Consider the following 57,671-nt stretch of genomic DNA (forward strand, 5'->3'; position numbering starts at 1 on the left):
ACCGTTAAACCCCGGTCCAGATCATCTCCATATAATTGAAGCGAATCTTGTATTCTATTTTGATAAACTGCATACTGGTGATAAAACTCATATAGAGAATTTTTGTCGAATATACTAAAATCAGGTGTTATGGAAGACATACAGTTTTTAAGTGCTTCCAGAAATAACTGCTCTTTGTTTTTAAAATAATGATAAAAAGCGCCTTTTGACATTCCTGTTTTTTCTACTAGCTCAGCCATGGTTACTTCCTTATAGCTCTTGAGTAAAAAAAGATTAAATGCAACTTTCAAAATATGTTCTCTTGTGTCATTCATGAATTTATCTCCTTATTTAAACCGACCATTTGGTATGTTTTTATGTTAACATTAAAACAGGGTCACGTCAATTTTATTATCGTTCCTGAAACAAGTACCCAAAACGATCATACTTTTTACTGTAAAATTAAATCCTTGCTCTAAAAATAATCAGGCATCCTTTGTCACCCGTAGTTCATTCAGTAAATCGAGTAAAGAAAGCGAAGATAATTCTGTCTTCACGGCTGACATAGCGTTATAAAATTTCCTGTTATGAACATTGTTTTGGCCGAATTTCCACGCGCTAAAAAGATCGAGCATTGCTCGATCTTTTTATTTACACTAAACATTTGATGCTATTATCTTAGACACCTTTAGTTCTAGGAGCAGGAACAGGAGCAGGAGCGGCTTTTTTTATAAGACCCATTGGTGCGCCCATAGGTAATATATCACGACCATAGAAGTTCTTGAAAAATATTGCCCCTACAGAATAGAAGCCAACTAAGGAGATCGAAAACTCTGTCCAGCCAGCGATTTGTGCATACAAAGCGATAGGCCCCCATTTAAATGATACGCAAGCAAGGGTGAAAAATAGAACGTCAATGAGAAGTAATATTATAATAAAAGGAACATTGGTTTCGAAAGAAGCTACCGTAATAAACAGAGAGAAAATAAGATAACCAACAAATACTACACCCAACTGTTTAGGATCAGCTGCAGCTTTCATGCCTTCACCTAACATACCATTCAAGGTTGCCCAGGAAAAAGCCATTCCGACCCAGAAAAATCCGTAAGCACCTAACACTGTGCCGCCAAATACGTTACCCTTCTTAAAGTCAATCAATGCAGCTATAATTTGAACAAGCCCACCCAACAAGGCAGCCCAAATAACAAGTAAAGCTGTTGCTTTAGGATCAGTAAAGCTTAATTTAGAAGATGAAGCCACAAAACATATCAACGATAAACCCATAACTCCAAACGCTGTAGGATCTGCACCTGTATAAGCTACTTTTACTTCTTGTACACTCATCAATTTTTCCTCCTTAATTCTTAATTGTAAGAGGTATTAGGTATTATTAGAATAAATCCGCGTAAATCACTAAATTTATCAATTCTCCCCCCTCTCTAAAATCTTTTCTCCAGAGTATCTATATCATTATACCTTAAAATTACTGTTCTGAATATATAGAATTTTCTCTTTATTTTGCACCAATCATTTCCTGTGCTATTGATGAAAGTGATTTTTGCAAGGAGGTTTTTCGGCGGTGCTAATATGCACCGCCTTATCCCATTTCTATAGGACTTCCTTTGGCTACTTGGGGTTATTGGAATTTGTAAAAGATGATCATAATTTGATGATTTAAAATCTTTACAGGACGGCTTTGGCCGTCCTGTAAAGATTTGTTTTTCAATTTCAAAATGGACATTTAACGCTTGAGCTATTTTACAGGTAGGTTGAAAAATTATAGACAATCCACATCCTTTAATAGCGAAGTAAACCACTCTAAATTTACCAAATGGTGCGAAACCGAGTTCTCTAACATCTTGCTAAAATGTATTGGGAGTTGATGTTCACCTTCCAAGGCATCCTTTAACAATCGAATTTTTACTTCAGTCTGCTCAATTTGTGTTTTAATAAGCTTGATCATATTATCGCTTTTGTACTCCTTAGCAAATAAAAGCGCGGCATAAAAGGACAGGTTAACATACTCCGTTTTTGTACCGAACTGGTACATCAACTTTTCAAACTCGGCTTTCCCGATTTCCGTGATAACATAATGGTGACTTTCCCGACTTTGTTCCGATTGAATAACCTGCTTTATTAACTTTTTTTCTTCTAGCTGCTGAAGATTATAGTAAAATGAACCCTTCGTAAAATTTACAATATATTTGTAGTGTCTTTCATCCATTTGTGCCAGGAGCTCGTATCCATTGGATCCTGGATTTTGTATTAATAGTCCTAATATCAGCAATGGAATCATAACTATCCTCACTATTCGTTACTAAGTTTTTCATAAGAAATTTTTCCGAGTGCAAATTCCATTTGTTTCACAAACATCGATTCAGTTGGTGTTTGGGTTCGAGCGATAAGTCTATCCAAAAGCTCAACTTCATGGTTTAGTGGTGCCAAAACATGAGCTTTTTTATCAAAGGCTTCAAAATAGCGCAGACCAAAATATCTTTGAGATAATGAATTCACATGAATACCATCTGGATTCGCTGTCAACCCCTGCGCAGACACAAAATAACAATGTGCTTGCTCAAAAGCAAATTTTTGTAAGCAATCGTTTATACGGGCATACTCGACGCAATACTGCCCGAATCCTGTTTTACCTAAATAGTCTCCTAAGCCGCCAATAATTAAGGGTACTTCTGGAACATTAAGGATATCTCTAAGGGTTTGTACGATTACCGATAACTTGTCATAATACACTTTGTATTTGCCATCTGAACTATCACTTTCTCCTTGATGCCACAAAATACCTGTCAAGGTGCTATGCTTCATGGCGAATTTGGCTTCGCTGACGGCATGCTGAAAAAGCTCGCCATCAACAGACCAGTCATCCAGGGAGCTTCCACCTTCGGCACATGGTATTAGGCCAATCCTATCTTCAGGATACTTTGAACACCATGCATCTGCAAATGAAGCCGCCAAACTTACACCCGAAACAGGACGATCATAGTTTACAGGTTCTATCATCATTTGCCATCTGCCATTGCGCAACATTTGGATACGTTCGTTGATAATTGGGGGCACATCATTCAAAAAGCCTCTACCAGCCATATTAGATTGCCCTATCATTAAAAAAGATTTAATCATCATGCCCTCCATTCCAAGCAATTACTCTAAATCAGTAGCAATTACTTATCTTAAGATATATAGTCCAATTAACCACCATATTGATTATAGTCTAATTAGACTATATGTCAACAAAATCACTACTTACATTTATTTGCAAAATAAACGATTTTATAAGTTCCTATTTAATGCAATTTTTTTACTTACTCAGAGGGATACCTATTAAGTATCGCAGCGAAAGAACCCATAAAACGCAAAATGCACCGCTTCAAGCGATGCTTCATTTGCCTTAAAATTCTTAAAAGCCAGTATTACTGGCCTTTTATATTCATCAATTGTATCAAATATTGAGTACTTAAATTGCCTTGAAGACAAAAAAGATGCCGCATAAGCCCGGTGGGGCTATTGATGTCTCATTTTCTTGGACAGGGTTGTATGTTGATCAAAGTATGAACGTTGAAAAATTTACTGAAGAGAAACCAAATTGGTATGCCCTTGACATCTTTCTATTGGCTGTTTTTCGCCATAAGCAATAAAAATGCTTATACTCGCGTTATCACAACCAAGTTTAGAACTTGCGCAACAATTTCCACCTGCACATTCAATAGAGACGTTCTTCAAACCTGCTTTTAGCAACCATTGTTTTACATCTTCACGCGTAAAACCCATCCATCGGTCATGATGTTCCTTTCTCAAAAATTCGAAATTGTGTTGATCTAAATCAGTGAGTACCAACTTTCCTTCTGGCTTTAAGATACGTACCATTTCTTTAATTGCTATAAAGGGATCTTCCACATGATGTAAATACATATTTGCCATGGCATAGTCTACTGTATCATTATCTATGGGTAACTTTTCGGCTTCTCCCTGGCGGTAATCAATAGTATTAATATCTGCAAATTTCTGTTTCATTTGATTTAGCATTGCTTCAGAACTGTCAACTGCAATAACCCTTAAACCATTATGAATCAAACCTTCTGCGAGATACCCAGTTCCAGTTCCTATATCTGCAGCTAATTTTCCTTCTTCAACTGCGGCAAGACTATAAGCTTTCTGTCTTGCTGTGTCAGAAAAGAAACCTTGGCTCATTGTATCCCATTGATTGGCTACTTCTGCGAAATAAGCTTTACTCCCCATATAACACACCTACTTTCTAACAACAAAACTTATACTTCTTTTTAATACTCTGTTTGCATTCCATGTTACAAAAGTCATTCATTACTTTTTCTCTCTTATCTGTGCCAAGAAGTTCCATGATAGCACTAGCTGCAATAAATAGAATTATGAACAATAAAATAGACAACATAACAAACCCTTCCCTTCCATAACTCAATTTCTTAATTATTCGTTTATGCCTACGGCTTCAAGTAATATCTGTAAGCTTTCAAGTACTTGCTGTTTTTTATCTTCAGGAATTGAATTATATACCTTCTTAAAATATTGATTCATTTCCTCTTCAATACCTTTAAATAGTTTATCCCCGTTTTCAGAAAGTGTAATTGTTACATACCTCCTGTCTTGCGGGTCAATCTCTCGTTTAACCAATTCATTCGTTACTAAATTATTGACCGTCCGACTCATGGTACTGTTTTCAAGGTTCAATTGTTCAGCCAGTTCGTTTAAAGAAATATCTTTTATACGACCGATTTCAACCAAAGCGTGACACTGTGCCATTGATATTCCGCAACACGAATACTGATTGTCCTCTAAAACACCGAGCTTTCTTTCCAGTAGTCTTATCATTTCCCGCAACTGCATTGGCGGATCTGAAAAGTTCATAGCAATCACCTCTTGCAACTATTGTATCATGTAATAATTAGCATTTGCAACTATTTGTTTTGACCCTTTCCTTCCCCTCGCTAAAATTACGAGGCACATAATTTTTATCCATAACCACAACGCAACAAATAGTGGCTGAATAATGGCCAGAATACGAATCATCTTGTTGTGTGTTTTCTATCCAGGAGAACTATCGTCTCTATGGGCCCTGTTCGGGGGAACATACGAGGCGATTATCCCGAGTGAAATTTTCAGCAGGTACATACAAACATATCCGACGACGTATCGTCCATACCAGTCCGATTGGGAAGAACAGAACGTTTAGTAGCAATCACTGCTTTGCTCAGGATTATCTGTGGTAACTGTGGCGTATGATGGTAAAAATGAGCAAGGCACCTACGTTGATTTATTACAGTGTCGGGTGCCTTGATTCTTGAATAATCCGGACTAAATTGAGCCACTATTCCGGACGGTGAGAGCCATAGTTCCGGATTTTTAGAGCCACCTTTCCGGATAGGGAGCCATTTGACGAAACTTCTTATTAGAATGTAGCTATGCACTCAAGAGAGGAGTGTAAATTACATTCATAGGAGGTCATCAAATGACCAATTATCGTGAGATTCTTCGGCTTATTGGCCAAGGAATCAGTCAACGCAGCATCGCAGTGAGCTGCGAATGTTCACGCAACACTGTCGCCAGGGTCTTGAAACGGTCTCAGGAACTTAGTGTTTCGTGGCCATTGAACCCAGATAGGACGAACGGTGAGTTGCACAAGCTTTTCTTTCCCGAATCTTCATTACCATTAACCCGAAAACGCCCAGATAACGAGTACATTCATAAAGAAATGGCGAAGAGCGGCGTAACCCTCAGCCTGCTTTGGAATGAATACTGTGAATCTTCCAGACTAAGCAACGAAATTCCACTTATGTATTCTCAGTTTTGCTATCACTACCAACAGTATGTGGCCAAGACCAAAGCAACTATGCACATCGGACGAAAGCCTGGCGAGCAAATGGAAGTCGACTGGGCAGGCCAAACAGCAAGCATTATCGATACGGATACAGGCGAGAGCATTGATGCTTATGTTTTTGTAACCGTCCTTTCGTACAGTCAATATGCCTATGTGAAAGCATTTCTGAACCAAAACCAGGAGTCCTGGATTACAGCCCATATTAATGCATATAAGTACTTTGGGGGTGCTACTCGAATCCTCGTCCCGGATAATCTGAAAACTGGTGTAGAACGAACGTCCTGGTATACTCCAGTTATCAACAAGTCCTATCACGAAATGGCAGAGTACTACGGAACCGCTGTTATTCCGGCACGGGTGAGAAAACCTAAAGATAAACCTAGTGTAGAAGGAACAGTTGGCATCATATCTACTTGGATTATTGCAGCTCTCCGTCGCCAACAGTTCTTTTCTCTGGCGGAGCTTAATAGGGCGATTCGCGAAAAACTTGAGGTATTTAATCGAAAACCCGGTACCGTCAAGAGTTTTTCGCAAATTAGTTTCCGCTTGGTATGATAGCAAGGTCTATCTCCCGTGACCCAATAGCTGACTTGACATGGGGGCGAGGATGCTACCCTTAATCAAGGGATGGGGCTTACCTAAAAGAAATACATCCTATGAGCCTCAGCCCTCGACCCATTGAAGCATCCGAGCAGGGTCCCATGTCAAGTCGACCCCAGAGATTCAATCGTCAATTAACCGGCTATTTGGTTTTTTTCTTTGTTCATTTCTTCAAGATGTTTCATGCTCATATACATTTTTGTTCCCCAAGCTTTACTGGCTACATGTCGCAATCTAGCGCACACAAGCATCAATGCCGAGTTTCCGTCAGGAAATGTACCAACGACTCGAGTTCTCCGACGAATTTCCCAATTTAATCGTTCGATGACATTGTTACTCCGCAGCTTTGTCCAGTGTACTTGTGGAAAATCCATGTAGGTTAGTGTTTCTACGATACTGTCTTCGACCTTCTTTGCCGCTTCTTTCAGCTTCATGTCTTTGAGTTTGACTACAACTGCTGCTGCCTTTTCTTTGGCCGCAGCTTTATCCTCCTGAGCATGAATTGCCTTCAACATAGCTGCGACTTCCTTCGTCTTCGATCGAGGTGTTACTGAAAACACATTTCGATAAAAATGGACATTACATCGCTGGAATTTTGCTTCAGGAAAGGTTTCATTCACTGCCTCCAGGAGTCCCAGGCATTTGTCTCCAATCACCAATTGGACTCCGGAAAGGCCACGCTCTTTTAAGCTTTTAAGGAACTCATGCCAACTGGCCTTGTCTTCTTTCATTCCTTCGGAGGCACCAATGACTTCTCGATAACCGTCTTCATTGACTGCCATAGCAATTAGGATAGCCACATTCTCATACTCTCCGCCCCAGTTGCGTTTGAGGTAGATACCATCAACATAGACATAGGGATACTTACCCTGCAGAGACCGTTTACGCCACGTGTCTATGTGCCCATAGACTTTTTTATTTAGCTGACTGACTGTTCCAGCGGATACTTTAGTTCCCCACAGGGCTTCAGTGATGTCCTCAACTCGACGAACTGAAACACCGGCTAAATACATCTCAATCAAAGCTTCTTCAACGGAGCTTTCTCGACGGCGGTATCGTTCGATAATGGCTGTTTCAAAGGCAACTCCTTTAAGCTTAGGCATTTTCAACTTAACCTCCCCAGAGGTCGTGGTTAGATTTCGCTCGTAATGACCCGATCGGTACCCTTTACGATCCTCAGTACGCTCATATCGACCGGCATTCGTCAGCTCATTAGCTTCCTGATCCAGAAGGTTATTAAGAGTTTCCTCAACACTATGACGGACGAGTTCCTTTAACTCCTGCTTTATGACGCCTTCATTTAGGTGTATAATTTTCTCAGACATAGTCGCAGCCCCTTTCTTGGTAGATTTGGTGTGGTAACTTTATCTTTCCAAGCGGTTGCTTCTATGTCCTTCTTTTTTAGGAACATAATTTTCTATTTGCGAAATTTATAATACCTTATCTTTTCCTTCGGGATCGTTGCCTACCGTGACGATATCAAAATACCACCAATTGTGGAAAAAGCAAATTTGATGCTTTCGGACGAAGGATTTGCCCGTTATATTATGTCCCCATCATCAAGAATTTGCCTTTGTTCACTGAACTACAGGAACACGTCCAACCATTTGTCGCAGTTTCCTCACTTAATCTTTGATACAAATTAAACAATGCACCCACTCTTTTTTCAAAGGGGGGGGTGCATTATAGATTATATGCTGATTTTATTAAACTCCCGTTAGATATCCATTATATACATATTCAATAGAATCTTTCTTATAGTAGTCCTTTAACACTTGGGTTTCTTCAAAACAGAAACTCTTAATATGATTTTCAAACATCTCTTTTCTATCTTGAGAAATCGAAATTATTGGTTTTCTTGTACCAAGATATTCAAAGCATTTTTCAAATAATTCGGTTCCTATTCTCTGACTTCGATAATCTTCATGGATCCTAAAAGTACAAATCTTTTTCTCCGATTGCTTTTTCTTCAGTATAGCGATTCCTGTTAACACTACTTTATTATCTTCAAGTTCTGAAAGAACTATTATGATTTCACGCTCACCATTTTTCAACTCTACTTCTGGAATGATAGTATTGAAAAACCACTCATCAAATTTAGGATAACTATCAACTAAATCCTTTAGATAATTATATAGTTTTTCTTTTGCTTTTTCTCCAACTTCATTGATCATAAAACGTCTTAGTACTTCAGGTTCAATTTGAGAAACTTTATGATAATAATTCTTTTTAACCTTCATTTTCATCGTTTCTCTCCACCCCTTTATACTAAATCGTTTAAAATCCAATTTTATCATATATCAAATTCCCGAGAACCCCACTAACAGCACCTAACAAGATAATAAATACTAAATACATCACAATAATTAGGATCTTACTCTTTTTATACTGAAATCTAGTTAAATCAGAAAAGCCTTCTAGATAATTGTGCACCTTATAGCCCTTGATTGCTTCACTGAATTCTTTAATAGCCTTACTTTTTATATGGTAAGCGATTATATTATGATTATCTCCATCTATATAATCTTTCCATAGATCATTCTCAAGCATTCTACTATTCATTTCTTTCCCATAGTGTACAATTGCATCATTTGCATTTCTTAATATTAAATAATGAACTGCTAGAATGAGAAATTTTTGACCTTTATCAAATTGTTCTCGTAGCTCCTCACTGCAACTCCGTACATCATTCAATCTAAAGTCAATAACTTCTGTATTGGTAAATTGATTACTAAATATACTAATACCTTTGATCTCATTATTAATAAAAGAAATATCGTCCTTGCTAGCTTCTATTCTTATTCTAAAATAATATTTCAAAATATCATTTGGTTTTATGCTATCTACCTTTATTTCTAATATGGTTCCTGGTGTGGCTGCATTTCTTTTACATGGATGAAGGTTTATTTGACTATCAATCTCTAAAGAATATATAACGAAACTTGATTTCTCTTTATTTCCATTAACAATTAACCTTTTAGGCTCTCCATCGGTTGTAGTAAAGTTTTCATTAAAAATGGCATTAACTAATTGGTTATTAGATATAACGCTGCCCAAATCTTTAATTTGGCGATCTTTTTCTATTTTAAAAGGAACATACAAATAAATATTTTCGATACCTTCAAGATCTTCTACTAATAAACCAAAATCAAAACAGTACTTGTTTTTTTCTTCTTTATCCCAAAGATTAACATGCACTGTTACTTCCTTTTCTAATTTTACATTATCTTTAGCTGAATACCATAAAGTGAAACTTCTCATTTACCCTACAATATCTCCTTGTAAATAAAAATATGATTGTGGCGCTATAAAGTTCTGTAGGACTTTATGCGGATCTATAGGAGTATGAAATATATATAGCTGTTCAATTTTAATTGCATAAGCATGTGTTTTATTGTTAAAATATTCTTTAAATGATTCTTTGTCGATGCCAGAGCATTCTTTTGTAATTTCCCATATTTTTTCAGGATCTTCTTTAAGATATCCAACAAATTTAAAATACCCAACTATTTTTCGATCTGGACTTGTTGAGTAAATATATATTTTATCTACTTCTCTTTTGAAAATAGATTTTCTATATTCATATTTCTTTTTTCCACCTAATATTTCTTGAACATACTTAGGCTTTATAGAGATTAATACATTTAACATTTTATTTGTCCTATATCAATGTTTGTTTGGTAAATTAACCACTTTATATATAGTTCTATATATAGTTCTACAACTTTTCTAAATTTCCTTCAACAGTAAAATATAAAAGATAAAGAAGAACCATATGAGTGTAATATTGCATCAGCAAACTCTGGAGTTTCATAAATCAAAGAATGATGGTTACTGCTACATATTTTATATGGATAAATATCTTTCTCCTGTTTCTCCCTCACAGCAGTGATTAAATCCGAATCATCATAGTCCAGAGCGTTTAATAGATCTTCCAAAGGCGGCGCCCAACTTTTCATAAAGTTTTCTAAGTAAATGTCATAAATTCTTCTAGTTCGATGACAGTAAACCTGCGTAAACATATAGGTACCTTGGCTTCTAAGCTATTAATTCCACCATATGTCCTATGCTGGTGCTATTGTTTTATTGGACTCTTAAATTCCATGTAACTATAGATTTAGAATATGTGACATTTATTTCATCTTATATAATCTAATACATTATTAACAATTTTTTGAATGATTAAGGGAATAATTAGAGTTTACGGCGAATAAGTCACGAATCTAATTGAATCGGGGTGTAAACTTGAGTAGTGACTTTTTAAATTCTCTTAATACAATACTTCAGCCGATCCTTATAGTAACCTCAGTAGCTGCTTTAATGGCAACAATCGGTGGTGCATTTAGCAGGTGTTTTAAAGAAGGTGAGATTTGGAAGTTTTGAGATAGAAACATCCTCAAGGGATACGTCTATAGGAAAAGAAACCGAAGAATTAGCTAAAATCTCTAGTGATGATAAAAACTCTAGCAACGAAGTACCTTATGAGTCAAAACAATTAGCTAATTACTATACACAGATTTTAAATCAATCAAAGATAAGTTTCTGGTTCAGTTTGATCTTTGCTTCTCTAGGTTTCACCGTAATCTTAGCTTCCGTTATGCTTTATAATAGCGAGAAAGTGGGTACAACTGTAGCATCTTTTGTGCTGGTACAATTATTGATGCAGTATCAGCTCTGTTTTTCGTCCAGTCTAAGAGTGCCCAAAAAGCTATAAGAGAATTTTTTGATAAACTACGCAGAGACCGACAACACCTAGAGGCACGAAAAATTTGCGAGACACAAGCAGCTAAGAACTGTCCATCTGTAAGTTCGGTATCGGATGCATTATAAATATTTGTACTAGTACAACGTATCAGTTGATTTTCTCCCACTACATACTCTTTGAACTACAATTCCCCCGATAATCTTCTTAATCTAGTGAACTTCGTTAGTTTCTGAAATTATAAATTCGCCAGTAATAAATGCTTTACCTTTATTTTGCTCGATAAGGTATTATAAATTTCGCAAATAGAAAATTATGTTCCCAAAAAAGAAGGACATAGAAGCAACCGCTTGGAAAGATAAAGTTACCACACCAAATCTACCAAGAAAGGGGCTGCGACTATGTCTGAGAAAATTATACACCTAAATGAAGGCGTCATAAAGCAGGAGTTAAAGGAACTAGTCCGTCATAGTGTTGAGGAAACTCTTAATAACCTTCTGGATCAGGAAGCTAATGAGCTGACGAATGCCGGTCGATATGAACGTACTGAGGATCGTAAAGGGTACCGATCGGGTCATTACGAGCGAAATCTAACCACTACCTCTGGGGAGGTTAAGTTGAAAATGCCTAAGCTTAAAGGAGTTGCCTTTGAAACAGCCATTATCGAACGATACCGCCGACGAGAAAGCTCCGTTGAAGAAGCTTTGATTGAGATGTATTTAGCCGGTGTTTCAGTTCGTCGAGTTGAGGACATCACTGAAGCCCTGTGGGGAACTAAAGTATCCGCCGGGACAGTCAGCCAGCTTAATAAAAAAGTCTATGGGCACATAGACACGTGGCGTAAACGGCCTCTGCAGGGTAAGTATCCCTATGTCTATGTTGATGGTATCTACCTCAAACGCAACTGGGGCGGAGAGTATGAGAATGTGGCTATCTTAATTGCTATGGCAGTCAATGAAGACGGTTATCGAGAAGTCATTGGTGCCTCCGAAGGAATGAAAGAAGACAAGGCCAGTTGGCATTAGTTCCTTAAAAGCTTAAAAGAGCGTGGCCTTTCCGGAGTCCAATTGGTGATTGGAGACAAATGCCTGGGACTCCTGGAGGCAGTGAATGAAACCTTTCCTGAAGCAAAATTCCAGCGATGTAATGTCCATTTTTATCGAAATGTGTTTTCAGTAACACCTCGATCGAAGACGAAGGAAGTCGCAGCTATGTTGAAGGCAATTCATGCTCAGGAGGATAAAGCTGCGGCCAAAGAAAAGGCAGCAGCAGTTGTAGTCAAACTCAAAGACATGAAGCTGAAAGAAGCGGTAAAGAAGGTCGAAGACAGTATCATAGAAACACTAACCTACATGGATTTTCCACAAGTACACTGGACAAAGCTGCGGAGTAACAATGTCATCGAACGATTAAATCGGGAAATTCGTCGGAGAACTCGAGTCGTTGGTACATTTCCTGACGGAAACTCGGCATTGATGCTTGTGTGCGCTAGATTGCGACATGTAGCCAGTAAAGCTTGGGGAACAAAAATGTATATGAGCATGAAACATCTCGAAGAAATGAACAAGGAAAAAAATCACATAGCCGGTTAATTGACGATTGAATCTCCGGGGTCGACTTGACATGGGACCCTGCTCGGATGCTTCAATGGGTCGAGGGCTGAGGCTCATATGATGCATTTCTTTTGGGTAAGCCCCATCCCTTGATTAAGGGTAGCATCCTCGCCCCCATGTCAAGTCAGCTATTGGGTCACGGGAGATAGACCTTGCTATCATACCAAGCGGAAACTAATTTGCGAAAAACTCTTGACGGTACCTTTTGCTCCTTGGGTCCTATAAGACTGTGTCAAGTAACTAGGACACCTAGACCTCAAAAAACGCCAAAAATCAGGCTTCACGGCCGACCTAGGCATTTTCATTGTTGTGTTATTTTGTATTTTTAAGAATCACACTGATCTCCCGATTACTCATTATTGCTTCAATTATCTATTCTACTTAAGCCTTCAAGAAACTGTTTTATCGTTTGCTGTACGTCCTGGGTGGACATCCAAATTATATTCGATACAGAAACCACTTGCATTCAGGGACTCTGTATTTCAACTCAAAGTTTTTCATAAAATCATTGATCACATGTATTGCAATTTTCTATGGTAATGAAAATTGTCCGCAAGAATAATCCTAATTTTTACTCATCCCACCACAGCACATCCTTTAACTGCCACAGGTTCATCTTTACTAAGCAACTTTACGCCCTATCACTATTTGGAGTAAGCGCGTCTGGATAACATTATGGTACCTTGATTAACGGCGTCAATTTTACTTAACGCATCTTAGAAGACCTTTGCACATGGATACATAGCAATAGATGGTCAATAAACGTCTTAGCTAACGCAACAACACCTCGGAGCACTGGAAGTTCAGGGCCTAATGCGCAGCACTGTGTTGGTTCCGAGGGTTATGCTAATAATGCTTAGTCCATAGGGTCCGAAATACGACCACAAGACATACATCTTACACCGTTCCATGGTCCGAAGTTACCACAAAATGGACAAATCCATGAGGAATCATAATTACTAATAGGCATTATTCCGCTCTTAATCCCATCTGTTACTACTGCCCTATCTCCATAGTCTTTAACAACTTTCCACTTATAATCTAATAATGCCTCTTGTATTTGATCTTCTTCCAACTCTACCATCTCATCTAACGGTGTTTGACCAATAATTTTTAATGCTTCAGTTATTTTATCTGTCAGATGAATACATTTTCCACCTTTTACATTCTTGTACTCTTCATTCAGGTAATCGAAGCTATTTCTATAAGTTGAATCTCTCGAAACTATTACGATGTCTTCATTTATATGGGCTAAGAGGGCCTCCCAAATAAGTTCATCACATATAGTAGTTTTATTAGTACCAGGTGGATTACCAAGCAAATGCCGCCTATCCGCTTTCTGGATGATATTGTCATCATATTCGACTTTCTGAACTGCTTGAGCATCATAAATGGTCTTAACGGATTGAGCAACAGGGTCTTTTGTCGAATCAGCAACCATCCCTTCTAAGCTCTGTATAATTTTATCTACTTCTTGATAAAATTTTCTCCTAGCAATCTCAAATTCCTCAAAACTCTCCATACATCTAATAATAGATGTTGAGTAATTGATTTTAAACTTCTTAATGTTGGATATTACGTTATTTATTTCAGTAATCCGATTTCTTCTAAACTCATCATAAACTTGGGTAGGGAAAATTAGATATCCATAATATTCTATTAAGTCTTCAAACAACTTTAATTTATCATTATTTGAACGGTAAAAATCCAGATAAATATTTGTATCAATAAAAATTTTAGCCATATTTCCCTCCATCCAATTAGCAATCATCTATTTTTCCTATACTAAAAATCTTTTTCTACAAGTCAAACGAACTTAGGAGACAGATTCTTATTAAACCTTGTGTATATTTCTTTGACATAATTCTACCCCCATTTTATCAGTTCTAACACTTTCATTATACCCTGTCTTTGACAGTTAAAATTTACCCAAAACTCTAGAAACCGCTGATATCAGGCTGCTTCCGCTCTATCAAAACCACGCACTCCACGTGCCTTGAAGATGCAAAAAAGATGCCGCTTAACGCTGGTATCCCCTTTACGGCAAAAATTTTTGTTTGCCAAAATGCATCTAATTAGTTATGTTACGTGTCCAATAATGTGTGTTCAATATATTACGCGCGTCAGTTGGGCAATGCGATGATAATTAAATTGATGCAATAAGCACCATAATGTTTTTAATTCTATCATAGGATGGTGTTGGGTAAAGATTATAAATACTCTTATGTTTCAACTTTGAATTAGTACCAATTACTTAATCCTAATAATTCCACCTTATCACGATCATTGTTCAATATATTTAAATCCCAATTTTCTATCATAAATTTCAGTAGATTCATTCCTCTATCAGTGATTTCTAGAATAGTCCATTGATCATATTTTAATAGTTCATTTTCAGAATAATTACCATGAATAAACCCTTTAGCTTTCTTTTCTGGAAATGGAAGATTAGCTAACTTGCTGTTCTTAACCTCGTTAATTATGACTAAATTTCCCAAACTATTCTTAAGCAAGTAAATTTGCTCATGCGATTTATTTAAAAGCTGAGAAGTCCAGTAATCATTTCTGCCTCTTTGCGGGAAAATATGCTCAATATTATTTCTATAAAACCAACCATCACTCAATAATCCTTCATAATCTAACTTTGAGATTCCAGCTTGTGATTTATGACTAAGATATCTTTCATATTGTACAAAGAAGTATTTAATTGGAAATTTAGTTTGATAGAATCCAGACTCAAAAAAATACTTAATTGTTCGTTTTACATTTTCGTTAGTTTGAAAAGAATTTATACATTCAGTTAGTCTTTTTTCTAAATTACATACTTTTTGATTAATTACTTCCTTGAAGTAATCACTGTAGCATATAAAGAATTCATCTGAATCCTCCTTTTTTCTGCCATAATAATTTTCTTTCTCTTTATCTAATACAATAAACATCTTCAGAAATTCGTATGTATTTATTAATTTTAATATCTTTCTCAACTGAATATCTTCACATTCATTGTTCAAAAGCGCCAGTAATAATAATGATAATTCGTTTATTTTCTCATTTTTAAAATTATTACTTGAATGTTGTGAACTTGTTCTTTTACCATCATTTATTGAAATTAGGATACGTCTAGTTCGTTCATGGCCCCTATATTCAGATTCATTATTCAAAACATACCAATTATAAACGCTCTTTTTTATACTTCTAATAAACTTAAGTATATCTGAAATTTCAATGTTCCCATTTGTAATGTTATCTGTTGTATAGTAATTATTTAGTAGGTATTTTGAATAATAGATTCCTTTTTTTCGATAATCATACTCATAAGTAAGTTCATTATTATCAGGAAAAAAAAGGTTCGTATGATAGGCTAGAAAAATATCATCATTTAACGGTTTATTCTTATTTTTACCCAAGTAATGATAAACATCTTTCCACCCATTATTAATCTGTTTTCTTAGTTCATCCGCTTGTCCATCATCATCAAGAAACATTGATGAAAGATAAATTAATCGGTTTTTCAGCAATTCTAATACCGATAACGGTTTCCCTCTATTGTTCATTGTTTCAAACGTAACAAATATATCTAAATCATCACCTATAAAGTACATATTAAACAACATACGTTGAGATACTATTCTAAAGATATCTTGAATCTCATCAAAGCTCATTTGATTTAAATTTTTATAAAAATAATCGTATGCAAATTCTAAATTCTGAGTATACTTCGTATTCTCAATATGTATGTCTAATACATCAGGAACACCTAGAATTTTTGACATGAAATAGTAGTAACTAGGATTTCCTTTTTCGTAGCTAAAGATGCAACTTTGTAATTTACTCTTTTCATTTTTCTTGTATACATATGTTTCTGTGATTTCCTTGAGTGTTGAGTAATTCAAATCGCTTGATTCATATTTGTTGAAAGTTATATCAATTATTGCTTTTATTAGAATTATAGAAGTTGTAATTCTTTGCTGGCCATCTACAATATAAAATGCGGTATATCCTCTACCATCAATAAGCCATTTGTCCTCAGACCAGTTCTTTACGACTTCATTGCTGATCTTTTCAAGAGTTAAAACGCCAGTATAATGATTTTTTCCATCCCGTAAATTAGTGATATCCCTCCAGAAATCTTCTATTTCACTTTTCTCCCATGCATATCCTCTCTGATAATCAGGTATTCTAAATAACCTGTTGCTAAATAGTGACACTAAGTTTGTTAGTTCAAACATGTTTATCTCCTTCGTATTTTATGGTTCGTAGTAGTTGTCCCAAAAAATATGCGTATTCCTTTTTCAACAACATCATTGCCTCCACATGGCTTGCCTGCATTAAACAAATGCCACCTGATCAGGCGTAGCCCTAGCGGATAGTTATTATTCTCTTATAAATAAACTATCTATCGGGACACACATATCCTTTTCTAATCTACGGAATTCGTTTGTAGCTACATTTAACATCAAGATCTGCAACTTCATGCATTAATTTCGGTTATCTATTTATAAATCAGCTAATTCTTGTGTATATAAATTCATTACTATTATGTACTATCCGTATTGAATACTCCATCATTGACATTTCCATATCTGAACGCATATACATGGTGCTCATAAAATCCCATATAACGTGTTTAAATTTTATGGTTATACCATTCAACATTCTCCTAAATATTCCTTCAAATTTCGCGCAAAATTTTCTTCAGAGGCAAATAAGCCAATTTAAATTTAGAAGATAGGTTATAATCTTTAAGGGATAAAGCTACTCATAGTTTCATTTTTCATTTTGATTTCCTCCTTTCTTTCACTCATCCCGCAATAAAAAGAGGCTATTCTCTTCAAAAAGAAAAATATAACCTCATAAGCCCATAACTAACTCTAAAAATAAAGAGCATAAAGATCTTTTTATATCTAGATACTCTTATTTTCCCATTTATGTTCTTTTGCCAATAGCTTCAAATTGTGCCCATTGCTCATTCGTTTTCTCAACGTATTTCCAAGGAATCTGATGCTAGCACAATATACGGTATTCAAACCGTCTTATTTGCCCTTTTGACCACAATACGTCATCATTATTATACTCTCAACGTGTGCCGTCCACGGAAACATATCCACCGGCTGAACCTCAACCACCCGATATCCTCCACTCTGCAGTATCCCCAGATCTCGGGCCAAGGTCCCAGGATCACAAGAGACATAGATGATCTGATCCGGCTTCAATTCCAGCAATCGCTCCAGCACTCTCTTATGGGCTCCGGCCCGGGGCGGGTCGAGGACTACGATATCCGGCTGGTCGGTAATTTGACGAAAGGTATCTTCCACTTTGCCGGGGATAAACTCTACATTATCAATTTGGTTGCGCTTAGCATTCTCCTTGGCGTCTGCCACGGCGTAGGGATTTTCTTCGATTCCCCAGACCTTTTGGGCTTTGGCCGCCAGGGCTAGGGTGATAGTCCCGATTCCACAGTAAAGATCCCAAACTACTTTCTCTTTGGAAAGCTCCGCCCAATCCAGCACTGTGTTATAAAGTCTGCGGGTCTGAGTCGGGTTGACTTGCAGGAAGGCCAGAGGGGAGATCTTGAATTCCGCTCCCAGCACATTCTCTGTGAAATCCCCTTCGCCGACAATTCGTTCCGGCTCTCCTGAATGGGTGATCCCCCAAACCGAGCTGATTCCTGAGCCGGTTCCCTCAATTGATCCTGACCCTATATCTTCTTTGCCCAGCCCGGCCAATGCTCTCAAACTCTGAGCATCCCTCAAGGAGGTATCCTGCAAAGAAGCATCCGGCAGGGAGTCCAGAATCATCATTCCTTCTCCCTGGGAATTTTCCCGGAAGGTAATCGAGGTCAACTGGGGAAAGGATTTCTTACCCTCTTCGCTCAGAAATCCTTCTGCTTCCCGAACCCAGTGATTCATCCCTTCGCTGATCAGCAGACAGTCGTCAAAAGGAACCGTCGCTTTACTTTTTTCCTGATAATAGCCTAGGCTACCTTCTTCCCCGCAGTGTAGCCTGGCTTTGTTACGGTAACGCCAGGGATGGTCCATCCCGATGGTAGGATGGATCGTTACAGAATCCAACTGTATTTTGCCGATTCTGGACAGAGCGTCTGCCACCCACCGCTTCTTCCAGACCAAGGTCTGTTCATAGTTCAGGTGCTGCAGCTGGCAGCCGCCGCAAACAGAGTATACGCTACAAGGCGGATTGACCCGATCCTCGGAGGCTTTGAGGATTCTAAGCAGTTTTCCTCGTTGCCAGTTTTTCTTCTCTTCCATAATCTGAACCTGGCCAATTTCCCCTGGCAGCAAGCCGGGCACAAAGGTTGCTTTGCCCTCATGATAGCCCACAGCCATTCCCTCTGAAGAAAGGCGGAGGCCTTCCAAATCAATTATCTTATTAATAACGCCGACAGCGCTAGTTTTCCCATTAACCGGATACTTTGATTTCACGCTTCTTTCCTCCCAAACGTAGTCCCATTTATTCTAAACCAAGGTCTCTGCCCTGTCCAACAGTTACTTTGCCCTCATGATAGCCTGCAGCCATTCGTTCGAAGAAAGGCGGAGGCCTTCCAAATCCTTTTGCAAAGCCATAGGGCATGAATTACCACCTTCGGTTGGATTCATGCCCTATGCTTATGATTTAGAAGGCTCTTTATATTGCTTCGTGAAGAAGACAGTATCCGAGATAGAAGATCGAGATCCCCCGGTTTCGCGTTCTGCACAATACTAATATCGCTGAATCCAAAGGGCAAGGGCCATAAGGACATTCCATGTCCCATGAGCAACGATTGCCGGCCAAATGCTTGAAGAACGTTCGTATAACCAAGTCAAGACGACACCACCGATAAATAAGGGGATAAAACGAATTATTTCTAAATGCAGTGCCGCAAAGAACAGCCCTGTCAAAAGTATCCCTTTACCTCTTCCAAAGGTTTGGCGCAGTGGTGGGTAGATTAACCCTCGAAAAAACATCTCTTCTTTAATCGGAGCAACAACTCCCCCCAAAAAGGTGAGCAGCATAAATTCCCAAGTATAGTTTGCACCATTTACTGCAATAGCAAAGCTCTGGGGAGCCGGAGTTCCAAATATTTTTGTCAATAGATTACCTAATAAACCGACTCCGATAAATAAGGCGATTCCCGTAATGAAGCCTAAAACAATAAACCTTCGCGAGGATTTAACAAATCCTAGGTCTGATAAGGGGCGGCGGATTAATTTAAGGAATACTATAATCACGCCGAAATAAAGCAGTGAATCTCCTAAGCCTACCTTTATAAAATTAAGAATTCCACGTACTGAATCTAAATCCTGAGGACTTTCTAACCATCCCAATGGAAATTCAATGATCGTTATTATAGCTACTAAAAGCAAGCCTTGCCAAATATTCCACTTTGGTTTTCGAAGGGGGATTTGAAGCTTAGTTTTTTTTGACATATCATTCATCCTTAAGTACCAAAATTATCTCTATACCATTTTCAATTCTAACTGTTTGAACATGTCTTGTCCACTTGCTACAGAAACATCGGCTTTCTTAGGCAATATATCTTATTTAATGGCATTAAATGGACAATTTTCGTGGAAATAATGTCAATCAGGCTGAATCAAGTTTAGATTTTCATAACTACAACAAAGAAACAAACTATTATAAGCATTGAACAATGGTATTGTCTTTCAAGGCGAGGGTTTGTATTAGTAATAATACAAAAAGAAGGGCCCTTGCGGAATCCCTTCTAATAAATGATATAGGTAAATGATAGATCAAAACGAAAAAGTTATAAATCGCCTTAAGAAATTTTAAATTGGTATTAAGAGTTAAGATTTATAAGTCAGGAGTCATTAAACGACTATAAGTTAAGATTTACTCAAACTACTCTAAGTTAACAGTTATTAAACTACTCTAAGTTAATTTAAAAATCCTTAATCTTAATCCTAACCCTTACCCCCGCTTGCGCCAAATCCGCAGTTTTTGAGCCTCAGCGATTAAGCTCTCTCTGAAATCGGGATGAGCAATGGATATTAAGGCTTCGGCACGCTGCCATGATGACAGTCCTTTGAGATTAACCTTCCCATATTCTGTAACAACGTAATGAACAGTGGTTCTGGTGTCTGTGATTAATGAACCTAGGGTCATTACGGATTTAATACGGGATTGAACTTGCCCGCTTTTATCCGTATAGGTGGAAGGTAAGCAAATAAAGCTCTTACCGCCTTTAGAATTATAGGCTGCTTCCACAAAGTCCAGTTGTCCCCCGGAACCTGTAATCATGTTTGAACCGGCAGACTCTGAACAAACCTGACCTGCTAAATCAATTTCCAAAGCACTGTTGATAGATATTAGCTGATCGTTTTGGGAGGCAATGAAGGGATGATTGGTATAATCTACAGGATAAGCTGCTAAAGATGGATTATCTCGCATAAAGTCATAGAGTTTCTGGGTACCTGCAGCAAAGGCAAAGACAATCCTGCCTCGATCCCGCTGTTTGCACATTCCTGTGACTTTTCCTGCCGCTACCATATCGACAAAACCGTCCACCAGCATCTCCGTATGAATACCGAGATCCTTAAGATCTGAAGCTGCTATCATTTGCCCTAAAGCATTGGGCATTCCGCCAATTCCCAACTGAATACATGCCCCATTTTTAATCTCCGGCAGGACATAAGACGCTATTTTCTGATCCAATTCTGAAGCTGCTGCTGAAGGCAGCTGCGGCAGCCCTCTATGTCCTCCCTCGACAATATAGTCGACCTTAGAGATATGAACAGTATGATCATATCCGCCATGAACCCTGGGCATATCTTCATTGACTTCAACAATAACATTGCGAGCTTTTTCAATGGCCGCAGCATAGTGGGATACTGTAACCCCAAAGCTAAAATATCCATAGTCATCCATAGGTGCAACCTGAATTACGACAACATCTGTTTGCAAGTTCTCACGAATGTAGCGTGGAACCTCAGAATATTTAATCGGAATGTAATAAGCTAATCCTGCCTGCCCTAATTTTCGCTCTCGTCCTCCAAAATGCCAGCTATTCCAGATGAAATGTTCACCACTAGGATCACAGTCAATCATTGCCAAAGGGCCCATGATTACTCCGCCACGCAAATTAACTTCGTGGAGTTCCTCTTTACGGCGAGCTAAAGCTTCACCCAATACACTGGCCATGCTTGCCGCAAACCCATACTCTACCCAATCACCACTACGAACTACTTTAACGGCTTCATCAGCTGAAACGCACTTTTTGCGATACTCTTCCTTATACATTGTACATCCCCCTTTTGCTTGCACTTAGTTTTCTTTTAGTTCTTAAATAACTTCAAATAAGGCAACAAATAAGGTACAAATATTTCTGGACGTATAAATGCAGCTATTACAATCAAGTGATTCTTAACTTCAGATGGAGTTCGCCTAAGAGGAATACTTACTCCATCTAAGGCTTAGAAGAACCTATCCGGGGACGTAGCAGCCGTTATCTCATCCTCACCGCTGAAGTTGTTCTGCGTAGTTTGCGGTTCGGCGAAAACAACCTGCGCCGTTATGCTTCTCTTGAGTGCGGCGGCTTGGGCGAAACCTTCACCCGGGTTTCGTCACTGGATGCTTTCGTACTTGTAGAAGATGGGATTCCGGCTGGTAGTCATCGGATAAAGACTAACGTTCTACAATTAAGGCGATTCCCTGACCTCCACCGATACACAAGGTAGCTAAACCGCGATGAGCATTACTCCTCTTCATTTCATGAAGCAGGGTTACCAAAATTCTCGTTCCGGAGGCACCAATAGGATGCCCCAGGGCAATTGCTCCACCATTTACGTTTGTTTTTTCTCGATCTAATTGGAGTTCTTTAGCAACTCCTAAGGTCTGAGAAGCAAAGGCTTCATTAGCTTCAACCAGGTCGATATCTTCAATCTTCAAGCCTGCTTTTTCTAACGCTTTGCGACTTGCCGGGATCGGACCTGTTCCCATTATCAAGGGATCTACCCCTGCAGAAGCCCATGATTTAATGGTTGCTAAAGGAGTTAAACCAAGTTCTTCGGCTTTCTCCTTAGCCATTACAACGACAGCACCTGCACCATCGTTAATTCCGGAAGCATTAGCGGCTGTTACGCTTCCGTCCTTTTTAAATGCCGGGCGAAGTTTATTAATCCCCTCTAAAGTCACACCAAAACGCGGGAACTCATCTTGGGAAACAACGATGGGATCTCCTTTACGTTGGGGGATAGAAACCGGAACAATTTCATCTTTGAATTTTCCGGCCTTAATAGCAGCTTCCGCACGGTTTTGGCTGATCACTGCATATTGATCTTGTTCCTCCCGGGAAATATCAAATTGAGTGGCAACATTTTCTGCTGTGATTCCCATATGAATGTTATGGAAAGCATCAGTTAGTCCGTCAAGGATCATTGTATCGACAATAGTCTCATTACCCATTCTATATCCCGTACGAGCCTTAGGCAGCGCATAAGGGGCAAGTGACATGCTCTCCATTCCGCCTGCAACAATAATATCTGCGTCTCCAACCATGATAGCTTGAGCCGCACTAACCACGGATTTTAGTCCTGAGCCGCATAATTTGTTCAGAGTCCAGGAAGGAATCTCCTGAGGAACTCCTGCTTTAATAGCAGCTTGACGTGCCGGGTTTTGTCCTTGACCTCCTTGGAGTACATTACCTAATATAACTTCATCGACCTGGTCAGGAGTGATTCCTGCTCTCGAAATTGCTTCTTTGATAGCAATAGCCCCTAACTCAGCTGCAGGGATTTGTCCTAAAGCGCCGCTGAAGGAACCTACAGGTGTACGTACAGCACTTACGATAACTACGTCTCTCATATCAAACATCTCCTATACGATAAAATATCTGAATGGCCATTCAAAAACTCTCTATGATTATTATTAGCGAAGACCAAAAGGCGCTTCGCTAATAATAATGTTGATTGTTCTCTTTGGTCTACTCACTCCTAAAGTTAAGAAACTTAATTTCTTATTTAAGAATGTTAGCCGCAATAACCATGCGTTGAACTTCACTGGTTCCTTCATAAATTTCTGTGATTTTGGCATCCCGCATCATGCGTTCTGCAGGGTATTCACGTGTATATCCATATCCTCCGTGGAGTTGAACGCCCATTGTGGTAACTGCCATTGCAGTTTCGGAAGCAAATAGCTTGGCCATAGCAGCAGCTTTGCTAACGGGTTTATGTTGGGATGCCAAGTAAGCTGCTTGATAGACGAGGAGACGAGCAGCTTCAATTTGAGTGGCCATGTCAGCCAGTTTGAATTGTGTATTTTGGAACTCAGAAATGGCTTTGCCAAACTGTACTCTTTCTTTGGTATATTTCATAGCTTGCTCATAGGCACCTTGGGCAATTCCCAAAGCTTGGGAAGCGATTCCGATTCGACCATAATCAAGGGTTTGCATAGCAACTTTAAAGCCTTGACCTTCTTGTCCAAGCAGATTTTCTGCTGGGACACGAACATCTTCAAAAACTAATTCATAAGTTGCTGATGAACGAATCCCCATCTTCTTCTCTTTTTTACCGAAGGAGAAACCAGGCATTCCCTTTTCAATAATAAAGGCTGCAATCCCACGATTACCTTTGCTCTTATCCATTTGAGCTGTAACGACGTAGGTGTCTGCATAATAGGCATTGGTTATAAAGATCTTGCTGCCATTAAGGATATAAAAATCTCCATCACGAACAGCGGTGGTGCGAGTGCCTGAGGCATCGGAACCAGCCATAGGCTCAGTTAAACCAAATGCTCCCAGCTTCTCACCGGTAGCTAAGGGTGTCAAATATTTTTTCTTTTGCGCTTCGTTACCAAACATATTGATAGGATTTGCACAAAGACTTGCATGAGCAGATATAGTTACTCCAACTGAAGCATCGACACGAGAAAGCTCTTCTACAGTGATTGCATAAGAGATGTAGTCGGCACCAACACCGCCATACTCTTCAGGAAAAGTAACCCCTGCGAGACCAAGCTCGCCGGCTTTTTTCCATAAGTCTACTGAAAATTCTTCTTTCTCATCCCGTTCTTCCGCTCCCGGGCCACATTCTTTTTCTGCAAAGTCACGAACCATTTTACGCATCATGAGATGGTCTTCAGTTAAATCAAAAATCATTATAAAATCAATCCTTTCATTTTTGACTAGTTTTCTGCTCACCTTCAAGACTTGCCCTTCGGCAATCCACACATAGAACTAAAATCCTTTAATCGATTGTTTACACTCGATTAAGGCTTAAAGATCTCATTATTTTCACAAGGCAATTGCATAATTGGTAATAGCTTAGGTCGAACATCGGCCAATGGAGTTCATTTTAGTGCTTAAGATTCTATTTTCCTTCAAAGGCTGGCTTACGCTTTTCTAGAAAGGCGCTGCATCCCTCGATTTGATCCTGGGTGCTGAAGGTCAATCCGAAGATTTCCGCTTCATAAGCTTGAGCACTATCTATATCCATATTCACACCACGTTGGATCGCACTCTTAGTCAGCTGTACTGCAACGGGTGCCCGAGAGGAGATTTTTTTAGCCAGCTTCATAGCCTCTTCCATCAGGGTATCTAAGGGATAAATCTTATTAACTAACCCAATGCGATAGGCTTCGTTAACATCTATGATGTCCCCGGTAAATAGTAACTCACTGGCTAACCCTGCACCAACCAGACGAGGTAAGCGTTGAGTCCCTCCAAATCCTGCAGTAAGTCCCAGGGTTACTTCCGGTTGACCGAATTTGGCATTTTCAGCAGCAATCCGAATATCGCAAGCCATAGCTAACTCGCATCCGCCACCTAAAGCAAAGCCATTAATAGCCGCAATAACAGGTTGTGGCATCAGTTCAATTTTACGAAAAACCGAATGCCCCAGTTGAGCAAAGCGCCGTGCTTGCATACAATTAAAATCTTTCATCTGAGAAATATCAGCCCCAGCGATAAAAGCCTTTTCCCCACTGCCAGTTAAAATCACTGCTTTGACACTGGAATCTCTCCCCAACTCATCGAGGGCGGTGGACAGTTCTGTTACTGTGTCACTATTTAAGGCATTTAATGCTTTAGGGCGATTGATGGTCAGCACTGCAACGGCACCGTTCTTTTCCAGTAACAGATTAGCGTACTCCATACTTTTGCCCTCCTTACTTGTTGGATTTAAGCTTCGTACTTATAAAAACCACGACCGGATTTCCGTCCCAGCCAGCCTGCTTTTACGTATTTGCGTAGTAATGGGCATGGGCGATATTTATCGCCTAATCCTTCATGAAGGACCTCCATAATTGACAGAACTGTATCCAGACCAATTAAATCACCTAAAGCTAATGGTCCCATGGGATGATTCATTCCTAGTTTCATGACATTATCAATCGCTTCAACTGAAGCAATTCCTTCGTTAAGGGTAAAGACAGCCTCATTAATCATCGGAATTAAGACTCTATTAGCAACAAAGCCGGGAGCATCATTAACTTCAACCGGAGTTTTTCCCATCTTAATACTAAGATCTTCAATCGTTTTGTACACTTCATCACTGGTAGCCAGGCCACGAATAACTTCCACAAGTTTCATAACAGGCACGGGATTCATAAAATGCATCCCGATGACTCGATCCGGGCGTTTAGTAAAAGCGGCGATCTCAGTGATAGGCAGTGAGGAAGTATTCGTCGAAAGAATTGTATGTTCCGGGCATATCTCATCAAGCTGAGCAAAGATCTTGGCTTTAATCTCCATATTCTCCACGGCAGCTTCAATGACCAAGTCAGCGGATACAGCATCTTGCAGAGATACGGATTTAGTAATAAGACCTAAAATCTGATCTTTTTCCTCAGCTTTTAGTTTCCCTTTATCAACACTTCTGCTCAGATTTTTGTCAATAATACCGAAACCCCTATTCACAAATTCTTCTTTGATGTCATTCAGAATTACTGAATATCCTGCTTGGGCAGCTACTTGGGCGATTCCACCACCCATCTGTCCAGCTCCAATTACCATAATCGTCTTCACAACTAAATCCTCCTTTGTTTCTGTTATTACAAGACTTTTTAATAGGTGATTTGGAATCTTGCGGAATAATCATGCAATTGCTATGCCAAGGAATATTCCGTATCTTCCGATAATTCTTTCTCTGGCTAATATCAGTCATTCCCAAGGTTTTTGTCCAGTTGATTCAAAATCTCAACTTCCACAAGATGTACACATTAGTTTACACATAAAAGCCAGTAAACACGGCAATCTCCATTAATACTAAATATTAGGTTGTGTCTACGATTGGATACGCTTACCAAATTGTAGACATCTTATTGATGAAAAAATTCACATTTATTTAGGTTAAATCTACTTGTGTAATTGATGCTTAATTAGCTTCTTGTACAAGCCGGCTCTTGACAAGCCTAATGATTTTGCTGCTTGAACTTTATTTCCATTAGCAGTTTCAAGCGCAAAAATCAGTGCATCCCTTTCCACCTCCTTAAGAATATTGTCAAGGGACCCTTCCATATAAGGTCTTTTATCATGACTTGCTAAAATTTGCAAATAGTTCGGCAGGTGCTTGAGCTGGATTTCAGTGCCATCAACCATGTTGAAGGCTCTCTCAATAATGTTCTCAAGCTCCCGGATATTACCTGGCCAACGATGTTTTTTTAGAACGTCAACAGCTTCAGCTGTAATTCCTGTCACTGATTGAGCAAATTGCAAGTTAAACTTTTTGATAAATGTCTTAATTAGATCTTCAATATCATCTATACGTTCCCGTAATGGTGGAATGGTCAAGGTTACCACATTCAAACGATAATATAAGTCCTCACGAAATTGCTTATCGCGAATCATTCCTTCGAGATCGCGATTCGTAGCGGCAACCAGCCGAACATCTACTTTGCGAGACTTGTTGCTCCCTAACCGTTCTACTTCACGCTCCTGAATTACTCGAAGCAGCTTAGCTTGCATGCTCATTTCCATGTCTCCGATTTCATCCAGGAACAAGGTTCCTCCATCTGCCAGTTCAAATTTCCCTATCTTCCCCCCTTTCCTGGCACCCGTAAATGCACCTTCATCATAGCCGAACATTTCAGATTCCAGTAGATTTTCAGGTACTGCGGCACAGTTCACTTTGATAAATGGACCATCGTTGCGGGAGCTTTGCGCATGAAGTAACAGTGCGAATAATTCCTTGCCGGTTCCGCTTTCTCCTCTCAGCAGCACTGTAGAACCGGATTTTGCCACCCGAAGAGAGGTCTGGATCAAAGAACTCATGATTGGACTTTTGCCCTTTAAAAGCTCAAGGGCCGAGGAGTTTTTCTGAGACACAGTCTTTTTGTAGTAGTCAAGTTCCGAACGCAGAGAATCTACCTTTTTTGTCAAAGCATATAGCTCATTGACATCTTTAAAAACCACTTTACCTAAAGCGCCGACAATTTTACCGTCCTGAACTATCGGAACTCTGCTGGCAATGATTTCATGTCCATTTAAATCATGTATATATCCATGTACCGGTTGGGCGGTGACTAGGACATCTGTAAATTTTGGATTATCATAAATCTCGGTAATGGGTTTTCCAATCATATCCTCAGGTGCTTGGTCAAAAAAACTGGAAAATGCCTGGTTTGTCATGGTAACAATTCCTTGCTTGTTCACCACAATCAGCCCGTCATAGGCAGTGTTTAACACGACCTCCAAGGTACGTTGAAGTTGTTTAGTTTTTTCGTGTTCGATCACTAAATTATCTAAGAAATTTTGTAAAATTGTAATGTCCTGAAACACAGCTACAGCACCGACCAATTCTCCCTGAACAAAAATTGGAGTCCGATTGCTGAGAAGGATGGTGTCATTTAGTTTTAATTGTTGGCCTAACTCGGCAACTCCATTTTCAAAAACCCGCAAGAGGCCTGTTTCCGGAAAGTGAGTGGTTATTGATTCGCCGATAATATTGCTTTCGGGAACTTTCAGGATATCGAAGACAGCTCGATTGGCGTAAAAAATAGTACCTTGAGGGTCAACAGCAATAATAGCATTCTTTGTATTATCCAATATCTCTTCAAGGGTGATCGAAAAGATTTGTCCCTCCTCCAACATAGGTTAGCCCTCCTGAAATTTGCTATTAATCAAACTATTCGACCTAAATCAACTAAATCCTGCTTGAATTAATAGTCAGTTATCAGAGAGCTAACCCAAAACACTTCTTAACTTATAGCATGCCTTCAGGTGAGGTTCATATCAAACAACGTTTGAAGACTGCTCACCAGAAGGCATGGAATCGTTGGAAAAGAGGGATTTAATTTCATTATTAACCATTAAATCAAAAACACTGTCACTTCCTATGCGTATCCAGAGCGACCTTTTTTTAGGCAAACGGTGCATTTGACATACTTCCATTCCCCCGGCAATAATAACGTCTGCATCTCTAGCTCGGATGATGGTTTCGCCAAAGTCACCGCCTGCATTCCCGATGAACATACTTTATTGATCGTCTCAGAGGTTACTTCCAATGGGAGTCTGGCTTTGATACTCGCTTGACGCGAGGGAATCTGTCCTGCTCCGACCTGGATTACTAACCCCATGAGTACATCAACCACTCTCCCGGAATATCCGCCCGCTTAAGTGCTTCCCTAATGACATGAGCTCTAAATCCACTTAATTCAGCAGAGATATTTGAACTCCGGTTAGATCTTTAGCTTTTGGAACCCACCAAAACAATAATTAACTGGAACTGGAGGTATTTTTCGACCCGCTAACATTAACATGCTCAGCCTCTGACGTATAGAAAGGAAACTTCGACATGAACCAATCGTTAAATAGCAGCGGGATAATTGCCCAGAAGAGCCACACCAAAGGCTTGTTAGCGTGATTCGAAAATTCAGGTTTCAACCCTAACAAAGGTAAACATACTGAGTAATAAATGATAAACTGAATTGCTGCCAGACCAAAAACAATACCTGTACGTACAAACCACCCGATAACACTTCCCCATTTTTGTGGCCAGTTGTCGAAATAATGATTCCAGATTAAAAACGGAAATAGTGTAAATCCAGCTAGTGTAGCAGAATTATAATAACGCCATGCTAAGGATGCGGTTCCGTCAGTGGCTTTGGGATCTACAGCTCCCCAGACGGCACCCATTCCAAAAATCGTTAGTTTTACGGTAAGGAATGCCAGAATAATGATTGATATTAGACCGAATAATCCACTCCAGGGTTGTTTCTTAACCAGGTGCCACGGTTTTCCTGACCATATATTGGCTGTCATAAAAAGATAGACAACCATCCATTCCCAAACCCCAATGACATAATTCAAATGGGAAACACCGTCAATGGCTCCCCACCAAGGGGCTGCTGCCGCAATCGGTTGTTTTAGCACTACACTAACATAGAAGGGAAAGATAAGGGTTCCGTAGGCTAGGAGTGTAACAACTGTCGTCAAGCTCCATTCTGCGAATCCAAGGGCTGGTTGGGTCAGCTTATCAGCCCAAGGCCACTTTTTAAAAAGGATCGACCAAAATGCATAAGTGACAAAACCTATTAAGACAAACATTGTAAGGGCTCCGCCAACATATTCTCTGGCGTGCTCGATCTCAATACCTCTTGCGACTAAAGCCTCTACACTCCAAATTGGGAGGATGAGTTTGCCAAGAAAGCCTTGAAAAATTCCATAAATAATTACATAGACCACGGCAATGTTGACGCATATCTCTACAATCCCGCGGGTCAATGGTTTGAGTTTTGCGAATGGCCAGTCTCCGAACATGATATGTTGCCATATGCCGACTAAAAGCATCCATGCCAAAAATTCCAGAATTGGGTGTTCATAGTTCTTGAAAATCCCCTGTGGAGATGCAAATATGAACCATGTGATCAGAGCAATGAGTAAAAATGAAGCTGTTGCGATAAGGCCTGTTAAAGGTTGACCCCAGCGAGATTTTGAACCGTGATCTGACATTGATACTCCTCCTTAATATTTCTGTCACTGATAAAAATAAAAAAAATAATACCGCTATAATTCTTTCACCCTTTCACCTCCCTATAAGTCAGTATCCAGAATACTTATCTATATTCTGAATGTACAGAATTGTTTTGCAATTAATATGCCAATTGATGTTTCTCTGTATGTATCTGCCTGAAATGAGCTGATACTAAGGAGTTGCGCTTTTCACTTAGAAAAAGATCTCTATAAAAGTACTCCCCTAAGTGCTTACGATGGTAAACACTTAGGGGAGTATAACATTAACAATCACTTACAGCGCTAGTTGAAGTTTATATGTCAACTAATTGAGACATGTATTAAAATGTAGGCAAAATTTATTTATTTTTTTATAGTCAAGGATGATTTTACTTTTTTTGCAAATTAACTTGCAAAATAATTGAGAGGATGTCAAAGATCTTGTAAGTCTTGGATTCACATTCCAAATTTCACTTCTGTAAACAAAAACGATCCCTTCCACTTTACTTTGAAAGTGGAAAGAGACCGCTTTTGTTATAGAAATAAGCGCTTTGAATTTGAGGGCCAAGTTTTCACACACCCCTCATAAGCCCAGATTGGAATATCGGATAAATTACTGTCGTTGTTTCAGCATATCACTGTAAATATACATTAACTCCTTGTCAAAAAGGGATCTCTTCATATCTACGGCTATTGCTCTTACCCTTTTAAGCATCTCAGCTGCATCCTCTTCGGCAATCTCTTTGCCATACTCATTGCGGAATTTTGCTTTGATGGATGCAGTTCCGGAGTGTTTTCCAATGACAATTTGACGTTCAAGTCCCACATCCTCAGGGCTGAAGGCTTCATAGGTTCGAGGATTTTTTAAGGCACCGTCAGCATGAATGCCTGACTCATGGGCAAACATATTACTTCCTACAATAGACTTCCAAGGCGGGAGCATCCGCCCTGAAGCGCGAGCAACATATTCGGAAACCTCGACAAATCGTTCCGTCGCAAAGCTCAGATCCGTATCTAATAAGTGCTTCAATGCCATAACCACTTCTTCTAAGGCAGCATTGCCGGCCCGCTCACCTAAGCCGTTAACAGTCACACCTACATGGGTTGCTCCGGCCTTTACTCCGGCCAGGGCATTGGCAGTGGCCATCCCGAAGTCGTCATGAGTATGCATTTCCACATCTATGCCCGCTTTTTCAACTAAGATCTTAATTTTATCGTAGGTTGCAAAAGGGTCTAAGATTCCTACTGTATCACAATAGCGCAAACGATCTGCACCGGCATTTTTTGCTTCTTTAGCAAATTGGACTAAAAAATCCATATCAGACCGGGAAGCATCTTCCGCGTTGACGGAAATGTACATTCCTTCTTTTTTAGCAAAGGCGGTTGCCTTTACCATTCGTTCTAAAACATCGTCCCGAGTGGTCATAAGTTTATGTTCAATATGAATGTCGGAGGTGGAGATAGAAATAGCTACGGCATCCACACCACAGGCCAAGGAAGCTTCTATATCAGAAATAACCGCCCGATTCCAGCCCATAATGCTTGCTTTTAAACCTAACTTGGCAATTTCAGTAATCGCCTTCTTTTCATCCCCGCCCATAACCGCTACTCCGGCTTCTATCTGATGAACGCCAAGTTCATCAAGCAACCGGGCGATTCGCAACTTTTCTTGATTAGAAAAAACAACCCCAGCTGTTTGTTCCCCATCACGCAATGTAGTGTCTACAATTGTCAAATGTCTCATTCAGACTCACCCCTCTTAATTAGCTGGAATATATATAACAGGTTCAAAAATTACATACCTTATACTAGCATAATCTCTTTTAAGTTTGAAGAATGTTGGGTTCTTTATACTGTATACTTATTTGATGCTCAGTATATTTATTCAATGACTTGCATTATCCTTCATTATTCCCAAGACCCAGAGAATCAATCAACATAAAAGAGGCTCTCCTTTCGGAAAGCCCCTAAGTAACAATTAAGATAGTTTTTCCTTCAGCAATCGATTGACAAGACCCGGATTCGCCTGACCCTTGGTGGCTTTCATGATCTGTCCGACTAAAAAGCCAATGGCTCGATCTTTGCCGGCGCGGTAGTCCTCCACGGATTGAGGATTAGCGGCCAGGACGCCGTCGATAATTCCCAGTAAGGCCCCTTCATCACTGATTTGAGCAAGCCCTTTTTCCTTAACGATCACCTGGGCATCCTTGCCGGTGGCGTACATTTCTTCGAGAACTGTCTTAGCTATTTTGCCGCTGATGGTTCCTTTTTCGATCAGCTCTAATAATTCCGCTAACTGCTTGGGAGAAATGGGAGAATCCTCGACTGGACACTGGTTGGAATTCAGCAGACGCATAACATCTCCCATCACCCAGTTCGCTAAGGTCTTAGCATCGCCGAAGCTTTCAAGTGCAGCATCAAAGAAGTCAGACAAGGATTTGGATTGGGTGATAACCCCGGCATCGTACTCAGATAATCCTATGCCTTGCAGCCGAGCCCGTCGTTGTGCCGGAAGCTCAGGCAGGGTTTGGCGAATTCGTTCCACCCATTCTCGATCAATTATAAGGGGTGTTAGGTCCGGTTCCGGGAAATAGCGGTAATCATGAGCTTCTTCCTTGGAGCGTAAGGCTAAGGTAATCCCTTGACCCTCATCCCAAGTCCTTGTCTCTTGTACCACTTTTTCACCGGCATCTAACACTCTTGCTTGCCGGGCTATTTCATATTCCATACAGCGCCGTACGGAGCTGAAAGAGTTTAAGTTCTTTGTCTCAGTACGAGTTCCGAAGGCTGTCTCTCCTATGGGACGCAAGGAGACATTAATATCAAAGCGCACAGAACCTTGTTCCATCCGACAATCCGAGACTTCCGTATACTCTAAGATTTGCACTAATTTTTCCAAGTAAGCCAGAACTTCCGGGATTGAACGCATATCCGGCTCGGATACGATTTCCAAGAGGGGGACTCCCGCTCGGTTATAGTCAACGGAGGAAGCATTAGAGGTTGTGATGGTATCTCCGCTATGGACGAGCTTACCCGCATCTTCCTCCATGTGGGCCCGAGTAATCCCAATCCATTTTTTCTCGCCCTCCACTTCAATCTCTAAGCCGCCTTTACCGCAAATGGGTAAATCGAACTGAGAGGTTTGGTAGTTCTTAGACAAGTCGGGATAGAAATAGTTCTTTCTGTCGAACTTCGAGAATTCGGCGATCTCACAATTCAAGGCTAAACCGGCTTTGATGGCGTAATCCACTACTTCACGATTTAGTACCGGAAGGGCACCGGGCATGCCTAAGCAGACCGGGCAGACGTGAGTGTTTTGGTCTCCTCCGAACTCTGTTGTACACCCGCAAAAAATCTTAGTCTTGGTCTGGAGTTCTACGTGAACTTCCAGTCCACAAACCATTTCATATTTATTAGCGACTACCACCGGTCAGCACCTCCCGGGAGAGATTTGGTTTTAAGGTATGATAATTCGTATTTTGCTCAAAAGTATAAGCAACTCGGTACAATGACCCTTCTCCGAAGGCTTTGCCCATCAATTGCATGCCAATGGGCAGACCATTGACTAAACCGGCAGGTATGGAAATTGCCGGAATTCCCGCCAGGTTGATGGGGACGGTGGTAATGTCCGATAAATACATGGCCAAGGGGTCTGCGGATTTTTCCCCAAATTTAAAGGCAGCTGTGGGAGCAGTCGGGGAAAGTAAAACGTCAAACTTCTCAAAGGCTTTATCAAAATCCTGTTTAATCAAGGTTCTCACCTTTTGGGCTTTGAGATAGTAGGCATCATAATAGCCGGAACTCAAAGCATAGGTGCCCAGCATAATTCTGCGTTTTACTTCCTGGCCGAATCCTTCAGCCCGGGTTTTTTTGAACATGCCTAACACATCGTCAGCATCTGCCCGATACCCATAACGGACACCGTCATAGCGAGCTAGATTAGAGCTGGCCTCAGCGGTAGCAATCAGATAATAGGCAGGGATGGCGTATTCCGTATGGGGCAAAGTGCACTCCGCTACTTCTGCTCCTAAATCAATCAGAGTTTGAATCCCGGCTTGAATCCCTTTGGCCACCTCCGGGTCAATTCCTGCACCGAAGTATTCCCGGGGAATCCCGATCTTCAACCCTTTGATGTCGTTGACCAAAAACTTGGTATAATCAGGAGCTTCGATAGGAACGGATGTGGAATCTAAGGGGTCATGTCCGGCAATGGCATTCATCACCAGAGCATTATCCCGAACAGTTTTGGTGAATGGCCCGATCTGGTCGAGGGAGGAGGCAAAGGCGATTAAACCTAAGCGGGAAACCGCACCATAGGTGGGCTTCATTCCAACCACTCCACAGAAAGCCGCCGGCTGACGAATGGATCCCCCCGTGTCTGAGCCCAGAGTAAAGGCAGCCTCATCCCCGGCAACAGCTACGGCAGAGCCTCCCGAAGATCCCCCAGGGACACACTCTAAATTCCAAGGATTACGTGTTTTAGTAAAGAAGGAATTCTCCGTGGAGGATCCCATGGCAAACTCGTCCATGTTCAGTTTGCCCAAAAGTATAGTTCCCGCCGCCCGCAGACGCTCTGTCACCGTGGCATTGTAGGGCGGATAAAAATTCTCCAGCATTTTTGAAGCACAGCTGGTGCGAATTCCTTCTGTGCACATATTGTCTTTGAGGGCCATGGGAATACCTTCTAAAGGTTTAAGGGCTTGTCCTTGAGAGACTTTTTCATCCACCTCAGCCGCTTGAGCCAAGGCCTCGTCTTCTAAGACAGTTAAATAGGCTTGCAAAGCAGGATCCACAGACTTGATACGGTCTATGTAGGCTTTGGTTAATTCCGTGGAGCTTATGTCTTTATGTAGAAGCAGTTCATGTAGTTCACTCACTGACTTCCCGATCGTTACTGATTCCAACTTCCGCAGTCTCCTTTCCAAGTCAAATAGCTTAAGTCAAACTGATTTTGGGAACTCTGAAGAATCCCTCTTCCCCATCCGGGGCATTTCTAAGGGCTTTGTCATGATTAATGGAAGTTTTGACTTGGTCCTCGCGCAGTACATTATGCAAAGGAACTGCGTGTGCTGTAGGCACCACATCACTTGTATCTAATTTCTCCAACATAGCCGCATAGCCCAAAATGGAGTTAAGCTGTTCGGTGTATTCTTGAGTTTCCTGCTCAGTTAACTCTAAGCGCGCCAATGCCGCCACGTATTCAACGTCTTCACGTGAAATTGACAACTTATTCACCTTCCTTGGATTGATTGTTGCTTTAACCTCTATCATAGCAAATATTAGGGAAGGGAGCAAGAAGGGGGAGAGTGTTAGGGGGACGGTCCTTTTAACACGTTTTAGAGTGCTAAAACTTTTTTAAAGTTTAATGAAGAAAATTAACCTTCTTAATTGTCTAAGTAATAAGGATAATGAATTATTACAGGAGGATGAAAATTATGAAAAAACTAGCTCTAATATTTCTAATCATTGCCGTAATGATGTTTGGATCCAGTCCCGTACTTGCATCCCCAGAATCATCTAAATCGAACTCTATCGAATCAGGAATTGGCATTGAAGCACTGCAGCTTATCCAAGGCGGCTACAGCAGTATTCAAAATGCCGGGAACAATCATAACGAAAAGTTCCACGGAATAATCATGTCATTAACGAAAAAGCATGTAAGCACTCCGACCAAATGCTCACATGCCTTTTTCGTTAAGTATCTTAGGTCACCGACCTTGCGACTTTAATCAGATCATCTTCTTCGATTTTTCCAATCAACTCTATCTCCAGCCCTCTCATCGCCCATCGCAGTATTAATGTTCCATCTTTAGTCTTTAGCAAATGTCCCTCATTTCCGTTTATATCGATTTTATTAACCTGTGCATCATCCGAGTCATATAAGAAACTCCCATTATGACCTGCAACTAAATTGTTCTGTAGTAACATAAATGGCTGGCTATTAACCGAATACTCCATTTTAATAGAATAGGTATCTCCCGTTGTTTGGGTCAGAAAAACTTTCTTCCGCTCAGTACCTTGAGGAAGATAATGCGGTTTGGCAACACTAAAGTAAACAATTCTCTCAACCTCATCTAACGTAACTTCCATCTCCGACGGAAGCTCATTTCGTTCAATTGTGGGAGGATCCGAATTGCCTTTTTGCACAGTATTTACGTTGTAAAGACTTCCCCCAAGAAAAACCTTTATAGAGTCGATTAGCCTCTCCCCAAGAGCAGATGCTGTTGAAGGCCTTAATAACGAACCTGAAATAACGAGTAATACTACTGCTGCCGCTGCAAGAGTGACTTTACTAATCCGGTTCGTTCGTTTTTTCGGAGCTCCATATCGCCTGACAAAATCTTCCCACTGCTCTTTAACAGGGGGCACATCTATTTCACTCGCTTCCAGTAAAAGGGATTCTCGAATTTGTTGACCTAACTTATCTTCAAACTCATCATTCATAATTCACACTCCTCTAAACTCTCGGATGATTTATCAAGCGCATTTTTTATATCTTTCTCGAGCACGTCGAAGCCTTTGATTCACATTTTGAGTTGAAGTTTCAAGGATAACTGCAATTTCTGCAGTGGAGTAATCTAAAAAATATTTTAATACAAGAATCTCCCGATCCGCAACATTAAGTTTGGCTAGGACATTTTCTACTTCATTTTTAAGTAACACTAAATCGCTTACCGGATCAGGTGGGTTATATCCACTGGAATTAATCTGGTTAGATAACTCCATTTCGTTCGTCAATACCTGACGAGAGTTTTTCTGCAACATATTTTTAGCTTGATTTATGGCAATGCTCATGACCCATGCACAAAACTTATTTTGTTCTCTTAGTTGGTTAAAATTGCAAAACGCCTTATAAAAACCTTCTTGAACTGCATCCTTGGCCAATTCCGGGTCCCTTATGATTAGATTAAGAGCATTAAATACCCTATGATAACAGCGTTCATACAATTCTTCATCGAGCTGAATCTTCTTATCCTTAGGGAAAAACAACTGCTACACCTCCTGTCTTCAAATGCATTAGTCGTCTACTTCAAGATTGTTGCAGTGCAATCCTTTTTTAGGGAATTAATTTTAAACCAAATGAGTCCAAGGCCCTCTTTACATAGGGCCTTTATCCTATTTTTTATTTTTCCCAAAACTTATGAAGCTTTTTCCATGGCTTAATTGTCTAATAAGTAGAAGGGGGTAACATAGTTTAAATCAACCAGTTGTTAAGATGCCAATCAAAGGAGGTGGACAGGCCATGGCGCATATAGGGTTGCCGTCTACAATAAAAGGCTCTCTCATATCCCAATGATCGCTAACCTCTTAAAAGTCCTTGATTAGAAAGACATTACATTAAAAGGAGGAAATATTATGAGAAAGAAAATCTTAATTATTGGTGCTTTGTCATTTTTGCTAATAGCAAATTTTTTTGGAGTACTAATCCAAAATTCCTACGCTGACGATAAGAAAAGCGTTGAAGAGCATATCCAATTGGCGGGTAGTTACATTAAAGATAATCCTGAGCTACTTTCGAAATCGCTTGACGCTTTAGCAAGTAAGTCTTTTAATGAAAAAGAAATCGTTACAAATGTGGATTTGTTGCCAATATCCATAGGAGAAATTGAATTTAGGGAAGGTCTCAGGAACGTTGCCGAAACGGGAGATGCGGATGATAAGTCAGTTTTCAATACTTTAGTTGAAGAAAAACTCATTATGAGTTATGCGATTAAAAATAGTGTTCTCCCATTGAAAAGTGAGATTAATAGTTTTATCGAATCTGAGAAGTCACTCTACAAACAAGATGCTACTGTTCAAAAGTATGTTGATGATTTTTGCTCATCCGCCAATATGAGTTTTGACGAGTATTGGAATACCTATGAATACTACAATGCTTTTCGCATTGTAACCTTTAAAAAAGCGTATGATAAAGCTATCGAAATTGGGATAGCGAAGGGAGAATTAAAACCTTTAACCGAAGGCGAGCTAATTTCTCAGATCAATACTGAGTATCAGGATTATTGGAAGAAGATAAAAACAGAACTGAAGAGCGAAGCATCAATAACTATTAATAAGCAATACTCTGATCGTGTATTTACTATTGACACTTCAAAATTGTATTTATAGGGAGGTATATCAGATGAAAAAGCGTTTGGCTATAGTACTTGCCACTTTGTTATTAAATGTTGTTCTAGTGGGAAATGCCTTTGCAACTGATGTTTCGGTAAATTCCTATACACTTCACACAGGTTGGAGTCCTAATTGGGCAATCAAAAGCTACAATGTATCTACAAGCTATGTTGGTAATCAGTATGAACAATCCGGACAACAGTATGTAGATGGTCATGATTACTTTGCCTTTATTGTTTCAGCCTATAGTCCTGAAATTCCGCGAGGACAAGGTTCAATGTTGAACTTACAGATGCTTAACTCTGGCGGTACTGTTGTATCCACCTTAACCCCTAGTAATTTTTCTTCAGGAACTATCCGGGGACATTTATATGATACAAGCATCACTACCGTGCTAAGTATGACTAAAAGTTATAGCTGGTTGCAAAGTACAGCAGGGACTTATAGAGCTAAAATAGCAACACTTTATACAAATACCGAGTTTACTGGCATGTCAGGAACAGATTCATATTACACTCCCTACTTTTAATTAATATGTGAAGGTTAATATAAAAACCGGCTGTTTCCAGTCGGTTTTCTCTTTGACGGCTTATATTTAACCAACATCATTGATTATTATAACGAGGAAAATTAACATAAAGAAGGCACTAGGGCAGCTTGACAAGCCTTAACTAGGGATGGAAAGCGATCCCTCCGCCCTAGATAAAGGTTATCATGCATTTTGAGAAAATAAATATTTGGATATTAGACAGAATAGAATTAGTTAATTAAAAAGCCGAATTACCCTCTTTAACCAGATAGGAATTTATTCATACTAAATATAAATCAAAATACGACATAAAATACTCTGAGAGGTGATATTTTGAAAAACAAAAAAATTTTCACGATGGTTATGATATTACTATTACTAATTACTCAGGTCACCGGTTGTAGCCAAGAGAAATCTAGTGTGAACCAAATTGCACCATTAGATAAAAATAAAATATTAGTTATGTCGATTAGCCGTGGAAACTCGGTTACGAAAGAATTTGCGGATAAAAAACAAATTGAAACCTTGCTCGATAATTTGAATGGTATTAAGTTTAGCAAGATGAGCATTAACGAAGAGGAAGAAGTATTAGATAAAGGGAAGAAATTAAACTTGGATACGACCTATGTAATACAGCTAATGGAAAATAAACAGGGCATTGCGAAAGCTGAGATTGCAGTTATTTCTGAGAAGGAACTAATTTTAGCTGATAGCGAAACTATGAGGAGTACAAGAACAGTATCGTATATGAATCAAAGTGATGACTCTTCATTGAATGCAGTAAAAGAAATATGTTCGTTAGTAAAGAAAGCAATGGAGTAGAGGGTTTGCCATCCGTTGTAGCTTCTAAACAGGAGTGCCAACAAGTATAAAACTGCAGGTTCCCGCCAAAGAATAAGGTGTTAAAGTCAAAGCTGCAAAACCAAGAGATTTTCTCATGATCGCAACGTGTGGGGCGTCTTTTAACCTTTTGGCTATATTCATAGAGCTTTGGTATTTATTCCCTCTCCCCGGAAAATTATGATATACTTCTGCCCAGGGAGGTGGTGTTTTAAATGGGCGGCAACCCTATACAATTTGATTACTCAGTTTTGTTAAGCGTAATGTTTCCTATGCTGTTTTGCCTAATCTTTTTCATATTCACAATTTACTTAATGGTAAGTGCTCTGCGATTTTTTAAACACAAAGAAAGAGCCGATAGTGAGCTTTTAGAGAAGTTAGACATGCTAATTAAGATTCAAACTCAGCAATCAGCAAACAAATCATAAGAGCAAAGCAGGTTTTCCACATTATTTGGGAAGACCTGCTTTTTTCTACTCAACTTAAACGAGTTATAGATTTTTAGTTCCTACCCAAAAAAACGTGTTAAAGGGACCGTCCCTCTAACATCCCTCAAAGTCCTGCTTAATAGAACTTTTATCCTATTATAAATTTTTCCAAAATCCATGAAGCTTTTTCCAAGTCTCAATTGGCTAATATGTTGAAGGGGTTGAAATTGTAAGTTAACCTGTTGATTGAAAGAACCTAATTCTCAAGGGAGGTGGAAAGGAAGTCAATGAGGAACTCCCGAATGGTTTTTGAAAATACAATTATTGGAGGGGATAGTATGAAGAGAAAAATCAGTAAAATATTGTTGACTTCACTAATATTAATGTTTACATTAACAACTTCGGCATTTGCCGGATCACTTTACCTAAATGTACCAGGCACTGTGCAAGAAGAAGATAATTGGTGCTGGGCAGCTAGTAGTGTGTGTGCTTTAAATTATGATAGTCTTGGAGTTACACAAACTCAGTTTGTAACTTATGTTAAAGGTTCACCTGTTGATGAGGCTGGATGGCCTTGGGAAGTTCAGTCTGGCCTAGAGCACTGGAATGTAGACAACGACTGGACGACAGGAAGTATTAGTTGGGCTAATGTAACTGATGATATAAATGATTATGCCCCCATTATTGCATCTATTGCATGGTCCCCTTGGTGGGAATTCGAAGGTCATATGCTTGCAATTTATGGATATTATGAAGATCAATACGTGAAAAATGTAAGTTATATGGATCCTTGGTCAAGTAATCCAAGATGGAATAGTAGAACTTATGGTAGTTTCGTTAGCAATTCTGATTGGACATGGTCCGGAACAAATTATAATCTGATTTATTAAGAACAGGAGGTTTTAGTATGAGAACAAAAGTATTATTCCTAACTCTAATACTTATGTTTCTTCAAAGTGCAAACGTATTAGCCGCGGAAAAATTACCGTCAGATGTTTTGAATGCTTTCCAAGCCGACATTAAAAGTTTTCAATATCAAATGTTGGAAGAAAGAGATAAAACCCACCATCTTACAGATGGGGACATTTATAAGACAAAAGATGCTGGATACAAAGTTTATAGACTTGATGCAAAAAAGGTACTCAATGAAGCAAATATTGATTTATACGATGCTTTAACTAACACTGATAAGTGGTATATACCAGTTACAGATCAAGTAAGATATATTGTAGATAAAGTTGATGGTGATTATAAATTAGTTGGCTACGGTGTATATGACGAAAAGGATGCCATTCCTTATGAAACCTTGGAAAAGGCAGCTATAGAAAAAGGGTTAAATGATCTCGTTTATGTTGACGAACCAGCCCTTCACATCAACGGTTTTATCGGCAAAACAGCTAAAGGCAGTCAGTTATTATCATTTAACAAGAGTGATGACCTCAAACTTCAAAAAAATGAAATAAAAGATGGCAAAGAATTGATCAAAGAAATTAAAATCAAAGTAAATGATGCGAAAACGAACGGAAACCAGGGATTCGGAGGGGCCGGCGGGTTTAATGCCGATAGCAATAAAGCACCAATCTTATTCTTGCTATTATCATGTTGTATAGCTATAGGAGGATTCACGTACAAAAAATTAAAATTGCAAAAATAAGAGCAAAGCAGGTTTTCCATATTATTTGGAAGACCTGCTTTTTTCACTCAACTTAAACGAGCTATAGATTATAGTTCCTACCCTAGAACGTGTTAAAAGGACCGTCCCTCTAACATGCTTTCAAATTCTTCTTCTGTTAAGATTGGCACTCCCAACCCTTGAGCTTTCACCAGCTTTGATCCGGCTTTTTCTCCGGCAACGACGAAGGCTGTCTTTTTGCTGACGCTGCTCGCTGCCTTTCCGCCATACTCTTCGATGAGAGTCTCAATCTCCCGCCGCTCCCAGCGCTCTAAAGAGCCGGTTACTACGATACTTTTCCCGGCAAATAGCTGGGGTTTCGTCGAGGTTCCGGCGGTCATGTTCACTCCCGCAGCACGCATTTTCTCCAGAAACCGCTCCGTGCTTTCTAAACCAAAAAACTCTACCAGACTCTCTGCCATCCCCGGGCCGATATCCGGGATGGCTTGCAGCTCTTCAAAAGTTGCCGCCTGGAGCTTTTCCATAGACCCAAAGGTTTGAGCCAGGATCTTGCCGGCTTTGACGCCTGTATGGCGAATGCCCAGGGCAAATATCAAGGGGGCTAAGCCACGTTCTTTGCTGTCGGCAATGGCCTTCAGTAAATTTTCGGCAGATTTTTTCCCCATCCGTTCTAAAGGAGTCAAATCCTCGAAGGTTAAGGCATAGAGATCCGCAGCATCTTTGATCAGGCCCGCATCCAGAAGTTGTTGAACAACTGCCGGCCCTAGGCCATCAATCCCCATAGCATCCCGAGAGACAAAATGGATAATCCCCTCCCGCTGTTGAGCAGGACAGCTGATACTTTGGCAGCGATAGGCTGCCTCCCCCTCCACTCGGGAAACCGGACTTTGGCATTCGGGACAGAGATCGGGCATTTCGAAGAGCCTTTCGGAGCCACTGCGTTTCTCCGGCAGAGCTCTGATAACCTCGGGAATCACATCCCCTGCTTTATGTAAGAGCACGTGGTCTCCGATTCGAATATCCTTTTCCCGGATATTGTCCAAGTTATGAAGGGTGGCCCGGCTTACTGTGGAGCCGGCCACTGATACCGGCTGCAAGACCGCGGTGGGGGTTAAAACTCCTGTCCGTCCCACTCGAAGGACAATATCTTCAACGACAGTTTCCACTTGCTCCGCCGGAAATTTATATGAAATAGCCCAGCGGGGACTTTTGGCCGTAAAGCCCAGCTCCTGCTGGAGGTCAAATTCATTCACTTTGATAACCAAACCGTCAATATCATAGGGAAAACCATGGCGCTTTGCAGCCATCTCTTCGCAATAGGCTATGACCTCTTCAATGTCCTTAAACACTTTGTATTCCGGGTTAACCATAAAACCTTGCTCTTTTAAATAGGTAAGAACGTCAATTTGGTTATGTAATCCCAATTCCCTGGCGGATAAAACCTGATAAGCAAAGTACTCCAGCTTGCGCTCAGCGGTGATTCGAGAATTCAGCTGACGTAATGAACCTGCTGCGGCATTGCGAGGATTAGCAAAGGTGGATTGCCCTTCTTCCTCACGTTCTTGATTCAACCGGGCAAAAGAGGCCTTAGGCATGTACCCTTCTCCCCGAACACTTAGCTTGGGAACCGTCTTGTTCAAACGCAGGGGAATTGAGCCTACGGTTTTGACATTAGCCGTAATCTCTTCTCCCACAGCTCCGTCCCCTCGAGTTGCTCCCCGCACCATCAGCCCCTCCTCATAGGTCAGAGCTACCGTTAACCCGTCAATTTTCAGTTCCACTACATATTCCACCGCTGGGGCAACTTGCCTGACCCGTCGATCAAATTCTCGCAAATCTCCCGGATCAAAGGCATTATCTAAACTAAGGAGAGGTTCTAAATGCCGGACTTTTGTATACTCCTTGGCCACTGCTCCCCCAACCCTTTGAGTCGGTGAATCAGGAGTAACCCAATCGGGATGCATAGCTTCTAACTCTAAAAGTTCCCGCATCAGAGCATCGTATTCTGCATCTGTGATCCGGGGCTGATCCAGCTCGTAATATTGTTTATTCGCTTCATTAAGATCTTTGCGCAGCGCCGCCAGGCGCTCAAGATCATCCTGCACTGAAATCCCTCACTTCCAACCAAAACTATAACTAATATAATCCCTACAGTAACTCTTTCAAAGTCGCCAGCTTTTGATACCAGCCTACTATTATACTATAGGTAACATTATATTACATATAGAGGAATATTTCGAACAAGTCCTAATCTCCTAACATTCTGCCCTCGACATCCTGCTCCTACTCCTGCCGGACTAGCATCCGGCTACAGCAATGACCTCAATCGGCTGTTAGTATAAATAGGCATTAAAAAGGGATTGCAACTTCATTCTTAAAGTTACAATCCCTTTTTTCTCATTAATCCAAAGCAAGCTTAGGTATCTGATTAGCCTTGGAAATATGTGGTCATTTGTGGTACAACTTGCTTCTTACGGGAAAGAACGCCCGGCAGGGGAACGCTTCCATTGACAATCTCTTTGCCGAAGGCTTTAGCCACTTCTTCAGGGTTGTCCCCTTTAACAATCAGCTCTGTGTAGTCGGTTAAAATATCTGTAACCATTAAGCAAAGATATTTCATATCGTTAGCTACACGATGTGCTTCAATGGCTGCTGTTAGGTTAGCACGAACATCTTCGAAGCCGTCCATACCCATTAAGCTGACTTGTCCAACACCGATTTTGTGAGGTCCCATGGTGAAAGCTTTGAGGTCTTCCTCAATCATGCTTTGTGGGGTACGCTCAGCGATATTGGAGGAAGCTTTGAACATATCAATACCAAAGGTCTTAGGATCAACACCGGCAATAGCTGCTAATTCAGCTGCGATTTCCTTGTCGAACTCTGTGCAGGTAGGAGACTTGAAGATTACAGTGTCAGAGAGAATAGCTGCGAGGAGGATTCCAGCGATTGGTTTTTCTGGAACTATGCCTAGCTCTTTATAAGCTTTTGCTACGATGGAACATGTTGATCCAACGGGCTCGATGCGAATATGGATAGGATCTGCAGTTTGCAGACCACCGATTTTGTGATGGTCAACAACTTCGATAAGTTTAGCTTGGTCAGCGCCAGCGACTGCTTGGCCCCACTCGTTGTGGTCAACGAGAACTAGTTTTTGACCTGCTTCAACGGACTCTAATACTTGAGGAGCAGCAACACCATAGAAGTTGAGAACATACTCAGTCTCTTTATTGAGTTTTCCAGCTGAGCAAGGAACAACACCGGCAGTCCCTGTGAGCTCTTTTAAACGAGCTAAAGCAATTGCAGAGCAAACTGAATCAGTATCCGGGCTTTTGTGTCCAACAATAAAAATCTTATCCGACATAATTACACCTAAACCTTTCTTCTCTTAAATTTTTTTGAACAGCACAGTGAATATAGAAAATTAGCTGATGGCTTTTTGCCAAGGAATTTTACAGTTTTGTTAAATTCGCATACTCAGCTATTAATTTCTTAATTCCACTGTCAAAAACAATTGTAAGTTCTGCCTGATTTCCTTCTCCTTTAATGGAGACAATAATTCCTCGACCAAACTTCGCGTGTTCCACTTTATCTCCTATATGATGCGCCTCACCCCCTTCAATGACCAGCTTACTTCCAAAATCCTTTTCCCACGACCCTGATCCCAATGGGATCTTGCGATCCGACATTCGATCCCGTCTATCTACTGATTTGGCGGGAGTTGTCAGACGACGTTTTGGCGGATCAAGTGGGTCTATATCCGTCATTAAATCCGACGGTATCTCCATCAAAAAGCGAGAAGGCTGATTATATTGCGTCTTGCCATAAAGCATCCGCATTTCTGTATTACACAGGTAAAGTTTTTCCCTCGCTCGGGTGATGGCGACATAACAAAGGCGGCGTTCTTCCTCTAAGACCGTGGGTTCCATCAGGGAACGGCTGCTGGGAAAAATCCCATCTTCCATCCCAACTACAAAAACCACCGGGAATTCTAACCCTTTAGCACTATGCATTGTCATCAGAGCCACAGCTTCTTCAGCCTGATCCAATTCATCGATATCTGCTACTAAAGAAACCTCTTCTAAAAACCCGCTCAGAGGTGGGATATTCTCTTGCTCAATTCCATCATTCAAGTCGTTTTGGGCAGCTTGAGCTGCTTTAGCATCATACTCTGAAGTAACAGAAAGAAACTCCATAAGGTTCTCCAGGCGCGTCTCGGCTTCCGGAGTGTTTTCTGCCTCTAAGATCCCCTTATAACCGGTCTTGTTCAGAATTTCTTCTACCAGATCCGAGACACTGGCCTCCCGGGCAAAGCTGACCAGGTTCTGCATCAAATGGGCAAAAGCGATTAAGGGTTTCTTGGCTCGTGCCGTTAACTCAGGAATATATTCAGCCTCTAATATTGCATCTAAGACAGGCATTTCTTGCTCGTTGGCGTATTCCAAAATCTTTTGCAAAGTGGTGTCTCCCAGGCCGCGTTTAGGCACATTCAATACCCGGGAAAAGCTCACCTGATCGGCAGGATTATACAGCACTCGCAAATAGGCCAGGATATCCTTGATCTCCATGCGCTGATAGAACTTTAACCCCGAAAAAACTCGATAAGGGGTAGCTGCTTTCATTAAAAAGTCTTCCAAGGCCCGAGATTGAGCATTGGTTCTATAAAGAATGGCAAAATCATTGTAGGGACGTCCTTCTAACTCGTGCATCCGTTGAATGCGATTCACCACGTAACTGGCTTCATCTCGCTCATCAGACCCTACATAACACACTACTGCTTGCCCCTCTGTGTTTTCCGTCCAGAGAGATTTTTCTTTACGGGATTCATTATTTTGCACCACTGCATTAGCCGCATTAAGGATGTTCTGGGTGGAGCGATAATTTTGCTCCAGTTTGATGACTTTGGCTTCGGGATAATCCCGTTCAAAATCCAAGATATTTTGGATATCCGCCCCTCTCCATCCATAGACAGATTGATCATCATCCCCCACCACACAGAGATTGCGGTACTCGCTGGCTAAGAGCTTAATCAGCATGTACTGGGCATGGTTGGTGTCTTGATACTCATCCACCATGATATAGCGGAATTTATCTTGGTAATACCGATTGACCTGATCGCTCTGCTGAAAGAGCTGTACCGTGAGCATGATAATATCATCAAAATCAAGAGCATTATTACTCTTAAGTCGTTTCTGATAAGAACGATAAATATCTACAATCTTTTGTTCAAAATAACTGGCTGCCTTATAGGAAAACTCTTCCGGATCCTGAAGCTTGTTCTTTGCATCACTAATCACTGCAGCCACACTTCGTACGGGGAATTTCTTTTCATCATAATCGTGCTCTTTTAAGCAAGCTTTAATTACGGATTGTTGATCCCCTGTATCATAGATGACAAAATTCCGGTTATACCCCGGCAAATTATCAATCTCACGTCTAAGAATACGAACACATGCCGAGTGGAATGTGGTAACCCAAAGTCCATAGCCCTCACTGCCCAACAAGGTGCTCACTCGTTCCCGCATCTCTTTGGCAGCTTTATTCGTAAAGGTAATCGCTAGGATCTCACCTGGTTCTACCCCTTGAGCAATCAAATGGGCAATTCTATAGGTAAGCACACGGGTTTTTCCCGAACCAGCCCCTGCTAGAATTAGAAGCGGCCCTTCTTTATGCTCAGCAGCCTCCCGCTGCACTGGGTTTAAATCATCTAAACGGTACAGACCGCTTCACCTCACTTCTTGTACTTATTATAACATACTGTATTGCCTGTTTTACTAACAGTCATGTTCAATTTGAGATATCACAATAATTATTTGCTATAGCAAAAGTTAAGAAACCCCAGAAACAAACTAAAATTCGAGCTAATTTCCTTTCAATTACAAACGATCATCCCCCATATTAGGCTCGACGGCTCTAAAAAATTATCCCCACCCTCTAAATGGGTGCTGAAATATCCCTAAAAGCCCATATAGCCAGCTAAGAAAATTGGTTAATAGGAGCAAAGGGCTTAAGCACTTCTAAAATTATAACATATCAACATAAATAAGGTTAATGGAGAGTCTTTTCCATAAACCTCGTAAATTTTTGCCAAGCTGCCGATTCTTATTCATCTTTGCAATTTTTAATACGGATAAAAGCCAAAACTTCTCAGAATAGCTGTAACCCGCCTCTTACAAATCAAGGTTGTCCGAGAAACGAATACGTATTCGTTTTTCGGACAACCCTTCTGTCAAACTCGCTTACCTGTTTTGGCAGCTTACTATACGGCGACAGATATTCAGCCGCTGGACGATACTGTCTATGCCCGGATCATGGCCATCACTTATCAAGGAGCCACCGGTTACTTCGACAACCTTCAGTTTGAACAAAGCCCACAGATCCGAGGGTATAACGCTCTGCAAAACTCCTCCTTGGTCAACGGACTTTCCAAATGGGTCCCTCCAGCAGCTATGCAGACGTCATCTCAGAAGTGGGAACCATCAGTCTCCCCTCCACCGGCAGCACTTACCTGGAATCTCAAACCCTGATCCCCGTTAAACAAGGGGAAGACTATACCCTAAGCGGAAATCTCAGCACCGATCCCTTGACCGCCGCTTCTGGCAATGGTGCTTCCCTGCAGGTTCTTATCTACAATCAAGCCGGGACTTACGTTCAAACCATTAAATCCAAAGTCGTCTCGGAAAAATCAGACCTAGCCAAGTATGTCGTACCCTTTAACTCTCCTGTCAAAGGAACCGCCAAAGTCCGCTTAGACGTGACCAGCGCTCAAGGGGATGCTAAGTTTGACAATATTCGCTTCGGGTATGACCTGGAAGGTCGGCTCAAGCAGGAAAAGGTTTCGAAAACACTCAATGGCCCAATCCTTCATACCTTCGACTATGATTACGATAAGGTAGGAAATCTGATCAGCTCCATCGAAAAGATACTTTTAAAGGCAGAGCTAATGATCCCAAAAGTTTAAATCGATATGCTTATGCCCATGGTAATCCCATTAGTTTTGTTGATCCGAAGGGACATGATGTTAGAGCGCCTGGGATGGATTTAAGAGAAATTGTGTCGGGAACACTCATCCGTTCTATGACATAAGCTAGTAGAAGAACACTTTGTCGATAGACTGACCGGATCTTTTCCGGCTATTTTGACAACTGTCTGTAACAATAAGGTTATCCTGAAGGGGGAAGAGAGTAAGGGAACTTACGTCTGCTTGAGACGAATCGATTATCATCATCACCATAACTTTGATAGTCAAAATGAAGCCCAAACCCAAGGATCAAAGCGACTGCGATAGAACCAATCCCTGTTTCGCTCTTGACTTGCCTAACCCCTTCTACTACTGCTCCTCATAGTGAGGTTGATCTAACAGAAATAGCTATAACCCGCCTCTTACAAATCATGTGTGTCCGAAAAACGAATGCGCATTCGTTTTTCGGACACCCCCATCTGCCAAACCCGCTTACCTGTCTTGCCACTAACAGCTTACTATATATCTTCTGCCCTTAGACCCTCTTAAAATCCAGCCCTTTCAAAAACTCTTTCTGAAATTCCTTTCTAGCGGACAGTTCCACATGCTCCCCTCGCTTAGCCAGTGATTCTGCCCTTAAGCACTCTTCAACCGACAGTAAAGCCATTTTCGCCCCATCCCCTGCCGCATTCCCAATGGACATAATCCGCTCGCTGGGCAAGGACGGCAGCAAGCCAATCTCCACCGCACTTTCCTTCCTAATATAATTGCCAAAGGCTCCGGCCAGCAGGACTCTGTCAATCTCCTGCAGATTAATCCCCATCTCCAGACTGAGAATCCTAATCCCTGCCATAATAGCCCCTTTAGCCAGCTGCATTTCCCGAATATCTTTTTGCGAAAGTATTATATCCTCACCGGTCTCCGAATCCTTCCCCCAGACCAGCACAAACTCGCTGGCTCGCTCGGCCTTGCGTAAGCGTTGGCGCAGCAAGGGGGGTAGTTTTTCAAGTTGGGCAGATTCAGCGGGAAACCGTCCTGTAGGCCCGATAACCCCCGCCCTATGCAGTTCGGCAATAGCATCGATCAGACCGGAGCCGCATATTCCTCGTGGCTTGCCCCCTCCGATAATTTCTAGTTCAACATCCTCGCCTACTCCCACACCTTCGATAGCTCCCTCGGCAGCACGCATCCCATACTTTATCTCTGCACCTTCGAAAGCCGGCCCGGCGGCAGCCGAACACGTAAGAATTCTCCCCTTTCCCGCCAGGACTATTTCACCATTCGTCCCAATATCAACAATTAAGCTGATACCCGGCAAACGATCTGCCCCTGCGGCTAACATTACACCCACTGTATCCGAGCCTACATACCCGGCCACATTGGGCAGGACGCTTACTCTGCCGGTGGCTAAAATATCCAATCCCAGCTCATCCGCTTGAACGTCAACCTTATCTCTAAAGACTGGGATAAAGGGCGCCGGAGCCAAATACGTGGGATCAATTCCCAGAAACAAGTGGGCCATGGTAGTATTGCCTACCACCATAGCCTGATATATTTCTTCTTTAGCTATCCCGCTTTCTTGGCACATGTTCCTAATCATTGCGTTAAGAGCTTCGATAAGTTTTTCTTGCAGCTCTGCCAATTGATTCTTTCCGCTGCCTGCATGGGTAATCCGGGAAATCACATCTGCACCATAGACCTGCTGAGGATTAGTCACTGCCCCGCTGTTGACTAGCGCTCCTGAAATCAGATCCATTAGGTAAGCGACTACCGTCGTCGTTCCCACATCTATGGCTACTCCATAGCAGCGCCTTGAGGTATCGCCCGGCTCTACAGCTAGAAGTCTTTCGCCAGCCAACACAGCAGTAACCTGATAATCACTCTCTCTTAACAGTCTGGGCAGGGAAGCCGCTGCTCTCCGATTAAACTTAATTCCCTGGTCCGGCAAAGCTGCAACAAGTCTCTGCCAATCCGGTGTCTGATCCTCGACACTGGGCTTCGCCATTTGCAGGAAAACTTTCTCAACTCCTGGAGCCGGTTTTATCTTAAGCTCCCCCGCAAAGTCAGTTTTTCGTTGATTAGCAGCCTGCTCTACTTGAACTCTTATGGTCATATCCTCTGTGATGAGCTGTTGGCAAGCCAAAACCCAGCCCTCGGCCAACTCTGCAGCACTTAGGAACTTCTTTTCATTATCTGATAGTTTAATTTCGGTTATATGTCCAGGTGTTGCCGACGAAATTTGCACTTTACATTTACCACAGGTTCCCTTACCACCGCAAGTGCTGACAACTTGCACCCCCGCGGAGATGGCAGCTTGCAGAATCGATGCCCCTTTGGAAATTTGGGTAACTTTTTCTGACGGCAAGAAAGTGACCTTGATCATCGTCAACACCCTCCTTTGGCTATTGAATAACCTTCTGAACATAGGCTTTCTTAGAAATCCCCTGCCACATTATTAAACTTAGCAAAGCAAACAACACATACATTAGTCCCATAACCCGAACTCGATCAGCCCAATCCAAGGAGATAAGGATCATGCCTATGCTGCCAAAGATTGTAAAAGCAAAAGACATTAAGGATACCACTGCCCCGGTGTCTCCCTTTTGCTGCTCGAGCATCAAATTGGCACTTGGTGGGCGAGTAATGCTGCCCATAAAAGTCGCAGGGACTAAGGATAAGGCAAACAGCCAAGGACTGCTTACACCAACGGTGCTAATTAATCCCCCACTGATACAGGCGACGACATAGCTGACCTTAATCAGTTTGACAGGTTTAATAAACCTGGTGCTTCTCATATAAAGCAAAGGACCAACTACCATGAAAAAGGCATTCGCTGCAAAAAAATAGCTGTAGACCTGCTCGCTCAAACCAAATTGATTCACATAAATATAGGACGAGGAGGAAATAAAGGACATCATTGGAATGGCCATCAAGGAAAAAGTCAGTAAAAGGGACATGAAGCCAGGATTCTTGGCTACAACTCCCAATCTCCCTAAGGATTCGAGAATACTAGCCGTAGAACGCTGAGCAATAGTTTCTTCCATGGCAATTACGGCAAGAGTAATTAGCAGACCAATCAAGGCCAAGACGACAAAGACCCCTCGCCATGAAGTAAGCGCTAAAATCAATGCTCCGATAACCGGTGCCACAATTGGGGCAACCATGGTCATAGAGGTAACTAAGGCCAACACGGATACCCGTTTTTGCCCAGAATAACTGTCCTTGACAATAGCTTGGGCCACTGCTGTTGCCGCTCCGCTGGCAATTGCCTGAACAATTCGAAACCCGATTAATTGATACACATTGCCGGATAAGGCACAAAGAAAACTTGCTGCTGTATAAAGAATAAGCCCTACCAGCAAGATCCGTTTCCGGCCGTACTTATCACTGAGTGGCCCCCAGAACAAAGAGCCTGCCGCATAGAAAATAAAGAACAATATCAGCGTGAGATTAATCAAACTCGGGGCTGCCTGAAAATTTTCTGCCATTCTGGGCAAGGCCGGCAGATAAAGATCCGTTGATAAGGGTATGAAGGCACTTAAGAAAGTGATTAAGACGATTAGTCCTTTTTGACCTAAGTATTTTTGTGTTATTGGCTTAGCTGCAGCCTGTTCAAAGTTGGTATTCATTGTATATGCTCCTTCTCAAGACATTTGTTTAAGTTTACATCTCAAAGTGATTAAAAGAAAGATTCATTTTACCACTTTGGCAAGTTTGCCACAATAACGAGGGTAGAGGCCTATTAAGGCCTCTATCATCGTTGAGTTCAATTTTCAGCTGCCATCTTGTCCTCACTTATTTAGGGAGGGAGGTTCCAAGTAACATCAGGTGGAACGATCTCCCACCTGATGCTCTTAAACTCTGTCCATCTGAACGAGTCTCGTTAAGTGAAATTCGCCATATTCTAGGCATTAAAGATTTCGTCGGCAATCTTAACCCCGTCTGTAGCCGCCTGAGCACTGTAATCCGCTCCCACATGAGCTTTCACCAGGTCATCAATATAATTTCCGCCAATCAGAACCTTAGTGTCTAAACCGGCTGCCCGGATAGCATCGATGGTTTCTCTTATGGATTCCTGGCAGCCGGTTAAAAGAACACTCATTCCCACTAAGGGGGCGTTATATTCCTTAATGGCTTCAATGAATTTGTCTTTAGAAACGTCAACGCCTAAGTCAATAACGTTATAACCCGATCCTTTAAGAAGCATTACCACAATGTTCTTCCCTAAATCATGGATATCCCCTTTGACGGTACCGATAACAATGTTTCCTTTGTACTCCGCGTTACTTCCGATGAGCAGTGGTTCCAGGACAATCATGGAATCTTGCATGATCTCACCGCACATGATCAGCTCACCCAAGAAATACTCACCTGTTTCAAAGCGACTCCCAGCCTCCGCCATTCCCAGCTGCAGCGAATTAACTATTTCCAAGGGGGCAACTCCGCTAGCTAAGCGTTCCTTAACCAATCCTGCTACCTGCTCTTCTTCTAAATCCGCTATCGCGATTGATAAAGCATCTGTCAGCATAATAAATCCCCACTCCTTTTTTGATCATCTTTCTAAAGCATAAACCTTAAGGATGAGTTAATCAGCTAATCTATTTTCAAAACACTCTCTGGATCCTAGCGCTGTGCCCAAAACCAAATAAAATTATAGGCAAAGTCATCAAGCTTTTCCCATTCTTTTTTAACAATTGCCTCATTACCGGGGAACTCACCGATCTCCTCCAGCTTAACTTCCCAAGGAACACAAACACCCGGATCTGGATTTAATAATTTATCTTTATCAGCCATCGATTACCCCTCCTATCCAATTAATAAACACCATATTCTCGGGCAGCTTCAATCATGGCGATGACGTTTTCTTGCTTAGCATCCCCCATGACAACTCCACCCGCATCCAAGATAAAACCGCCATCACAGGCTAATTCATCGATTGTTCTCTTGATATGCTCTTTAACCTTTTCCGGAGTGCCATACGTTAAGAGGGTTGTCGGCACACCACCTTGCAGACAGAATCTGCCGCCGAGGATTGCTTTGGCTTTTTTAGGATCAGTCGTATCAATCTGAAAAATAATACTCTTATCCGGCAACTCGGCAATTTTCTCCAGATAGGGAGTCCAATCCCCTTCTGCATAGAACAACATTCTCTTACCACGGGCCCAGAGGCCTTCGATGGTCGCTTTTAAGGATGGCCAGTAGAAATTATTCCATTGATTGGGATTAAGGAAGGGATACGCCCCCCGATGCAGGGGTGCAAAACAAGGGAAACGAGTGTCTGCTCCGGCACCCGCTAAGCCGCAATTCACATTATGGGGAGTAATAGCTTCACAAGCAGCCAGCACCTTCTCAGGTCGTCGACGCAGATCTAGGAGCACCCCTTTCATTCCTCTTAATGCATCCCCCAAGGTGTCAAAGGGAGCTTTAGTGAAGCCGGTTCCCTGTCCCACAATCCCATGATCCATAGTCCACTTTTCATAGGCCTGAGCCATAATTCCACCTTGCATGGCAAAAGCTGCCGCCCCTTTAATTAAGGCTACGGTGGATCGATAAGAACCGGGATTTTCTAACTCAGTGCTTATATTCGGCAAATAATGATTAACCAGCCATTCTGTCGGGCTGGAGATAAACTCATCGTAATCCTCTGGCTTCATATATTCTTGTTCATTAAACTGAAACGTAGAGTTTTCTTCCACTCCGATGCCGGGGAATTTATAAAGTTTAGAACCCATAGCATCAAACATAGGTGGCCACCATAAGGAAGGGCCGCCCTTAAAGATATCAAAATCCAGTCCGGGCAGCATCTCACTTACGATGCTGTTACTCTTATCGAGATCATAGTAAATTTCTTGGAGTGTGGTGCCGGTGTATTTGGCAATCCATTCGCCAACGCCGAAAGCAACAGGAACCATATCCGGCTTTCCGCAATCCATAGCCGTCATGTAGCGCTCTAATCTCTTTTGATAAAGCATTTGCTTTTCACTCATCCTGATTTACCCCTCCTACATTCTCAAATACCTACTTATCCCAACAGCATAAACCCGTAAGAATCTTTAGTCTTCTAACAGTTCACTACGAAATGCTTTTAAAAATTTCTTGCCAAAGCGATCTTTACCCAGCAGAAAATCATTGGTGATAACCGAGCTCATGATTTTCTTATCCAAAGGATCGAGGATAGCCGCATCCATATCGAAAGCCATGCAAAGGGTAAGGAAGTGTCGATTGATCACCTTCCTTTTCGGGGAATTGAATGAGATATTGCTTAGTCCTGAGACTGTCTTAACCTTTAAGACTCTCTTGATGTCCTCCAGACACTGAAAAAACATTTTAGCATTATTATGACTGACTGCCTGAGGAAGTACCAGGGGATCAATATATAGCTTTTCTAAATCATAGTTATGCTTAGTCAATACCTCAACCAGTCTCTCGGAAAGAACCATTCTTTCTTCCGCTGTTTTGGGTATCCCATCATCATCCAGAGTTAGGCCCACAACAGGACATTGATATTCCAGGACTAGGGGCAGTACTTCCTCAATCCGATTCTTTTCCAGGGAAATCGAGTTGATTAAAACCTTGCTCTTATCTCCCTTGACAGTTTCCAATCCCTTCTTAATAACCGGAGCAGAGGTACTGTCAAGACACAAAGGGGTATCCGTGACATCCTGGACAGTTCGTACAAGCCACTCCATGTTGACAATTTCGTCCCCTTGCGCTGTGTTTAAATCTAAATAGTCAGCCCCAGCAGCCGCTTGTCTGAGAGCCAAATCCTGGATAGCTGCCGCATCTTTGTCATTGATAAGCTGACGTACACTTGGAATAGCGCTGTTTAACTTTTCTCCAATAATCAACATCTTGCTTCAACCCTCCCTACAATCAGTTTCTTACTACCTATAAATCAGTTATATAATATCAACGAGTGCATGAAAGCTTGTTCCGAACTCCTAATTCTCCTTGACTAATAGTTATGTTCTCAAACCTCCTTAGTTCAAAGTAAATTAGCGATTCGTACAGATGTCTATACAAATTATATATTAAATTTTTTTAGATTTTATTACTTATATAAATGTATAGACAGCCATATTTTCTAAATATTATCACAACATTTTTTGGGATTCAATACGGAATTTTGCAAATATTTAGGCCAGTCTCAGAACTCTGAGACTGAACCTTCTTCCACTCCTAGAATTTCGCGGTAAATTCTTAAGGCTTCCGTTACATCGTTGGCATAGAAATCTGCGCCGGTAAATTCTTTAACTTCCTGATTAACAGGATACCCTCCCACGACAACCTTCACCTTGTCTCGCATGCCGGCTTCATCTAAAAGGTCCACGACTCTTTTAATAGAACTGACGCAAAAGGAGATCAAGACACTGATTCCCAAAATCGAGGCGTTAGTTTCGTTAACCGCTTGAATAAATCTCTCAGGTTTTACATCCACACCTAAATCATGAACTTTATACCCCGATGACCTCAATAAGTAAATAATTATATTTTTCCCAAGATCGTGAATATCACCTTCGATAGTTCCCATTACAATGGAAGGCCCCTGAACTGTGTCATTGGTAGGGATATAAGGTTCTAAAACACGCATAACCCCTTTAAGTATTTCTTCCGACATAATCAGATCCGAAAGGTAATAATGACTGTCACTATATTTTTCTCCGACAATTTCTACTCCCCGACGACAAGTTTCAATGATTTCCACCGATGAATAACCGGCTTTAATCCTTTCTTCCACCAGCAGCAGGGTCTTTTCTTCATCTAAATCCGCCATAGCTATTTGTAGTTCGTCTTCCAACCTAAGAGCCCCCCAATTAGCTTAATCTTTTTTATACCAGCCATCATAGCTTGTCAATTTATATCGATCTCCTCGATAAACAGCCTTACTCCAACCCACCGGTTTTAGGTCTGGGTCATAGATCGTCTGCTCTACTAAAAAAACAGGTGAGTTAGGCGCGATACCCAGGATTGCAGCTTCTTCTTCAGTACATACCGAGACTTGCAGAACTTTTTTAGCGCTCATCGGCACATATTCTGTATGTGTCGCTATTAAACCCGGCAGACTCGGATCTTTAAGCTCAGATTCCAGAATAGGCCTGCTCTTAGAGTAGATGGTATATTTCACTTCATAGGAAAGACGTTCGTCCTCTGCGGAAAAAACTGTACGAAAATACAAAAACCGCTTGGATTCTTCCCCCACCTGAAACTTTTCTCTGAGTTCCTTATCTGCGCGAATGATTTTCGCTTCCAAGAGAGTGCTCTTGCAGTTTAAACCACGCTCTTTAATTTCTTGGTTAAAGTCGTTCAGTTCGAAAACAATATTGTCTAATTTAGGTGTTGCCACAAAGGTACCTCGGCCTTGCTGGGCATAGACCATACCTGCTGACACCAATTCGGCAATAGCTCTGCGAACTGTCATTCGGCTAATCTCGAAGCGCAAAGAAATTTCATGCTCCGTCGGCAAAGACTCGCCGGGTTTGAGATCCCCCTTGCGTATTTGCTCCTCAATTAACTT

49 protein-coding genes and 2 pseudogenes (2 of these 51 cut by a window edge) are annotated in these 57,671 nt (G+C 41.1%); 10 read left to right on the plus strand and 41 right to left on the minus strand.

Going from position 1 to position 57,671, the window contains the following annotated elements; all coding sequences use genetic code 11:
* The 6 genes from DESMER_RS14460 to DESMER_RS14490 form a co-directional block, all read right to left on the minus strand.
* A protein-coding gene (locus tag DESMER_RS14460; RefSeq protein ID WP_014903801.1) for a TetR/AcrR family transcriptional regulator crosses the window boundary here: on the minus strand, positions 1-314 show its 5' portion. It extends 289 nt beyond the left edge of the window; 314 of the gene's 603 nt are visible here — the first part of the coding sequence; the start codon lies at positions 312-314; its stop codon lies beyond the left edge, outside the window.
* A gap of 343 nt (positions 315-657) precedes the next feature.
* Positions 658-1,323 carry an acetate uptake transporter gene (locus DESMER_RS14465; protein ID WP_014903802.1) on the minus strand — a complete coding sequence of 222 codons (666 nt, stop codon included), beginning with the start codon at positions 1,321-1,323 and terminating at the stop codon, positions 658-660.
* A 433-nt stretch (positions 1,324-1,756) separates the two neighbouring features.
* Positions 1,757-2,275, minus strand: coding sequence for a PadR family transcriptional regulator (locus DESMER_RS14475; RefSeq protein WP_014903803.1), 519 nt, complete (start codon positions 2,273-2,275; stop codon positions 1,757-1,759).
* Positions 2,276-2,286: 11 nt separating this feature from the next.
* Positions 2,287-3,114 (minus strand): sialate O-acetylesterase, encoded by an 828-nt coding sequence (locus DESMER_RS14480; RefSeq protein ID WP_014903804.1) that lies wholly within the window; start codon positions 3,112-3,114, stop codon positions 2,287-2,289.
* A gap of 444 nt (positions 3,115-3,558) precedes the next feature.
* Entirely contained in the window at positions 3,559-4,230 is a 672-nt protein-coding gene (locus DESMER_RS14485; RefSeq protein ID WP_014903805.1) for a class I SAM-dependent methyltransferase, read from the minus strand.
* A 204-nt stretch (positions 4,231-4,434) separates the two neighbouring features.
* On the minus strand, positions 4,435-4,872 hold the full coding sequence (locus DESMER_RS14490) for a MarR family winged helix-turn-helix transcriptional regulator (protein WP_014903807.1): 438 nt from the start codon (positions 4,870-4,872) through the stop codon (positions 4,435-4,437).
* A 601-nt stretch (positions 4,873-5,473) separates the two neighbouring features.
* Here DESMER_RS14490 and istA point away from each other — a divergent pair.
* The gene (istA, locus tag DESMER_RS14495) at positions 5,474-6,397 is read left to right on the plus strand and encodes an IS21 family transposase (protein ID WP_014903808.1); all 924 of its coding nucleotides are present in this window, start codon (positions 5,474-5,476) and stop codon (positions 6,395-6,397) included.
* 179 nt (positions 6,398-6,576) lie between these two features.
* Here istA and DESMER_RS14500 read toward each other — a convergent pair whose 3' ends face one another.
* The 4 genes from DESMER_RS14500 to DESMER_RS14515 all read right to left on the minus strand — a co-directional run bounded on the left by DESMER_RS14500 (position 6,577) and on the right by DESMER_RS14515 (position 10,093).
* Positions 6,577-7,767, minus strand: coding sequence for an IS256 family transposase (locus tag DESMER_RS14500; protein ID WP_014903809.1), 1,191 nt, complete (start codon positions 7,765-7,767; stop codon positions 6,577-6,579).
* Between the two features lie 381 nt (positions 7,768-8,148).
* On the minus strand, positions 8,149-8,688 hold the full coding sequence (locus DESMER_RS14505; protein ID WP_014903810.1) for a GNAT family N-acetyltransferase: 540 nt from the start codon (positions 8,686-8,688) through the stop codon (positions 8,149-8,151).
* A gap of 31 nt (positions 8,689-8,719) precedes the next feature.
* Complete coding sequence (locus DESMER_RS14510; RefSeq protein WP_014903811.1) at positions 8,720-9,703, minus strand: hypothetical protein; 984 nt, start codon at positions 9,701-9,703, stop codon at positions 8,720-8,722.
* A complete protein-coding gene (locus DESMER_RS14515) occupies positions 9,704-10,093 on the minus strand; it encodes an ASCH domain-containing protein (protein WP_014903812.1) in 390 nt (129 codons plus the stop codon). It lies immediately after the preceding gene.
* Between the two features lie 712 nt (positions 10,094-10,805).
* Here DESMER_RS14515 and DESMER_RS14520 point away from each other — a divergent pair.
* Complete coding sequence (locus tag DESMER_RS14520; RefSeq protein WP_042333806.1) at positions 10,806-11,156, plus strand: TRADD-N-associated membrane domain-containing protein; 351 nt, start codon at positions 10,806-10,808, stop codon at positions 11,154-11,156.
* 389 nt (positions 11,157-11,545) lie between these two features.
* A pseudogene (locus DESMER_RS14525) lies at positions 11,546-12,736 on the plus strand (IS256 family transposase).
* Positions 12,737-13,613: 877 nt separating this feature from the next.
* On the opposite strand, the gene DESMER_RS14530 reads toward DESMER_RS14525, so the two are convergent.
* The 17 genes and pseudogenes from DESMER_RS14530 to gatC all read right to left on the minus strand — a co-directional run bounded on the left by DESMER_RS14530 (position 13,614) and on the right by gatC (position 35,882).
* Positions 13,614-14,501: a PIN domain-containing protein gene (locus tag DESMER_RS14530; RefSeq protein ID WP_014903813.1), complete on the minus strand. Its 888-nt coding sequence runs from the start codon at positions 14,499-14,501 to the stop codon at positions 13,614-13,616.
* Positions 14,502-14,997: 496 nt separating this feature from the next.
* The gene (locus DESMER_RS14535; RefSeq protein ID WP_014903814.1) at positions 14,998-16,986 is read right to left on the minus strand and encodes a DUF262 domain-containing protein; all 1,989 of its coding nucleotides are present in this window, start codon (positions 16,984-16,986) and stop codon (positions 14,998-15,000) included.
* A gap of 804 nt (positions 16,987-17,790) precedes the next feature.
* Entirely contained in the window at positions 17,791-19,197 is a 1,407-nt protein-coding gene (gene rlmD / locus DESMER_RS14540) for a 23S rRNA (uracil(1939)-C(5))-methyltransferase RlmD (RefSeq protein WP_014903816.1), read from the minus strand.
* Between the two features lie 276 nt (positions 19,198-19,473).
* Positions 19,474-20,181 (minus strand): CPBP family intramembrane glutamic endopeptidase, encoded by a 708-nt coding sequence (locus DESMER_RS14545; RefSeq protein ID WP_014903818.1) that lies wholly within the window; start codon positions 20,179-20,181, stop codon positions 19,474-19,476.
* 502 nt (positions 20,182-20,683) lie between these two features.
* A complete protein-coding gene (locus DESMER_RS14550; RefSeq protein ID WP_014903819.1) occupies positions 20,684-22,012 on the minus strand; it encodes an acetyl-CoA hydrolase/transferase family protein in 1,329 nt (442 codons plus the stop codon).
* Between the two features lie 384 nt (positions 22,013-22,396).
* Positions 22,397-23,575, minus strand: coding sequence for an acetyl-CoA C-acetyltransferase (locus DESMER_RS14555; protein ID WP_014903820.1), 1,179 nt, complete (start codon positions 23,573-23,575; stop codon positions 22,397-22,399).
* A gap of 151 nt (positions 23,576-23,726) precedes the next feature.
* Complete coding sequence (locus DESMER_RS14560) at positions 23,727-24,866, minus strand: acyl-CoA dehydrogenase (RefSeq protein WP_042334584.1); 1,140 nt, start codon at positions 24,864-24,866, stop codon at positions 23,727-23,729.
* Between the two features lie 211 nt (positions 24,867-25,077).
* Positions 25,078-25,860 (minus strand): short-chain-enoyl-CoA hydratase, encoded by a 783-nt coding sequence (locus DESMER_RS14565; protein WP_014903822.1) that lies wholly within the window; start codon positions 25,858-25,860, stop codon positions 25,078-25,080.
* A gap of 26 nt (positions 25,861-25,886) precedes the next feature.
* Entirely contained in the window at positions 25,887-26,732 is an 846-nt protein-coding gene (locus DESMER_RS14570; RefSeq protein ID WP_014903823.1) for a 3-hydroxybutyryl-CoA dehydrogenase, read from the minus strand.
* A gap of 330 nt (positions 26,733-27,062) precedes the next feature.
* On the minus strand, positions 27,063-28,796 hold the full coding sequence (locus DESMER_RS14575) for a sigma-54 interaction domain-containing protein (protein WP_014903824.1): 1,734 nt from the start codon (positions 28,794-28,796) through the stop codon (positions 27,063-27,065).
* Positions 28,797-28,937: 141 nt separating this feature from the next.
* Positions 28,938-29,177 carry a hypothetical protein gene (locus tag DESMER_RS23105; RefSeq protein WP_042333813.1) on the minus strand — a complete coding sequence of 80 codons (240 nt, stop codon included), beginning with the start codon at positions 29,175-29,177 and terminating at the stop codon, positions 28,938-28,940.
* 23 nt (positions 29,178-29,200) lie between these two features.
* A pseudogene (locus tag DESMER_RS24475) lies at positions 29,201-29,281 on the minus strand (hypothetical protein); the annotation flags it as partial.
* A gap of 139 nt (positions 29,282-29,420) precedes the next feature.
* Complete coding sequence (locus DESMER_RS14585) at positions 29,421-30,656, minus strand: hypothetical protein (protein WP_014903825.1); 1,236 nt, start codon at positions 30,654-30,656, stop codon at positions 29,421-29,423.
* A 613-nt stretch (positions 30,657-31,269) separates the two neighbouring features.
* On the minus strand, positions 31,270-32,400 hold the full coding sequence (gene nifV, locus DESMER_RS14590) for a homocitrate synthase (protein WP_014903826.1): 1,131 nt from the start codon (positions 32,398-32,400) through the stop codon (positions 31,270-31,272).
* Between the two features lie 234 nt (positions 32,401-32,634).
* The gene (gene gatB / locus DESMER_RS14595) at positions 32,635-34,083 is read right to left on the minus strand and encodes an Asp-tRNA(Asn)/Glu-tRNA(Gln) amidotransferase subunit GatB (protein ID WP_014903827.1); all 1,449 of its coding nucleotides are present in this window, start codon (positions 34,081-34,083) and stop codon (positions 32,635-32,637) included.
* Positions 34,070-35,560, minus strand: a complete 1,491-nt coding sequence (gene gatA, locus DESMER_RS14600) for an Asp-tRNA(Asn)/Glu-tRNA(Gln) amidotransferase subunit GatA (protein WP_014903828.1) — start codon at positions 35,558-35,560, stop codon at positions 34,070-34,072. Before gatA ends, gatB begins: the two co-directional genes overlap by 14 nt.
* Before the next feature lie 31 nt (positions 35,561-35,591).
* Positions 35,592-35,882 carry an Asp-tRNA(Asn)/Glu-tRNA(Gln) amidotransferase subunit GatC gene (gene gatC, locus DESMER_RS14605; protein WP_014903829.1) on the minus strand — a complete coding sequence of 97 codons (291 nt, stop codon included), beginning with the start codon at positions 35,880-35,882 and terminating at the stop codon, positions 35,592-35,594.
* Positions 35,883-36,091: 209 nt separating this feature from the next.
* On the opposite strand from gatC, the gene DESMER_RS14610 reads away from it, so the two are divergent.
* The gene (locus DESMER_RS14610) at positions 36,092-36,385 is read left to right on the plus strand and encodes a hypothetical protein (protein ID WP_014903830.1); all 294 of its coding nucleotides are present in this window, start codon (positions 36,092-36,094) and stop codon (positions 36,383-36,385) included.
* Here DESMER_RS14610 and DESMER_RS14615 read toward each other — a convergent pair.
* Entirely contained in the window at positions 36,360-37,100 is a 741-nt protein-coding gene (locus tag DESMER_RS14615) for a DUF4367 domain-containing protein (RefSeq protein WP_014903831.1), read from the minus strand. The genes DESMER_RS14610 and DESMER_RS14615 overlap by 26 nt on opposite strands.
* Positions 37,101-37,133: 33 nt before the next feature.
* On the minus strand, positions 37,134-37,646 hold the full coding sequence (locus DESMER_RS14620; RefSeq protein WP_014903832.1) for an RNA polymerase sigma factor: 513 nt from the start codon (positions 37,644-37,646) through the stop codon (positions 37,134-37,136).
* Positions 37,647-38,012: 366 nt separating this feature from the next.
* Here DESMER_RS14620 and DESMER_RS14625 point away from each other — a divergent pair, with 366 nt between their 5' ends.
* From DESMER_RS14625 to DESMER_RS14650, 5 genes are all read left to right on the plus strand, one after another.
* Positions 38,013-38,765, plus strand: a complete 753-nt coding sequence (locus DESMER_RS14625; RefSeq protein WP_014903833.1) for a hypothetical protein — start codon at positions 38,013-38,015, stop codon at positions 38,763-38,765.
* Between the two features lie 13 nt (positions 38,766-38,778).
* Positions 38,779-39,297, plus strand: a complete 519-nt coding sequence (locus DESMER_RS14630; protein ID WP_014903834.1) for a hypothetical protein — start codon at positions 38,779-38,781, stop codon at positions 39,295-39,297.
* A gap of 333 nt (positions 39,298-39,630) precedes the next feature.
* Positions 39,631-40,119 carry a hypothetical protein gene (locus DESMER_RS14635; RefSeq protein ID WP_014903835.1) on the plus strand — a complete coding sequence of 163 codons (489 nt, stop codon included), beginning with the start codon at positions 39,631-39,633 and terminating at the stop codon, positions 40,117-40,119.
* A gap of 784 nt (positions 40,120-40,903) precedes the next feature.
* Positions 40,904-41,455, plus strand: coding sequence for a C39 family peptidase (locus DESMER_RS14645; protein WP_158405970.1), 552 nt, complete (start codon positions 40,904-40,906; stop codon positions 41,453-41,455).
* A 17-nt stretch (positions 41,456-41,472) separates the two neighbouring features.
* A complete protein-coding gene (locus DESMER_RS14650; protein WP_014903838.1) occupies positions 41,473-42,219 on the plus strand; it encodes a hypothetical protein in 747 nt (248 codons plus the stop codon).
* A 92-nt stretch (positions 42,220-42,311) separates the two neighbouring features.
* Here the strand turns inward: DESMER_RS14650 and ligA are convergent, their stop codons facing one another.
* From ligA to DESMER_RS23815, 4 genes are all read right to left on the minus strand, one after another.
* On the minus strand, positions 42,312-44,303 hold the full coding sequence (gene ligA, locus DESMER_RS14655; protein ID WP_014903839.1) for an NAD-dependent DNA ligase LigA: 1,992 nt from the start codon (positions 44,301-44,303) through the stop codon (positions 42,312-42,314).
* 323 nt (positions 44,304-44,626) lie between these two features.
* Positions 44,627-45,559 carry a manganese-dependent inorganic pyrophosphatase gene (locus tag DESMER_RS14660; protein WP_014903840.1) on the minus strand — a complete coding sequence of 311 codons (933 nt, stop codon included), beginning with the start codon at positions 45,557-45,559 and terminating at the stop codon, positions 44,627-44,629.
* A gap of 88 nt (positions 45,560-45,647) precedes the next feature.
* A complete protein-coding gene (gene pcrA / locus DESMER_RS14665; protein WP_042333820.1) occupies positions 45,648-47,915 on the minus strand; it encodes a DNA helicase PcrA in 2,268 nt (755 codons plus the stop codon).
* Between the two features lie 519 nt (positions 47,916-48,434).
* The gene (locus tag DESMER_RS23815; RefSeq protein ID WP_158405971.1) at positions 48,435-48,596 is read right to left on the minus strand and encodes a hypothetical protein; all 162 of its coding nucleotides are present in this window, start codon (positions 48,594-48,596) and stop codon (positions 48,435-48,437) included.
* A 29-nt stretch (positions 48,597-48,625) separates the two neighbouring features.
* On the opposite strand from DESMER_RS23815, the gene DESMER_RS14670 reads away from it, so the two are divergent.
* Complete coding sequence (locus DESMER_RS14670; RefSeq protein ID WP_014903842.1) at positions 48,626-49,156, plus strand: hypothetical protein; 531 nt, start codon at positions 48,626-48,628, stop codon at positions 49,154-49,156.
* A gap of 535 nt (positions 49,157-49,691) precedes the next feature.
* Here the strand turns inward: DESMER_RS14670 and DESMER_RS14675 are convergent.
* The 8 genes from DESMER_RS14675 to DESMER_RS14705 form a co-directional block, all read right to left on the minus strand.
* Entirely contained in the window at positions 49,692-51,539 is a 1,848-nt protein-coding gene (locus DESMER_RS14675; RefSeq protein ID WP_014903843.1) for an ASKHA domain-containing protein, read from the minus strand.
* A 19-nt stretch (positions 51,540-51,558) separates the two neighbouring features.
* The gene (locus DESMER_RS14680) at positions 51,559-52,785 is read right to left on the minus strand and encodes a multidrug effflux MFS transporter (RefSeq protein ID WP_014903844.1); all 1,227 of its coding nucleotides are present in this window, start codon (positions 52,783-52,785) and stop codon (positions 51,559-51,561) included.
* Between the two features lie 275 nt (positions 52,786-53,060).
* A complete protein-coding gene (locus DESMER_RS14685; RefSeq protein WP_014903845.1) occupies positions 53,061-53,684 on the minus strand; it encodes a cobalamin B12-binding domain-containing protein in 624 nt (207 codons plus the stop codon).
* A 95-nt stretch (positions 53,685-53,779) separates the two neighbouring features.
* Positions 53,780-53,950: a hypothetical protein gene (locus DESMER_RS24020; protein ID WP_014903846.1), complete on the minus strand. Its 171-nt coding sequence runs from the start codon at positions 53,948-53,950 to the stop codon at positions 53,780-53,782.
* 20 nt (positions 53,951-53,970) lie between these two features.
* Positions 53,971-55,143: a uroporphyrinogen decarboxylase family protein gene (locus tag DESMER_RS14690; RefSeq protein WP_014903847.1), complete on the minus strand. Its 1,173-nt coding sequence runs from the start codon at positions 55,141-55,143 to the stop codon at positions 53,971-53,973.
* A 66-nt stretch (positions 55,144-55,209) separates the two neighbouring features.
* Positions 55,210-56,007 carry a methyltetrahydrofolate--corrinoid methyltransferase gene (locus DESMER_RS14695; protein WP_014903848.1) on the minus strand — a complete coding sequence of 266 codons (798 nt, stop codon included), beginning with the start codon at positions 56,005-56,007 and terminating at the stop codon, positions 55,210-55,212.
* Between the two features lie 296 nt (positions 56,008-56,303).
* Positions 56,304-56,954 carry a cobalamin B12-binding domain-containing protein gene (locus tag DESMER_RS14700; RefSeq protein ID WP_014903849.1) on the minus strand — a complete coding sequence of 217 codons (651 nt, stop codon included), beginning with the start codon at positions 56,952-56,954 and terminating at the stop codon, positions 56,304-56,306.
* 21 nt (positions 56,955-56,975) lie between these two features.
* Positions 56,976-57,671, minus strand: partial view of a GntR family transcriptional regulator gene (locus DESMER_RS14705; protein WP_014903850.1) — the 3' portion only. It continues 60 nt past the right edge of the window; only the last 696 of its 756 coding nucleotides appear in the window; its start codon lies beyond the right edge, outside the window — the gene reads right to left on this strand; the stop codon is at positions 56,976-56,978.

This window comes from Desulfosporosinus meridiei DSM 13257 (assembly GCF_000231385.2).
Classification (GTDB): Bacteria; Bacillota; Desulfitobacteriia; order Desulfitobacteriales; family Desulfitobacteriaceae; genus Desulfosporosinus; species Desulfosporosinus meridiei.

Excerpts from the sequence above, each read along its gene's own strand:
- DESMER_RS14650 (WP_014903838.1), top strand. The coding sequence starts at position 41,473 with ATGAGAACAAAAGTATTATTCCTAACTCTAATACTTATGTTTCTTCAA.
- DESMER_RS14530 (WP_014903813.1), bottom strand. The coding sequence starts at position 14,501 with ATGGCTAAAATTTTTATTGATACAAATATTTATCTGGATTTTTACCGT.
- DESMER_RS14545 (WP_014903818.1), bottom strand. The coding sequence starts at position 20,181 with ATGTCAAAAAAAACTAAGCTTCAAATCCCCCTTCGAAAACCAAAGTGG.
- DESMER_RS14575 (WP_014903824.1), bottom strand. The coding sequence starts at position 28,796 with ATGTTGGAGGAGGGACAAATCTTTTCGATCACCCTTGAAGAGATATTG.
- DESMER_RS14560 (WP_042334584.1), bottom strand. The coding sequence starts at position 24,866 with ATGATTTTTGATTTAACTGAAGACCATCTCATGATGCGTAAAATGGTT.
- DESMER_RS14695 (WP_014903848.1), bottom strand. The coding sequence starts at position 56,007 with ATGTTGATTATTGGAGAAAAGTTAAACAGCGCTATTCCAAGTGTACGT.
- DESMER_RS14500 (WP_014903809.1), bottom strand. The coding sequence starts at position 7,767 with ATGTCTGAGAAAATTATACACCTAAATGAAGGCGTCATAAAGCAGGAG.
- DESMER_RS14550 (WP_014903819.1), bottom strand. The coding sequence starts at position 22,012 with ATGTATAAGGAAGAGTATCGCAAAAAGTGCGTTTCAGCTGATGAAGCC.
- DESMER_RS14685 (WP_014903845.1), bottom strand. The coding sequence starts at position 53,684 with ATGCTGACAGATGCTTTATCAATCGCGATAGCGGATTTAGAAGAAGAG.
- DESMER_RS14475 (WP_014903803.1), bottom strand. The coding sequence starts at position 2,275 with ATGATTCCATTGCTGATATTAGGACTATTAATACAAAATCCAGGATCC.
- DESMER_RS14565 (WP_014903822.1), bottom strand. The coding sequence starts at position 25,860 with ATGGAGTACGCTAATCTGTTACTGGAAAAGAACGGTGCCGTTGCAGTG.
- DESMER_RS14670 (WP_014903842.1), top strand. The coding sequence starts at position 48,626 with ATGGGTCCCTCCAGCAGCTATGCAGACGTCATCTCAGAAGTGGGAACC.
- DESMER_RS14515 (WP_014903812.1), bottom strand. The coding sequence starts at position 10,093 with ATGTTAAATGTATTAATCTCTATAAAGCCTAAGTATGTTCAAGAAATA.
- DESMER_RS14510 (WP_014903811.1), bottom strand. The coding sequence starts at position 9,703 with ATGAGAAGTTTCACTTTATGGTATTCAGCTAAAGATAATGTAAAATTA.
- DESMER_RS14610 (WP_014903830.1), top strand. The coding sequence starts at position 36,092 with ATGAAAAAACTAGCTCTAATATTTCTAATCATTGCCGTAATGATGTTT.
- DESMER_RS14690 (WP_014903847.1), bottom strand. The coding sequence starts at position 55,143 with ATGAGTGAAAAGCAAATGCTTTATCAAAAGAGATTAGAGCGCTACATG.
- DESMER_RS14625 (WP_014903833.1), top strand. The coding sequence starts at position 38,013 with ATGAGAAAGAAAATCTTAATTATTGGTGCTTTGTCATTTTTGCTAATA.
- DESMER_RS14465 (WP_014903802.1), bottom strand. The coding sequence starts at position 1,323 with ATGAGTGTACAAGAAGTAAAAGTAGCTTATACAGGTGCAGATCCTACA.
- DESMER_RS14675 (WP_014903843.1), bottom strand. The coding sequence starts at position 51,539 with ATGATCAAGGTCACTTTCTTGCCGTCAGAAAAAGTTACCCAAATTTCC.
- DESMER_RS14680 (WP_014903844.1), bottom strand. The coding sequence starts at position 52,785 with ATGAATACCAACTTTGAACAGGCTGCAGCTAAGCCAATAACACAAAAA.
- istA (WP_014903808.1), top strand. The coding sequence starts at position 5,474 with ATGACCAATTATCGTGAGATTCTTCGGCTTATTGGCCAAGGAATCAGT.
- DESMER_RS24020 (WP_014903846.1), bottom strand. The coding sequence starts at position 53,950 with ATGGCTGATAAAGATAAATTATTAAATCCAGATCCGGGTGTTTGTGTT.
- DESMER_RS14630 (WP_014903834.1), top strand. The coding sequence starts at position 38,779 with ATGAAAAAGCGTTTGGCTATAGTACTTGCCACTTTGTTATTAAATGTT.
- DESMER_RS14490 (WP_014903807.1), bottom strand. The coding sequence starts at position 4,872 with ATGAACTTTTCAGATCCGCCAATGCAGTTGCGGGAAATGATAAGACTA.
- DESMER_RS14615 (WP_014903831.1), bottom strand. The coding sequence starts at position 37,100 with ATGAATGATGAGTTTGAAGATAAGTTAGGTCAACAAATTCGAGAATCC.
- DESMER_RS14535 (WP_014903814.1), bottom strand. The coding sequence starts at position 16,986 with ATGTTTGAACTAACAAACTTAGTGTCACTATTTAGCAACAGGTTATTT.
- DESMER_RS14480 (WP_014903804.1), bottom strand. The coding sequence starts at position 3,114 with ATGATTAAATCTTTTTTAATGATAGGGCAATCTAATATGGCTGGTAGA.
- DESMER_RS14555 (WP_014903820.1), bottom strand. The coding sequence starts at position 23,575 with ATGAGAGACGTAGTTATCGTAAGTGCTGTACGTACACCTGTAGGTTCC.
- DESMER_RS14505 (WP_014903810.1), bottom strand. The coding sequence starts at position 8,688 with ATGAAAATGAAGGTTAAAAAGAATTATTATCATAAAGTTTCTCAAATT.
- DESMER_RS14485 (WP_014903805.1), bottom strand. The coding sequence starts at position 4,230 with ATGGGGAGTAAAGCTTATTTCGCAGAAGTAGCCAATCAATGGGATACA.
- DESMER_RS14660 (WP_014903840.1), bottom strand. The coding sequence starts at position 45,559 with ATGTCGGATAAGATTTTTATTGTTGGACACAAAAGCCCGGATACTGAT.
- DESMER_RS14585 (WP_014903825.1), bottom strand. The coding sequence starts at position 30,656 with ATGTCAGATCACGGTTCAAAATCTCGCTGGGGTCAACCTTTAACAGGC.
- nifV (WP_014903826.1), bottom strand. The coding sequence starts at position 32,400 with ATGAGACATTTGACAATTGTAGACACTACATTGCGTGATGGGGAACAA.
- DESMER_RS14645 (WP_158405970.1), top strand. The coding sequence starts at position 40,904 with ATGAAGAGAAAAATCAGTAAAATATTGTTGACTTCACTAATATTAATG.
- DESMER_RS23105 (WP_042333813.1), bottom strand. The coding sequence starts at position 29,177 with ATGTTCATCGGGAATGCAGGCGGTGACTTTGGCGAAACCATCATCCGA.